The sequence below is a fragment of the Pseudoalteromonas sp. ABE4_541 genome (genome assembly GCF_056312285.1).
In genome coordinates this window covers 1-57671 of the sequence record NZ_JBSVEM010000025.1, presented here as the reverse complement: position 1 = coordinate 57671, position 57671 = coordinate 1, and the positions used below count along the sequence as shown (strand labels likewise).

The following is a 57671-nucleotide window of genomic DNA, read 5'->3' as shown; positions in this document are numbered from 1 at the left end:
ATACGGCAGTTAAGGCAAGATTTTGAACACCGCAAGCTGGAGGTTTGGTATCAGCCTCAACTTTGCTTACAAACTCTCAAAATCATTGGTTGTGAAGCGCTACTACGATGGCCTTCAGGTAATGGACGATACATTTCGCCGGCAATATTTGTGCCTCTAGCTGAAAATGCCGGGCTCATTGTGGATATTGGTCAATGGGTATTGGAACAAGCTTGTGAACAGCAAAAACTTTTGGCTGAGTATGGCTGGGAAATGAGTATTGCAGTGAATGTATCTGTGCCGCAGTTTAAAGTAGCAAACTATGCACAGTCGGTGAAAGATACCTTAATCGAATACCAAGTAGATCCTGAGTTCATTGAGCTAGAAGTGACAGAAAGTGTCGTTATGGATGAAGTTGGTGTGGTCATAGAAACCCTTGAGGAGCTTCAAGAGTTTGGCGTTGAAGTGGCGATTGATGATTTTGGCACCGGTTTTTCATCGCTCAGCTATCTACAAAAATTACCGTTTTCTCGTTTGAAAATAGACCGAGCATTTATTAAAGATATTCCAGATGAAGACAGTGGGGCAATTGCAGAGTTGGTTATATCGCTGGGCCGTCATTTAGGAAGAAAAACCATTGCTGAAGGGGTGGAAACCGAAGCTCAGGCCGATTTACTCAAAAAAATGGGCTGTGATGAAGTACAAGGCTTTATGTACGCTAAACCAATGCCAAGTCACGAATTGATGGCATTTCTAAAAAGTTACAAAGTAAAGTAAACCAACACGTGGTAGATGATTTCTAGTCTCTGTGTGTTGGGGGCTCGATTCTATAGTTTGAGGTTAGCTCGTATTGAGCTATAATTCGGCTCTTTTTCCCGCTAGGCAGTCATTATGAGCGCACTCAAAGCAGAACGTCCGTTATTCTCTTACCCTAAATACTGGGCTGAGTGTTATGGCACCGCTCCCTTTTTACCTACCTCTCGTAAAGAAATGGACCAATTAGGTTGGGACAGTTGCGATATTGTGCTCGTAACGGGCGATGCCTATGTTGACCACCCTAGCTTTGGTATGGCAGTGATTGGCCGTGTACTTGAAGCGCAAGGTTTTAGGGTTGGTATTATTGCGCAGCCGGACTGGTCTAGCAAAGACGCTTTTATGAGCCTAGGTAAGCCTAATTTATTCTTTGGTGTGACAGCGGGTAACATGGACTCAATGATCAACCGCTACACGGCGGAGAAGCGCATGCGTCATGATGACGCTTATACACCTGGTAATGTTGGAGGCAAGCGCCCAGATAGAGCCGTTGTGGTGTATAGTCAGCGTTGTCGAGAGGCCTACAAAGATGTTCCGCTCGTTATTGGGGGCATTGAAGCTAGTTTAAGACGCATTGCGCACTATGATTACTGGCAAGAAAAAGTGCGTCGTTCCATTATCTTTGACGCAAAAGCGGATATTTTAATATACGGCAATGCTGAGCGACCATTAGTTGAAGTGGCGCATCGTATTGCTAAAGGGGAAAGCGTTGATACCATTCAAGATGTAAGAGGCACTGCGGTTATTCGTAAAACACCTTTACCTGAGTGGCGCGGAAGTGACTCAACTGCAATTGATAAAGTGGGTAAAATTGACCCGATCCCTAACCCTTATGGTGCCGATGATGTGGGTTGTAGTAAGTCTGAGTTTGCAAAAGCGGGCATTGACTTATCCGCTGAAGCGGCGAAGCCGATCACGGTGCAACCGCCGCGCTTGAAACCCTGGGAAAAAGTGTACGTCAAATTACCAGCCTATGAGCAGGTAAGTGTTAATAAACCACTGTATGCACACGCGTCACGAATTTTACACCAAGAAACAAACCCAGGTTGTGCGCGTGCCTTATTCCAGCGACATGGTGATCGCTCTGTATGGGTTAATCCACCAGCATTTCCGCTTGAAACGCAAGAGATGGATGCCGTTTTTGGCTTGCCTTACCAGCGTATTCCTCATCCTAGTTATGGCAATGAGAAAATTCCAGCCTATGAGATGATCAAGACTTCGGTCAATATCATGCGAGGCTGTTTTGGTGGCTGTAGTTTTTGTTCTATCACTGAGCATGAAGGACGAATCATCCAAAGTCGATCAGAAGAATCAATCATTGAAGAAATCGAGCAAATTCGAGATAAAGTGCCAGGTTTTACAGGCGTGATCTCTGATTTGGGTGGTCCGACAGCCAACATGTATAAGCTGCGCTGTAAGAGTAAAAAAGCTGAAAGTACATGTCGTCGTTTATCGTGTGTATATCCAGATATTTGTAAACACATGGATACCGACCATACGCCAACGATTGATTTGTATCGCAAAGCTCGTGATATAAAAGGTGTGAAAAAAATCTTGATAGCTTCAGGCGTGCGTTATGACTTAGCTATCGAAGATCCAAGATACGTGAAAGAGCTTGTATCGCACCACGTTGGCGGTTATTTGAAGATCGCACCAGAGCATACTGAGCAAGGCCCATTATCTAAGATGATGAAGCCGGGAATGGGCACATACGACAAGTTTAAAGCGTTATTTGATAAGTACTCAAAAGAAGCGGGTAAAAAGCAGTATTTGATCCCATATTTCATTTCTGCTCACCCAGGAACAACCGATGAAGATATGGTAAATATGGCGCTTTGGCTGAAAGCGAACGACTTTAAATTAGATCAGGTGCAGAACTTTTATCCGTCTCCAATGGCGAATGCCACCACTATTTACCATACAGAAATGAACTCACTGCGTAATATCAAGAATAATACTGAGCAAGTTGCGGTGCCCAAAGGAGCACGCCAGCGTCGTTTGCATAAAGCGATATTACGTTATCACGATCCATCAGGTTGGCCAATGATCAGAGACGCATTGCGCGCTATGGGTAAAGCGAACTTAATTGGTAAAGGGCCGAATTGTCTAGTTCCTGATGAAGGGCGCTCAAGCACTGCTGGTAAAGGAAGCCCTAAAAAGGGTGGAAAACCAGCACTTACTCGCCACACTGGTTTTAACCAATTTAAAAAGGCGAACACCAAACCTCGTGTGGGCTCTAACCGTAAACGCGCTAAGTAGCGTTAAAATGAAATTTTGTTTTGGGTATGGGCTGCTTCATAAAACTCTGTGAAGCGCTTTTCACCGTCCAGTAAATGGTTTTTAAATGGCAGCCACTCAGCGCGTTGATGCCCTGCGGCTGCTTTCCATTGCTGCATTTCATCTTGGTTTGGTAAATACACGCTGGTACCCATTTTTTTCAAAGCTGATTCACAGTACCGTGCGATATTTGGCATCGATTGTAGGTGCTGTGAAAATGTTTTGTGTGCTGCGTCATACAGAGCCGTTTGTAATGCCTTAGGTAGAGTATTAAACCAAGGTTGATTGACCACTAATAGCCAACCATCTTGTACGCTGTTGATTTGCGATATGACCCCCAAATGTTGCTTTAAGTTATTAGGGCCATTGAATAAGCCAACGATGGAAGGATCAAGCGCTTGAATTCGTCCGCCTTGTGCTAATGTGGCGACCTTCTTCCATGGAACATCAACAGGTGATGTCTCACATAATTCATAGAATTGACGCAATGCTTTACTAGCAGGGATGCGGAAAACAACATTTTTCATCACATCCGGTGTGCTGAGTGTGGCACCAAAGTACTTCGTTGAAGTGGCTGTTCTTGCGCCTGGTACATAGTGCATAAGAATCGACAACTTACCTTGTTTTTGGATCTCACTAATCACTTGTGTTTGCCATAATCTTGATGAAATTAAGTTTAAGTAGTTCTGCTGCTCAGCACACCAAAATGGAATGTTTAAAATGTCTAGTGATGGCAAGATGGGGGTTAAGTTGGATACTGAGATAAGCGCAGCTTGAATACTGCCTCGTGCCACGAGTGCTGCCAGATCGGTGCCAACACCTAGCACACCATTGTCGAATACATTGAGGTAAATCTTTCCTTTTGAGAATGCGTGGATGTTATTTTTCAATTGTTGATGCATGTGGGGTGAGGAGTTACTTTTCGCTGAGTCATAAGGAGACGCAAAGAGCATATTGTATTTTGCCGAAAGGCATTTTTCTTGTTCCATCATATCTTCTAACAAACAGCTTTTGGCTGCTAATAGCGGGAGTGGAACGCTGAGCCCTGCACCAATTAAAGCGAGCTTTTGGGTAAATTGACGGCGGGTCCTATCTATGGTCTCTGACTTTTGGCATTGCTTGTTTTTGCAAACCATACTGCGTGATCACGGTTACTGGCTATGAAGTAAGCTTAGCAGAGGAAGTGAAACAGGCTAAGTTTGGGTGTGAAATCTAGTTTTCTTTATATTTAAAGTTTATCTTAGAACAAAGTAAGTCATTGTGTTTATTGGTATTCGCTCTATTTTTGACTAAGCTTAGGCCATGGCATTTCAGCGAGTATTCTCTTTGTGCGTATAACTCATGCAAAATTAATTTATAAAATATTACTAATTATTGGGAGCACCCTCTGTGTTCTGATTGTTTGGCTCATGCTGACCGCTGCACATGACAGGTTTGATATTGAGAATAAGCTAAACCAATTACATAACAGCTTTCATTCGGTGCAGTATTATCAGGAGCTCGATTTAGTACAAAAGTCGCAGCGGCAGATGCTGAGTGATGCGTTGGCAGATCTCCAACATCAATTAAACATAATTGCTCAGCTATTGCCAGATACGTCGAGCCATATGCTGGCAAGTCAGATTGAACAACAACAAGTGCAATTGAATAAGCTTGCTGGGCTTAATGATGACAACGTATTGCAACAACATGTGCGAGAGCTAAAAGACGCGAGCACAGCACAAATTCCCTTATTGACCTCCCTAACGGAGCAAATTTCGCAGCAGCAGGCGCAAAATACTTGGATGGATAAGCGCTCTTTATTGTTACTTGTTGTGGTCATTTTACTTTGGTCTGGTTTACTTTATTACCGCTATAGAAAGTTGCATCAAGGTGTACTTCTAACTGAAAAGGTGCTGAGTGAAGCAAAGCAACAGCAGTCTTGTGAACTCCCTCCTTTGTATAAAGGGCAGTTGGCGGCGGAGTCCGAGTTATCCGAATTACTTGATTATATAAATATGCTTGTCGGGCGGCTAGATCAAGTACACACTCGCTTTATTGAAGAAGCGCAAGTGGCTACCATAGGTAATATGGTACATGGCTTTTCACAGTCTTTTGAGCAGCCTTTAAGGCAAGCTGCGACACATCACCGACGTTTAAATACTTTGTTGAGTAAACTATGTGCTGGAGAAAGTAGCGATGAGCAAATTGCTCATATTTTGGCAAAGTCACAGCAAATTTTGTTGCAGCTGGAACATGAAATAGTCAAAAGCTACACGGTATTGGAGGATTTTAGGCAAATTGCAAATAACCACCAGTTCGACGTAGTAACGCAATTTAATTTTAGGCAACTCGTTGAAAGCGTGTTCAAAAGTCATGAAGATAAAATGCCTAAAGAGCATTTTCACGTTGCATATGAGATCCCAAATACGCTTAGCCTACAAAGCAGTCCAGCGGTATTTGAGCAGATCATTCATCATTGTATTAGTAATAGTATTCAACATGGTAAGTTGGATGATGTGCCGCTTAACATTGTGGTGTCGGCGATGGTTGTTAATGAGTTCGTACACTTGTACTTTAAAGATGATGGTGCGGGTATAGACAGTGACCTACTCTCTATTTTGGCGGACCCCACCGCGCATACGCCACAGCATGCCACATCGCTTGGATTGGGTTCAAGCATCATACATTATTTAGTGACGGATAAATTAAAAGGTGAGTTGAAAATACAAAGTCCAGCGCATGGCGGTACATGTATTCATATTGTGCTGGCAAAAACTGAGTTTGATATCTAAAAGCTATCCGCAATCTCACTTAATCATTTTGAGGGATTCAGCTTGATGACAGCTGGACTCTGTAGCGGTGCTACTGACGAGGTTTGCTTGCCTCAAAATAGACCACTTAGTTAAGCGTATTAATGGTATAACAGCAGAAAACTCGAGAAGCGCTATCAGCTAAATAGCAAAAAGGCTGCAAACGCAGCCTTTTGATTATTTTGAGCTGGGTTTGCAATTAAGCTTTTTTGCTCGCAACCCATTCGTCAACAAAGCGCTCTAGCACATTTAATGGAACTGGGCCGTTTTTAAGCACTACATCGTGGAACTGGCGAATGTCAAACTTGTCACCTAGTTCTTTCTTAGCCGCTTCTCTAAGCTCTAAGATTTTCAGCATACCAATTTTGTATGCTGTCGCTTGTGATGGCATGACGATGTGACGCTCAACCATTTTAACGCCATCAGACTTAGCGTTAGGCGTGTTGTTCACGTAATAGTCGATGCCTTCTTGGCGAGTCCACTTCATTGCGTGAATACCAGTATCAACTACTAAACGACATGCTCGCCATAACTCCATCGCTAAACGACCAAAGTCTGAATAAGGGTCAGCATATAAGCCCATTTCTTTTGGTACGAATTCAGAATATAGACCCCAACCTTCAATATAAGCTGTGTAACCGCCAAACTTACGGAACTTTGGTACACCTTCTAATTCTTGAGCGATAGCAATTTGCATGTGGTGACCTGGGATACCTTCGTGGTAAGCCAGTGCCTCCATTTGATAGGTTGGCATCGCTTCCATATCGTACAAGTTTGCATAGTAAATACCTGGGCGAGAGCCATCTGGCGCAGGTTGTTGATAGAATGCTTTACCTGCCGCTTTTTCACGGAAAGCTTCCACTCGCTTAACAATCATGTCTGCTTTTGGTTTAACGATGAATAGCTCATCAAGGCGTGACTTCATGTTATCAATCAGCGCAGTCGCTTCATTCAGGTACTGCTCTTTACCTGCGTCATTGTTCGCTAGGTAAAATTGCTTGTCCGTTTTCATGAACTCCATAAACGCTTTTAAGTCGCCTTTAAAGCCGACTTTATCTTTAATTGCACGCATTTCATCATGAATACGAGCCACCTCAGATAAACCAATTTCATGGATTTCTTTCGCAGTTAGGGCCGTGGTCGTCGTACGAGCTAGTGCATTATTGTAGAATGCTTCACCTTCAGGGAACTTCCAAGCACCATCACGGTTATCCGCGCGTTTTTCAAGCTGGTTTAGGTAGTTAATTAGTTTGCTATAGGCCGGTTTTACGGCCACTTTTAGCGACTCAGTTGCTTGAGCAATTAGGTCTGATTTTACAGCATCGTCAATGTCTAGTTTATTAACCTTACGCTTAAAATCAGCTAATAAAGTTGAATCATCACCGCCTTCAAAAGGGGCGCCTTTGATGATGTTTTCGCTTGATTCAATAACGTGTGGGAATACAAATTTAGGTGCAACGATCCCTTTGTCGGCGCGAACTTTAAGCGAGTCAATTAGCTGGTCAAATACTGTAGGTACGCCATTTAAACGCGAGATATATGCTTGCGCATCTTTTACGTCAGTAATTTGATGTTGGTTGATCAAAAACGCCGGCACCATTGAGTGTGTACCGTACATTTGGTTCACAGGGTATGAATGGTAGCGCCATTTAAAATCTGCAATTTCGTTTTCTAGATTTTGTTGCATTAAATCGTAGCTAACTTGAGTTGCTGCATCTAGTTTGCTGCGGTCAATGCTTTTAAGGGTAGCAAGTGCTTCTTTGGTAAGCTTAAGGTCTTCTAATGCGCGTTCTTCAGTGTTTTCATCCCACTTGTCATAGTCTTGCTTAATTCCCATGTATGTTTGGTATACAGGGCTGCGCATGACACCACGCATGAAGACTTCTTCAAAAAAAGCATTTGCTTTTTCGACTTCGCTTTGTGCAACTTGTTGAACTTGTTGAACTTGTTGGGTAGGTGCTGGTTTTTCAGCGGTTTGCTGACAACCACCTAATAAAGCTGCGCTAATTGCAGCAGCAATAAAAGTAAGTTTACGCATTGTTTCACCTTTTATTATTGGGGGAGTCACACGACTCAATTATTAATTTGTTTGGGCTGACTACAGGTGTCTTAACCTAAACGAAAGATTGTAGCAGGTCGTTCAAGTATCTGTGGCCCTTATTTGTAACTAACCATGAATGAGTTTGCTCTACCAGTAAACCTTTTGACACGGCATTGTTGATAGCATCTTGAACCGTATCGAGCGACAAGCCGGTATAATCGACAAAATCTTGCTTGTTGCAAGCTTTTTGCAAGCGAAAGCAATTCATAAAAAATTCAAATGGCCTGTCTTCAGGTTCAACTTGCCAGCTCTCATACAGATAAGGTTTGGTTAGATCCATATAGCCACGTGGATGCTTAACTTTGACCGTTCTCAAAATACTATTTTGACTGGGCAGGGTGATCTTACCATGCGCACCACAACCAATGCCTAAATAGTCGCCAAACTGCCAATAATTCAGGTTATGTTTGCATTCAAAGCCTGGTTTTGCGTATCCGGAAATTTCATATTGCTGGTATCCGGCTGCAGCTAATAACGCTTGACCTTGCTCTTGAATATCCCAAAGAATTTCATCGATTGGCAATATCGGCGGTTTAGAAGCAAATTGCGTATTGGGCTCAATGGTCAATTGGTACCAAGATAAGTGAGGTGGCGCAAGATCGATCACACGTTGCAAATCACTCAATGCATCACTCAAGCTTTGATTTGGTAAGCCATGCATTAAGTCCATATTAAACGAGTTTAAGCCTGCACATTTAGCCTCATGCGCAGCATTGATGGCTTCTTGCTCACCATGGATACGGCCCAATGCTTTTAATTTATCTGATTGCAGGCTCTGTACACCAATTGAAATGCGGTTAATTCCAGCTTCTACATAGCGTTTAAATCGGTCTGTTTCAACAGTCCCTGGATTTGCTTCTAGCGTGATCTCTATATCCGACTCAAACGGGATCAGTTTGTCTATCTGGCCCAGTAAGAAATGGTAAGCTTCTGCCGAGAGCAAGCTTGGTGTGCCACCACCAATAAAAATACTGTGCAATTTACGGCCTTGCACTAAGTGTAAGTCAGCCTTTAGATCATCAAGTAAATGCTGCACATACTCTTTTTCAGGGATATTGCCCTTTAAACTGTGACTATTAAAGTCACAGTAAGGGCACTTTTGAACGCACCAAGGGACGTGAATATATAGGCTTAACGGAGGAAGTTTCACATCTTGCCTTGTAACTGCTGAACTAACACTTTCAGTGCTTGACCACGATGGCTCAGCGCATTTTTTTGCTCTTTGCTTAATTCTGCACTAGTGCAGTTTTGCGTTGCTACATAAAACACGGGGTCATAACCAAAGCCTTCACGGCCTTGCTGCTCCTTGGTTATGCTGCCTTCCCAACTGGCTTGGCAAATAATCGGTGTTGGGTCATCGGCATGGCGCATATAAACGAGTACGCACCAAAAGCGTGCACTGCGACTTGGGTTATCCCCAAGCTCAACGAGTAACTTGTCGATATTATCTTGATCATTCGCATCAGGACCTGCAAAACGTGCAGAATACACACCAGGTGCACCGCTTAGCGCATCGACTTCTAACCCTGAGTCGTCAGCAATGGCTGGCATACCTGTTATTTTTGCTGCGTGGCGCGCTTTAATGATGGCGTTTTCAACGAAAGTAGTGCCTGTTTCTGCAACGTCTGGTACATCAAACTGGCTTTGTGGTAGCACTTCGATGCTGAGACTGCTGAGCATGCTTGCCAGCTCTTTTACTTTACCTTGGTTGCCTGTCGCTAGGACAATTTTTTGGCTCATACTGTTTTAATCCACATAAAATTTTTGTTGAAAGTTCAGCACTTGGTGATTGTTACCTTGAGAAATATTAACGGTAAAACGCTGTATTTCTTCATTATTAATATCAATCTGGGCAAGGTAGTAGATAGAATCACCTTCAATGACTTCTTTAAACCCTAGCTGTTGTTTATTGCCGAGTAAATTGCGGGCTTCACCGCTTATTTTTACTTTTTGTGCAGGGGTATCTTTGCTGTTTTTTAATACAGAAATATTGACAATAGCTTTGTAGCCACTGCGCTCTAAACCATAGGCTTTAGCAATATTGGGTTGAATAAAGGTCGATGGAAAGGCGATGTAATGCACTTGCCAAGGTCCTAGCGATTTAAACTGTCCGCCTTGGGTCGATTGCGCTTGCGCAAAAGTCGCCATTATCAGCAGGATAAAAAATGATAAGTATTTTTTCATCATGTCTCGCCTCAAGAAAGTAAGTCCATCACCAGCAGTTGTAAAAACTGCATGCCGATCAGAAGTACTAGAATTGATAAGTCTAATCCGCCCAATGGCGGGATAACTTTACGAATAGGTCTTAGCATCGGCTCTGTGAGTTGATCAAAAACAGCGGCAATTGGGTTATAGCCCTGCGCAACCCAGCTTAATATGGCTCTAATAATCAGGATCCAAAATATCAGTGAGAAAGCCTCTTTCAAAACAGTTATCGCACCGGAAATCAGGGCGTTAACTGGGTCCCAACCGCCATAAAAAAGCACCATTAAAAGCGAAATTTTGGCAAAGCCGACGATGAATGCCAGCAACAGCGAGGCGATGTCTAGTCCACCGACACCTGGGATAATTTTACGTAGTGGATTGACCGCAAACGAGGTTGCCTTAACGACGGTTTGACTTAGCGGGTTGTAAAAATCGGCGCGCACGAGCTGCAACCAAAATCGCAGTAATACAACCATCAGAAATAGATCAAATACGATCCCTATCAAAAATTGCATGGCATTCATAAATTAACCTTATATTTCTTGTTCCATTTCTTCAGCGCGAGCAATACAAGCATCCATTGCACCAGCGACTGTCGAGTGTAAATGTTGAGATTTGAGATGTTCTACTGCGGCATGAGTAGTACCGCCTTTTGATGTTACGTTGGCACGCAGTTGTGCGATGCTAATATCTGGCTGTGATACAGCCATCTCAGCAGCACCTAGCGCCGTTTGTTGTACAAGTTGACGAGCTTGTTCTGAACTAAACCCAAGCGTTTTAGCCTTTTCTTCGATGGCTTCCATAAAGAGGAAAAAATAGGCAGGAGAGGAGCCTGTAACCGCAATGATGTCGTTAATTTGCGATTCTTGCTCAACCCACATAGCTATGCCGGTAGCACTAAATACTTGCTCGACATAATCGCGTTCAGTTTGGTCAATATCTTCACCATATAAGCCACATACGCCTCGGCCTAGCAGGCAAGGTGTATTAGGCATACAGCGAACCATCTTCACTTTTTGTCCTAACATCTCTCTTAAGCGCGAAACCGTGATGCCTGCAGCCACAGAAATAAATAGTTTATTGCTTATATCGATACCTGCAGCAATGAAGCTTTTACAAAGTTCGTCCATCATTTGTGGCTTGACGGAAAGCACAATGATATCGGCATCGTTGACAGCCTGATTATTGTCGGATGTGGTTTGTACTTGAAAATCACTCGCAACTTTGGCGAGTTTGTCTTGATTGCGATTGGTGGCAATAATACTTTGTGGTGAAAAGCCATTTTTGATCATCCCGCCGATGATCGCGTAGCTCATGTTTCCGGTGCCAATAAATGCAATTGTTTTGTTAGACATAGTGCGTACTTACCTTATGTTCTTGAGCCAAAAATATCCGTGCCAATGCGTACCATGGTCGCACCCGCAATTACCGCAGGCTCCAAGTCACCACTCATCCCCATTGACAAGGTATCTAGCTGTGGATATTGGTCCTTCAGTCTATCAAAGCAAGCCTTCATTTGCTCAAAATAATGTAACTGTTTTTGTTTATCATCGGTTTGCTCGGTAATGGTCATCAGTCCTCTTAGATTGAGTTGGCGACTTGATTCAATAAACTGTGCAAGTTCATCAAGCTCGTCAAGGCTGCATCCTGCTTTGTTTTCATCTGCGCTGATATTAACTTGTATTAGCACATTCAGCGGCATCAGGTTATTTGGACGTTGTTCGTTTAAACGCCGAGCAATCTTAAGTCGATCAACACTTTGCACCCAGCTAAAATGCTCAGCGACCAAACGAGACTTGTTAGACTGTATCGGTCCAATAAAATGCCATTCAATATCTCGGTGTTCTTTTAGGTGCAATATTTTGTCTATGGCTTCTTGCACGTACGATTCACCAAACTGTCGGTGACCGTGGGCATAGGCTTGTTCGATAAGTTCAACAGGTTTTGTTTTAGAAACTGCTAAAATAGTAACAGGGTGATCATACTTACTTTGTTGCGTGGCTTTTTCTACGCGAGCGTAGGCGGCGTTGAGCCGTTCTGCTATTGTAACCATATTATTTTTCAGCTCTTAGTGGAGTCATAAATGGATATTACTGAGTTATTGGCTTTTAGTGTGCAACATCAAGCCTCAGATTTACATTTATCATCGGGTGTATCTCCGATGATCCGCGTGGATGGCGATGTACGTCGCGTTAATATTCCAGCGCTTGAGGCAAAAGACGTTAATAATCTCGTTTACGATATTATGAATGATAACCAGCGCAAAGACTACGAGCAAAATCTTGAGGTAGATTTTTCTTTTGAAGTGCCTAACCTGGCGCGCTTTCGTGTCAACGCATTTAATACTAATCGCGGACCCGCAGCGGTCTTTCGCACCATTCCTTCAAGCGTGTTGACCTTAGATGACTTAGGCGCCCCCGATATTTTTCGAAAAATCGCCGAGTACAAAAAAGGCTTAGTGCTCGTTACAGGGCCTACCGGCTCTGGTAAGTCTACCACGCTAGCTGCATTGGTCGATCACATTAATGCCACTGAACATAATCATATTCTGACTATTGAAGACCCTATTGAATTTGTACATACCAACCAGAAAAGTTTGATCAATCAACGTGAAGTCCACCGCGATACACGAAGTTTTAATAACGCATTGCGCAGTGCATTACGTGAAGACCCGGATGTTATTTTGGTTGGGGAACTGCGAGATCTGGAAACGATCCGTTTAGCGATGACGGCAGCCGAAACAGGTCATCTGGTATTTGGTACCTTGCACACCACCTCTGCGCCAAAAACAATTGACCGTATCATTGATGTGTTTCCTGGTGAAGAAAAAGACATGGTACGTTCAATGTTATCGGAATCATTACAGGCGGTTATTTCACAAACTTTAGTGAAAAAAGTGGGTGGAGGGCGCATTGCGGCACACGAAATAATGTTGGGGATTCCAGCAATACGAAACCTTATTCGAGAAGATAAAATTCCGCAGATGTACTCCACTATACAAACGGGGGCGATCCATGGCATGCAAACCATGGAGCAATGTTTAAGTAACTTAGTGAACCGAGGATTGATCTCGCAGCAAGATGCACAGAGCCGCTCACAAGATAAAGGCGGTATGAGTGGTTATTGAGGAGCACCATGATGCAGTTAGGTAAAATTGACAAATATTTACAGCAAATGGCAGACAAGCAAGCATCTGATATGTTTGTGTCTGCGGGGTTGGTGATAAGCGCCAAAATTGATGGCGAACTATTACCGCTAGATGGTGAAATACTCAATGCGAGCCAGTCATTGGACTTAGTTGAGTCCATCATGAGCGCGCAGCAAAAAGAACAATTCCATACGTATAAAGAATGCAACTTTGCGATAGTGTCGGATGCAGGACGTTTTAGAGTCTCCGCATTTTGGCAACGAGATTGTGCAGGTATGGTGCTACGACGCATCATCACGAAAATACCGGATGTGGTGGAGCTTGGCTTACCTTCCGTGCTGACAGATGTGATTATGGCTAAACGTGGCTTAGTGCTCTTTGTTGGAGGGACTGGTACGGGTAAGTCTACTTCTTTGGCTGCATTACTTGGGTATCGTAACCGTAATCAGCGAGGACATATTCTCACTATTGAAGATCCGATTGAATTTATTCACGAGCATAAAAAAAGCATCATTACACAACGTGAAGTGGGGATTGATACAGAGAGTTTTGAAGCCGCGCTAAAAAACTCGTTGCGTCAAGCACCGGATGTCATTCTGATTGGGGAGATCCGTTCTCAAGAGACCATGGAATATGCGCTAAGCTTTGCCGAAACGGGGCATTTATGTGTGGCAACATTACACGCTAATAACGCTAATCAAGCCATCGATCGCATTATGCATTTAGTACCAAAAGAAAAACATGACAAGCTCAAGTATGATTTGGCACTTAACTTACGTGCTGTCGTGGCTCAGCAGTTAATCCCATCGTCTAAAGGAGATGGTCGAGAGGCTGCCATTGAAGTATTACTTAACACGCCACTCGTTTCTGAATTGATTAAAAAAGGTGATGTTGGCTCCATAAAAGAAGTCATGTCCAAATCGAAAGAGTTGGGTATGCAGACCTTTGACCAAGCATTGTTTGAGTTGTATAAGCAGCAGCGAATTAATTACGCTGATGCATTACATCACGCCGATTCGCCAAATGATTTGAGGTTGATGATTAAGCTACAGAACAACGAGCAACAGGGAGCTGGATTCTTACAAGGAGTCACTGTGGATGGCTTGGATAATAAGTAGACTATTTGCTATTTTCTGCACCACTATCATTAGCACTATCTCGTTTAATGCATCAAGCACTGACGATATACAAATGTATATTAGGGATGATGTATATGAAGACTACCTGCGATTTTTAAATGGTCGAGATGTATTAGAAGTAGAAGACTTTTCGGGGAATTACATACGCCGTGATGTAGTCGATATGATCTTGCTACAAAAAGCTTTGTTACTTGGCGGGTTTGATAAATCTTTCACTTATCAAACTGGGAGAGTTAATTTTAGAAATACTAAGTTATTGGAGCAAGGCGAGCTATTACTCAGCTTTGATAGTTACTGGTTGAGTGATGCCAGAGCAATACAAAATAAAGTGTTTGTCAGTGATGCTGTTATTGAACTTGGCCAGTATTATGCTGGGATCTTTTATGCTCCCGATAATAAACAAGTAGAATCAATCTCAAAATGGGAAGATTTATATAAGCTCAGTGCGGTCAGCACACCAAGGTGGCGAACCGATTGGGAAACGATGCAGAGTTTGCCACTAAAAGAGCATATCATTGAACATGAGTGGATAGCGCAAGCAAAAATGGTCAGTATGAAATGGGCTGATTTTATGCTTATGCCACTGATGCCAAGTAAAGACAACCAATATAATTTGGAGGACATCCATTTAGTAGCTCATCCAAAATGGGTTGTAATGCTTCAGGGGAGTCGTCATTTTGTTGTATCTAAATTACACCCAGATGGAGAGCGAGCATTTTATGCATTGCAAAAAGGGTTAGCGGAACTTAGATCAAAAGGGGTGATCACAAAAGCCTACACTCAGGCAGGCTTTATTCCTGATTGGACTAAAATGCAGGTTTTGAAACCTGGGGGGTAAGTTGCTACTGCCACAAGTTTTCAAAAAAGCTTTCTAAAATGATCACGGCAGACATGCTGTCTACATTACCTTTGCCAAGGTTGCGGTAACCGCCTTGTTCAAACAAACGCGCTTTGGCATCGGCAGTGGTTAAGCGCTCGTCTTGTGTTTCAACTGGTAAACGATAATTATTGTGTAGTCGATTAGCAAACTTTTTTGCGGCAAATGTCACTTGTTGATTAGTGCCATCCATATTCAGCGGTAAACCAACAACTAAAAGATCCGGTTGCCATTGTTTAATGTGCGCTTCTATGTCGGGCCAGTTTGGGATGCCATCTCGGGCATTGACTGCTCCTAGACTGTTGGCCGTGCCTGTGATCTCTTGTCCAATTGCAATACCAATACTTTTGGTACCAAAATCGAACCCCATTACAGTGCGCTCGCCGGGGCGAGCTTTTTCTTTATTTGTCATAAATTACTACTATGCGTGTCCAGCTTGAGAGCTTAACTGTGCTGCGTCAATCCCAAGCATTTGCACTGCTTTTTCCCATCTCAGCTCGGGTGGAGTATTAAAAATAATCGCGGGATCAGCTTCAATTACGAGCCATGAGTTTTCAAGCAGTTCTTTTTCCAGTTGGCCTCGTTCCCAGCCTGCATAACCAAGGGTGATCAAAAAGGAGTCTGGGCAATTGTTGGAAGTTAACGAGGCAAGCACATCTTTGGATGTGGTGATCATAATATTTGAACTCAACTCCTGACTGGAAGAGTAGCCAGGTTTTGGCGTGTGCAGTACAAACCCTCTGTCAGTATGTACAGGGCCCCCAGCGAACACCTGCTGGGCAGCAGCGGGTGTTGTTTTATCATTATCAATTTCGATTTTGTCCAGTAGCTCACCAACAGTGACGTCAATAGGGTGATTAACAACCAACCCCATTGCTCCTTCTTCATTGTGCTCACAAATATAAGTGACAGTGTGCTTGAAGAATGGATCTTGTAAGCTTGGCATTGCAACTAAAAAATGGTTTTCTAATGACTGCATATCTTGGCCCCGCTTTGCGTTTTACTTAGTATGGGCGAGTTTTGCTTCAATCGCCTCATAAAACTTGTCCATAATTGAAATATCGTACGCGGCTTCTATTTCTTTAACACAGGTTGGTGCAGTAACGTTAATTTCAGTAAGTTTGTCGCCAATAATGTCCAAACCCACAAACAGCAACCCTTTGGCTTTGAGTGTTGGTGCGACAGCTTGTGCGATTTTCAAATCATCTTCACTGATAGGACGCGCTTCTCCACGGCCTCCAGCCGCCAAATTACCGCGTGTTTCACCACCTTGTGGAATACGAGCCAAACAGTAAGGAATAACTTCACCATCAACGACCAACACGCGTTTATCGCCTTGCTTGATGGCGGGGATATACTGTTGTGCCATAGCAAACCTTTGACCGTGTTCGGTGAGAGTCTCACAGATCACGCCAATATTTGGATCATCCTGTTTTACTCTGAAGATAGATGCGCCACCCATCCCATCTAATGGTTTAAGAATAATATCCCGATGCTTTGCTAAGAATTCACGAATTTGTGCTTGAGAACGTGTCACAAGTGTATCTGGGGTATGTTCACTGAACCACGCTGTGAATAGTTTTTCGTTCGCATCACGCAAGCTTTGCGGTTTGTTGACAACTAAAGTTCCGGCTTGTTCTGCGCGCTCAAGGATGTAAGTCGCGTAGATGTATTCTGTATCAAAAGGTGGATCTTTGCGCATCAGGATCACATCAAGGTCGGCCAAGTCGATAGATTGCTTGTCGGCAAGCTCGTACCAATGAGTTAGATCGTTAAATACTGTGGCTTTGGTGGCTGTCGCTTTAGCTTGGCCTTGATATAAATATAAATCACCCATTTCCATGTAATACAGCTCATAACCACGCTCTTGAGCTGCCATCATCATGGCAAAACCAGTGTCTTTTTTGATATTAAACCCACTAATGGGGTCAGATATGATTCCTAATTTAATCGCCATGCGTCACCTTTTGTCGTTTTTACTATTTATGGGGGTGCATTTTTAAAATTAAAGAGCGAGATCGCCAAACTGTAACTGGAGGGCGCTGAGTACCGTGAGCGCAGCGGTTTCGGTACGTAATACTCTTGGTCCAAGGCGCACATCAATAAAGCCTTGTTCGCTGGTGGCATGCATTTCTTCATCGGTAAATCCACCTTCGGGTCCAACAATAAATCGTACCCCATTCGTTGGGGTGGGCAATGTTTTGATACTGTGCTCAGCTCTGGGATGTAAAGTCAGTTTTAGCTCATCAGAGCTTTGCGCTAACCAAGTATTGATATCAATTGGCGCGTGTACTGTAGTAATAATATTACGCCCTGATTGCTCTGCAGCCGCATTGGCGATTTTTTGCCATTGAGCATGTTTTTTAGCTAGTCGCTCGCCAGAGAGTTTTACTCCGCAGCGTGTGGTAAATAGAGGAGTAATTTCAGTGATACCCAACTCCACTGCTTTTTGAATGGTAAAGTCCATTTTGTCGCCACGAGAGATCCCTTGGCCAAGGTGTATTTTAAGTGGAGATTCACAGTCTTTGTTGTTGAACTCAATGGGTTGTGCAATCACATTTTTCTTTGAAACTTCAGTAAGTTCGCATAAAAACTCTCCTCCTTGACCATTGAACAGCGATACTTTGTCACCGGTCTGCATTCTAAGTACGCGAGCAATATGCCCCGCAGCATCTTGGTCAAGTGTGACAGGGGTGTTTAGGCAAAGTTCAGATGGTTGATAAATATGAGGTATACGCATAGCTGACTCGAAATATATAGCAATTGGACAATAGTAAAGTTTTGCGTGACGGTCGTCTAGGTAATGGCACCACAATCAATATAGATGTGACGAATAAATGTGTTTTGAATAAAGGGGAAACACAAAGTTTTGAAGCCGCGCATCAGTTGTTGTCGAGCTTACATAAAGAGTCTTCGATATTTGCACCCACACTGGGAAGCTCTCCTTGGCATGTCAGGTGATTCATAATTGCTTGATCAGTTAGTTTCTTATAACGGTAGCCACCTTTTTCTTGTTGCTCTAACAAATAGCGTATTGGATGCAGGGAGTTAAAGATAAACTGCTGTGCTTCACTGGCTAGGTGGTAATCTAAGCTCGGGATCAATACACCGCTGATTTGATGATGTTCGCTTAAGTAAGTGGCTAACTCGGACACGCTTATTTCATTCGAAAAGTCGCAATAGCTATAGTCCTTGACCAGATTGTTAAACATCATTTTTAACATAGGCCGAGTATTACCGCCAGCGATGATCAGCTGGCTCTCAGCACTTTGAGAATGCGCTTTTATATACTCAGCATACTCCCGGCTGAACTCGCTATTGCTGTCAACCAACAGAAAATTATCGATTTTGATAGACATGGCCCCGCCTTGCGCAGCCAAAATCCGTGGCTACACAGAAAACACACTAACTAGTAAATAGCCTATAGATGCAAAAATCGCAAACTCGATACACGCAATCCCGATGTTATCTTGATGGTCAACTTCAAGGCCAATGTCAACTTTTGGTAACGATATGTGCATCAATAAGGCACTACCAACATACAGAACGGCCCACATTGCGCCGCAATGCAAAATCACGCTAAATAGGTTTTCAACAATCATGGCACCATGGTAAGGCGCACTGTGTAATCCAGCGTAAATTGCAAGTGATAAACCAATGGTTTTTCCTGCGTAGCGGATCCCGATAGATGTATTGGCTAAATTGAAGTTTTTTTGCAAAGATGCACCTTGATTCACTTTTGCAAATCGGGTTTCTCTAATTTTGCTGTCGAGTGCAAAGAGCCCCTGAAGTAAGAAGAAGCTGGAGCTGACTACGAGTAGATCACTCACCCCTTTGGGGTGTACCCAATGATAAAGCCCTAAGACGAGTATACCGTTGGCAATGAGCATGCCAGAGTCCACAAGTGCCGCGCAAATGTTCTGTTTAAGTATGGCCTCTTCTTCATCAAATTGATACAAGATCCACTTGCGGTGAATATATTGGCCAAAAATAATAAAAATAGACACACTTACTAAGGTGATAGCGGTTTGCAAGGGCTGTTGCTGAGCTGTTTTTAGGCTTATGTCGCCAAACAAGTAGGCAACACTGAAGCAGATAGTCGCAATTTGACTAGCAAAGCTGATCCCAAGTGCAAAATTGTCTCGTTTCGCGAGTTCTTCTTGGAGCACTTTTTTCGCGATATATTGCACGCGTAATCGTAGTATCATCACAACAAAGCAGATCACAACAAAGCAGCTTGCGATAGCCATAAAGTTGATGTTTTGTAACGATAAATAGCTCATATTCGCTCTATAGATGAATTATTAATATTGTTACTATAACGACTCGCAACCTATTGAGCTACATAGCAATGGAGATTTTTATGCATCACGTTACCTTATCGGAGCCGTTGGCTCAATTGGCAACCGAGCGTTGGCTAACTTTATATCCAGAGAAAAATGAAAACCCATTGCTATCTAGGCTACTTGCATTAAGTGATTTTGCTTATCGCGTATTGCAACAGCGTCCTGAATTAGGTGAATGGTTGTTAGATACGTCGCAAATGAATGATAGAGCGGTGCCTGATCCGCTTCCCAGCCGGTTCGATGAACTGGATGAACAGCAGTGTTTTAAGCTGCTACGTCATTATCGCCAACGCTACTGGTTAAAGGTGATGTGGTTAGATTTAGTTGCTAGTAACAAGATAGACGACAGCATTACATATATTTCCAAACTTGCTGAGCAACTCATTGATGCCGCGAACCGATGGGCTTTTGCACAAACCGTCAAACAATGTGGGACCCCTCTAGATGATGAAGGTCAGGCGATACCCATGTTGGTACTAGGTATGGGGAAACTGGGTGGCGCAGAACTGAACTTTTCATCCGACATCGACCTGATTTTTTGTTACCCGCGCAATGTTGCAACGCAGGGAGGGCGGCGTCCATTTGAGGCACAGGTTTTTTATACCAAGGTGGCGCAAAAACTTATTGCTGCACTCGATCAGGTTACGGCTGATGGACAGGTGTTTCGTGTTGATATGCGTTTACGCCCATTTGGTGACAGTGGTCCTTTGGTAATGAGCTTATCTGCCATGGAAGATTATTATCAAGATCAAGGGCGAGAGTGGGAGCGTTATGCCATGCTAAAAGCCCGATTACTTGGAGGCGGACAGGCGTATTGGCAAGAGTTTTATACTATGCTGCGCCCATTTGTTTATCGTCGTTATATTGATTTCTCTGTTATCGAGTCGCTACGTAAAATGAAGCACATGATAGCTCAAGAAGTTCGGCGTAAAGGGCTGGTAAATAACATTAAACTTGGTGCAGGTGGTATCAGAGAGGTTGAGTTTATTGTGCAAGCGCTGCAAATGATACGTGGTGGTCGAGACGTAAATTTGCAAACGCCTTCGTTGCTTAATGCACTTAAACAGTTAGAGGTGATTAAAGTCATCCCTCAAGAAGTGGTGCAGTCATTACAAAATAACTACTTGTTTTTAAGGCGCATTGAGCAATATTTACAAGCATTTTCTGATCAGCAGACTCAAACTCTGCCAGAAGGAGAGTTAGACCAATTGCGTTTAGTTTTACTCACAGATAGTAAAGACTACGCTGACTGTATCGCGAATATTCATCGAGTCATGGCGCAGATCCGTAGTGAGTTTTCGCAAGTCATCGGTGATGAGCCTCTAGAGCAAAGCCAGTTTGACGAAGCATTTACTTTTGCATGGCTTGAGAGTGACTGTCAGACTTTGGCCCATATGCTGCCTGAAGCACTACTCATGTCTTGGCAGCAATGCGTAGTTTCATTTAAAGCGGGTCTTTTGAAGCGCCAAATTGGTGCTCGCGGGAGAGACATACTGGATAAGTTGATCCCGTGTTTGTTATTTCGCGCTACAGAATATCAACTCAATGCAGACACTTTGTCGAGCGTATTGAAAGTAATTGATACTGTTGCTTCACGTACGGCTTATTTGGAACTGTTGTATGAGAATCAAGGAGCACTTAAACAGCTAGTGTATTTGTGTTCGCACAGCCTTTGGATAGCCGAGCATATTGCCAAGTATCCAATATTACTGGATGAACTACTGGACCCTGCCGCTCTGTACAAACCCTTACCACTCAACGCCTATCGGGTAGAAATACGCCAGTATTTCTTGCGTATTGAACAACATGATCTTGAGATGCAAATGGAAGCATTGAGGCAATTTAAGCAAGCACATCAGTTACGTATAGCCGCTGCAGATGCAACTGGCGTTTTATCAATTATGAAAGTAAGCGATCACTTAACCGCTTTGGGTGAAGCGATCATCGAACAGGCTGTTAACCTTGCATGGCAGCAAATGACAGAGCGCTATGGTGCACCCAATGAACGGGATATAGAACATAAAGGCTTTGCCGCGATTGCATATGGAAAAGCTGGAGGTTGGGAACTTGGTTATGATTCTGATCTCGATCTTGTATTTGTACACAACAGTGATGAGCACGGGCAAACTCAAGGTGATAAGTCGATTTCTTCAAGGCAGTTTTATCTCAAACTTGCACAGCGTTTAATGCACTTATTCAATACTCGAACGGCTTCGGGGATTTTGTATGAATTAGATACCAGACTCAGGCCGGAAGGCAACTCGGGCCTACTTGCCATTCATTTGGAAAGTTATTATCAGTACCAATTAGAGCAAGCATGGACGTGGGAGCACCAGGCGTTAGTGCGCGCACGAATGGTACTAGGTGAGGCAAGCATGCAGCAACGCTTTGTGCAAATTCGTGCTGATGTACTGCAGCAGAAACGAGTACAACCTTCATTGGTTAATGATGTTATTTCAATGCGAGAAAAAATGCGTGCTCACTTATCAAAAGATACGGACACTGTGTTTGATTTGAAGCAGGGACATGGAGGGATGACTGATATTGAGTTTATTGTGCAATTTCTCGTATTAAATTACGCGCATGAACATCGCGCTTTGATTGAATACACGGATAATGTGAGGATATTGCAAAGTGCCAGTCAGTTGGGGATTTTAAACGAGCAAGAGCAGCAGCTTCTTACTCAAGCTTATTGCTTTTTTCGCGAGTTGCATCACAAGCAAAGCTTAAATCGTCAAGGGAAATGCATTACTAAAAGTGACAATATTAAGTCTATATCACAGCAAGTGCGCACTATATTTGAAAACAGATTGGTTTAAACTTTTTGGATAAAAAGAAAAAAGCCAGCTTTAGTTAGCGCTGGCTTTAGAGATTATTGAATTAGTCTTCGGCAGTTGTCGCGCACAAAACGAGACGGTTTTTCCGTTATCACGGCTGCTCTTTGGCGATGACAGAAAAAGGTATAAACTTCATTTTCAAAGTCATCATTAATGGCTCGGCCGACTTGATAAAGTGCAGACACAAAGTTGCTGTCTACACGAAAGTTTTGTTTAACTACATAGTCTTTGTCTAGGTACCAAAACAGCTCCACATCTTCATTTCTGGCATACTCAGCAAGCACACTACGCAGAGTGTCACCCGACTCAAAACGTCTAGGTTGTACTTCGCCAGTCCAACGTTGGCTGGAAGGTTTTACGACTCTTTCTCGCTCTTTTAGCGCTTCATCTATGCGAAAGCTTGGCGTGCCCAGCTCAATTACAAAATTAGCTCGCTCGGTATCTCGGCTAGATGTGCTATTACGGAAGCTTTCATAAAATTGTGAAAACCCTTTAGCCGCAACGTTAGTCGTAGTACTCATATTTGGCAGTGCACCAAACAAAAAGTAGTAAGCGGCAAAAATCAGGATAAAAGCCAGTGATAGGTGCTTTATCCAAAACCATAGAGCGGCCACAGGTTTTGCCTTTCTTTTTCTCACCGTTGGTGGCGGTGGTGGCGCCGCTTTAGCGGGCCTTGTTGGTCTTCTTTTTGTTTGTCTTCTCATAGTTATATTTGTAACTTATTGATAATACGACGGCGCGTTTTCATCTGGCCGTGTTTTAAAGCGACGATGAAGCCACATGTATTGTTCTGGCGCAGACATAATTGACTGCTCCATTCGCTGATTGACTCGTGTAACATCGGTTTTTGCATTGTCACTTGGAAAGTCACTCAGCGGTGGATAAATTTTTATATGGTACTTTCCATTAGCATCTCTTGTGCCACTCAAGCTCAGTGTTTCACATTTTTTGCTTGAAGAAAATAATAATGTGCCAGTGGTTGAGGCCGCATCGGGTACTGCAAAAAATGAAGTAAATTCGCAACGGTTTCGGCCATAGTCTTGATCCGGCAAGTAATAGCATAACTTTTTATTGGCGAGTGCGTGCAAAAGGCTTTTAACATCACGTTTTGAGATTAAGCTTTCATTGGATCTCAGTCGGCCCTTGGTCATGAAATATTCCATAAGCGGGCTATTGTGCGGTCGGTAAAAGCCAATACCTTGTTGCTGGGTGCCCAATACGCGACTGAGCATCTCAAGGTGCAACATATGAGGTACCAAAAGTAATACGCCTTTACCTTGCGCCTGAACCTGTTCTATGTGTTCAATACCTTCGATAGAGCCAATCACCTTGTTGACTCGCCACTGTGGCCACCACCAGGCCATGCCTGTTTCGAGCATCGCGATACCGGTGTTTTCCATATTTTTTAACACCATCTCAGCGCGAGCCAGCTCATCTAACTCGGGAAAGCACAAGTCGATATTGGTTTTAGCTATGTGGCGACGCTTTTTTTCAAATCGATGTAACAATCGGCCCAGTGTTTTACCTAAAACAAACTGTATGCGTTGCGGCAACCAAGATATTAAATATAAAAATAACACCCCAATCCAGGCAAGCCAATTGCGGGGTGATAAAAATGACCATTTGAAGGTAGGGTGTGTAACCACAAACAAAATCTCTTACTACTCAATGATGATAGTTTATCGGTAAGTGTTTAAAAACACAAAAGCCGGCATTGGCCGGCTTTGTAATATAAGTGTTGTCGAGAAGGTGAACTAGCCTTTTACTAGTCCTTTGTTGATCGCCTCTAGATCGCTGCGAGATAGCGTACCGGTGGCTTGCTTTAAACGTAGCGATGATAAAACGTATTGATAACGTAAGTCAGCCAGGTTTTTCTTCGCGTTATACAGGTTTTGTGTGCTTACTAGTACGTCAACAATAGTACGAGTACCCACTTCAAAGCCTGCTTCCGTCGCTTGCAGTGCACTTTGTGCTGATACAACCGCTTGTTCTAGCGCTTTATATCTAGCAACATTTGACATCACTTGGTTGTAAGAAGTGATCACTGAACGTGTTACTTCACGCATGCTAGCTTCTAAATCTTGGCTTGCTCCGACATACAATGCTCGCGCTTGCTCTGTCGCAGCTAGAGTACGACCACCCGAATAAATAGGTACATTTAGTCGCACACCAACACTCGTTTGATCTTCACGAGGAACGTGAAGACGGCCGTCAGAGTCGGTTAAAGAATCACCATAACTGGCATTTAAACTTACAGTAGGATAGTGACCTGCTTGCGCTAAGTCTATTTGTTCTTGTGCGATATCTAAGTTTGCCTTTGAAATTGCTAACGACAAGTTTTTATCTTTTGCGATGTTTACAAAATCATTGGCTTTCTTGTTTGGCACAACAGTAGAAAATGTATTGGTATTGAGTGAATCTAGTTTGCTGTGATATTTACCAGTAATGGTACGAAGCGCTTCACGAGCCGTTTCCACTTCATTTTGTGCAACGATTTCATTTGCAACAGCGCGGTCAAACTGTGCTTGAGCTTCATGCACGTCGGTGATAGCGGTTAAGCCCACTTCATAACGCTGTTTTGTTTGCTCTAACTGGCGTTCAATCGCGCGTTTTTCAGCTTGCACGAACTCTAAGTTATCAAGCGCACTTAAAACATCGAAGTAACCTTGCGCAATGCGCACAACTAAGTCTTGCTGTGCTTGCTCATATTGAGTGCCTGCTTGCAGTGCACGTTTTTCAGCAATCCCTAAATTTTGCCAAGCAGAAAGGTCAAAGATAGACTGCTGCAAAGAAATTGAACGACTGAACGTATCTCTAAAACTGCTACCTATCGCGTAACCCGTTGAATCGTTTTGAGTTGGTGAAAAACCATCCGAGTCGGTTTGAGTATAGCTTGATTCAAAACCAAGTTGCGGCAACAAAGCGCCTAGTGCGCTGTCTTGTGCAAACTTTTGTGCGTCAGCTTGGGCTTTGGCTTTTAATACGGTTGGATCATTGGCTGTTGCAATATCATAAACCTGAAGTAAATCTTCCGCTTGTGCTACATTCGCCAGTGTGCAAGACAGGCCAACTAACAGAGATAATAAACTTTTTTTCATTGTTCGTTCAGTCCTTAGACAACTTTTTATATTGAATGCATGTTACCCTGTTTTTTTTCAGAACGAAAAAAGAAATACGTAAATCTGAACCAACAAATGTAACAGAATATAAAATGTGTCTCTTATGTGTTTAGGTGCGTGTGATCAGTAAATGGGTATGATGGGGACAGTTGCACACAATTTAAACCCCTAATTTTAAAAATTGGAGCGAATTATGGGCACAATCAGCTGCTTTGATAATAATGACGTGCAGTTGGAAAAGGTTGAAACGGTTTTCAACGGTTTCTTTAAGATTCAGTTATATCACTTTCGTCATGCGCTTTTTGCTGGGGGCATGTCCAATACAATTACTAGAGAGATTTTAGAGCGTGGCCATGCCGTTGCTGTATTACCTTATGATCCTAAAATGGATAGTGTGTTACTTATAGAGCAAATTCGTATTGGAGCTATGGCAAGTAAATCCTCTCCTTGGTTGTTGGAATGTATTGCTGGTATGGCAGAGGGAAGCCTCGATTATGAACAAGTAGCGCGCAAAGAAGCGCTTGAGGAAGCGGGTTTAACGCTAGATAAATTACATTTTATGACGTCTTACCTATCGAGCCCTGGAGGAACAACAGAGCGCCTGTATTTGTACTTAGCTGAAACTGATTTATCTCAAGCGGGTGGTATTTATGGTTTGGAAACAGAAGGTGAAGATATTAAAACCCATGTGCTACCATACCAAGAAGCCATTGAGCGGCTTAATAGCGGCGAGATAGATAACGCCGCAACCGTCATTAGTCTACAATGGTTAGCGTTGAATAAAAATAATGTATTGGCCTGTAGTAAGTAGTATTAGAAGTTGAGGTGTCACCTTGAGTGAAATTGCGCAAGCAAGAGAATATGTTCAATCGTTGCCCAAATATATTACGTTGTGCGAACGTAATTATTTGCGTGCGTTAAAGGTTTTACCAGAAGAAATTAACGGTGCGCAGCGAGCAATTGAGCTGGCTAATGTGCACTACGTGGTTGAAGTGAAAGAATGCGCACGTTACACGACGGATATCACGATTAAACAATCGTCTTCGTTCAGTGTCTTTTTACCTCAGATGCTCTTAAACGTACGCTTGTATCACGACGCCAAAGTAGCTGAAGTGATCCATTATGATTATCACCAACGCATTAAACCCTCGTATGGTTACCCCAATCCAGACATGCACCAAAAAGATGAGAAGTATCAGCTCAATGCTTTTTTAGCCGATTGGCTGATGGCATGTCTAGAAAGCGGTAAAGTGCCTCTCAATTGGGATGTGAATAATGGCTTGGTTTGAGCAACAGTATACATTTTCTCGCGCTCAACTCACATTTGCCCATATTAGCGATTGTCATTTAAGTAAAAATTCAGACGGGCAGTATTTTGATGTTAATACGGCGCAATATCTACAGCGGGTGCTGACACATTTATCACAGCACAAAGTCGATGGTATTATTTTTGGTGGTGATCTGACTCAAGACCACAGCAAAGCGTCTTATCAGCTATTTGCGCAATTGCTCGAAAGTGCAGAATTATCATGCCCCGTGTTCTGGCTGCCGGGGAATCATGACGAGCTTGAATTATTAGCGGCGATGAATTCAAGGCAAATTCAAGGTGCAAAACTAATACATACGCCCAAACTGAGTCTATTGTTAAGCAACTCCAAAGGCCCTACGCCTGCTGGATGGTGCAGCGAAGAGCACTTAACTGAGATCGAATCGTGTTTAACAAAGTTGAACCACCCAGCGTTGGTTTTTTGCCATCATCACCCTGTGCCAATCAATGGCTATTTAGACAAGCATATTTTGGAAAATGGCAGTCAGTTGCTGAATGTGTTGGTCGAGAGCGATAAAGTGGGCGCGGTATTTCACGGTCATGTGCATCATGAGTACCGGCAAAAATTCAGAGAGCTCGATGTATTTGCCACACCAGCGACCTCCATTCAGTTTACAAAGCACACCAATGATTGGCAGCAGCAAGACTTAGGCCCAGGGTTTCGGCTTATTCATATTAATGAGGATGCGTTTAGCACAGAGGTTATATGGCTAAACGGGTAATTTATGTTCATGGTTTTAATAGCTCGGGGTTGTCGGCTAAGGCACAGCAATTTGGACGATGGCTAAGAGAACAAAAACTGCAATGTGAGTATATTACGCCATGCTTACATTTTGACCCGCGTGTTGCTATTCATCAGCTTGACGCATTGATTGATGATAATACGGGGTTGCTTGGTAGCTCATTGGGTGGATTTTATGCGACCTACTTGTCGCAAACGCATAAAATTCCAGCGGTTGTTATCAATCCGGCGGTAAGGCCCTTTGAATTATTAGCAGATTATTTGGGGCCACAGTATAATCCTTATCAGCAAGTGCATTACACTTTGGGTATGCAACACGTGCAAGCATTGCAGCTGTTGTACTTAGCAGAACTAGAAAAGCCACAATTGTTGTTACTTTTGCAGCAAATGGGCGATGAAGTGCTACCGTTCCAACAAGCGCTAGAATATTATAAGTCATGCCAGCAACGTATCGATTTTGCTGGTGATCATAGTTTTATGGACTTTCATCGTTACTTTGACACGGTTGTCAATTTTCTTAAAATCACGTAAAACAAAACGAATTAAATAAAAAGAATCTATCTATGAGCGAGCAAAACTATAACGCCGAAGCCATTGAGGTTTTAAATGGCCTAGAGCCTGTAAAACGTCGTCCCGGCATGTACACAGATACCACTCGACCTAACCACCTAGGACAAGAGGTGATAGATAACAGTGTCGATGAAGCGCTCGCTGGACACGCAACTAAAATTGATGTGATTTTGCATGAAGATAACTCTTTAGAAGTCATTGACGATGGCCGTGGTATGCCCGTCGACATTCACCCTGAAGAAGGGTTACCAGGTGTGGAGCTGATTTTAACTAAGCTGCATGCTGGTGGTAAATTCTCCAATAAAAACTACCAGTTTTCGGGGGGGTTGCATGGGGTCGGTATTTCCGTCGTGAACGCATTATCGAGTCGTGTAGAGATCACGGTAAAGCGTGACGGCCAAGTATATGAAATGGCGTTTGAGCACGGCGATAAAGTGCAAGACCTTGAAGTGACAGGTACGGTAGGCAAACGCAATACTGGAACTTCGGTACACTTTTGGCCAGATGCCAGTTACTTTGACTCAGCAAACTTCTCTTTAGTTAAGTTAAATCATAACTTAAAAGCCAAAGCGGTGCTTTGCCCAGGCCTTCGCATTCGTTTCATCAATAAGCAAAGCAAAGAAACCCAAGAGTGGTGCTATGAAGCAGGCCTTGAAGATTACCTCAAAGACAGTGCGCAAGGTTATGAAGTTTTGCCGAAAAGTCCATTTACTGGCAGCTTTAGCGGTTCAACGGAAGGCGTAGATTGGGCATTACACTGGTTGCCTGAAGGCGGAGAGTCAATCACTGAAAGCTATGTAAACTTGATCCCAACTGCACAAGGCGGTACTCATGTTAATGGCTTAAGACAGGGCTTACTTGAGGCCATGCGTGAATTTTGTGAATTCCGTAACTTATTACCCAGAGGTGTAAAGTTAACACCCGAGGACATTTGGGATAAGTGTAGCTATGTTTTGTCGGTGAAGATGCAAGATCCGCAATTTGCTGGTCAAACCAAAGAAAAGCTATCTTCACGCTCTTGCGCCACCTTTGTTTCTGGCATTGTAAAAGATGCCTTCAGTTTATGGCTGAATGAACACACGGATACCGCAGAATTACTTGCCGAATTGTGTATCAGTAATGCACAAAAACGCATGCGTGCCGCGAAAAAAGTGGTACGTAAAAAAGTCACTTCAGGACCTGCTTTACCGGGTAAACTGACTGACTGTTCAGGCAGCGAAACTGAACGTTCAGAGCTATTTTTGGTGGAAGGTGACTCTGCGGGTGGCTCGGCAAAACAAGCACGTGATAGAGAGTTTCAAGCCATCATGCCGCTTCGCGGTAAAATCTTAAATACTTGGGAAGTCGAGTCGGGGCAAATTTTGGCCTCTCAAGAAGTGCATGATATTTCGGTTGCTTTGGGCATTGATCCTGACTCAGAAGATTTATCCGGTTTGCGCTATGGCAAAGTATGTATTCTTGCCGATGCGGACTCCGATGGACTGCACATTGCCACTTTGCTGTGTGCTTTGTTCGTGCGTCATTTCCCAGCACTTGTTACCCAAGGGCATGTGTATGTTGCAATGCCACCGCTGTTTAGAATCGATGTGGGTAAAGAAGTGTATTACGCGCTAGATGAAGACGAGAAAAAGGGCGTGCTTGATAGAATTGAAGCGGAGAAAAAACGCGGCAAGGTCAACGTTCAGCGCTTTAAAGGATTGGGTGAAATGAACCCATTACAGCTGCGTGAAACCACCATGGACCCGAACACCCGTCGTTTGGTGCAATTGACGCTCGACGAGCAGGAACACACGTTGGAAATGATGGACATGTTGTTAGCTAAAAAGCGCTCTGGTGACCGTAAAGAGTGGCTTGAGATGCATGGCGACAAAGCACAGGTCGAGGTGTAGTCTCATGACGCGAACAATGATCGCCTTATGTATTTCCATATTACCTTTTTTTGGACATGCCGATGCGTTGTTAGAACGCCTCGCTTTGCCCAAAGGTTATGAAATTAGTTACTTTGCTCAGAATGTTGAAAACGCACGGCAGTTAGCCGTATCGAAATCGGGCGTAGTGTATGTGGGGTCGCGAAAAGCGGGCAATGTGTATGCCTTGATTGATAATAATCAAGATGGTGTGGCAGATAGAAAAATTACACTTGCACAAGGGCTCACGATGCCCTCGGGCTTAGCGCTTCATAATGGCGATTTATATGTTGCCGAAGTACACCGCATCATTCGCTTTAAAAGTATTGATAAACAGCTACCGAAACCAAGCTATGAAGTCATATTTGATGGCTTACCGAGCGCGCGTCATCACGGTTGGAAGTTTATTCGTTTTGCCGACAATGGCGAGTTACTCATACCCGTTGGTGTGCCCTGTAATGTGTGTGCTGAAGATGACAAATTTGGGCGTATTTTTTCACTGAACTTGCAAAGCAAACAACTGACAACTGTAGCGCAAGGTGTGCGTAACTCTGTTGGCTTTGACATTAATCCACAAAGTGGTGCGCTGTGGTTCTCAGATAATGGCCGCGACATGATGGGGGATGATATTCCGCCGGATGAAATCAACCGCGTGAGTGTGGAAGGCGAGCATTTTGGTTTTCCATATGTACATGGCGGCAGTGTATTAGACCCTGAATTTGCTAAGGAAAAAACGCTGGCCGACATGCAAAAATACAGCATGCCCAAGCTTGCTCTACAGGCACATGTTGCGCCATTAGGCATTCATTTTTATCGTGGCAAACAGTTTGCTAAGGACATGCATAATAAGCTGTTTGTGGCGGAACACGGCTCATGGAATCGTAGCAAAAAAGTGGGCTATCGGGTCATGATGGCGACCATTAAAGAAGGTGAAATCACCGCTTATGAGCCGTTTATTACAGGTTTTTTAGATAAAGAACAAACCTTAGGTCGTCCGGTTGCATTTGCAGAACTGGCAGATGGCAGCTTGCTGGTATCGGATGATTATGCCAATGCGGTTTACCGCGTTCGCTATAACAATAAATAGGGTGTTACATGACTGATCCTCAAACCTTGTCTTTACAGGGGATTGAACAACAAACGATGGGGCGTTTTACCGAAGACGCCTATCTAAATTACTCCATGTACGTGATCATGGACCGTGCACTGCCTCACATTGGCGATGGTTTAAAGCCGGTGCAACGTCGTATCGTGTACGCCATGAGTGAGCTGGGCTTATCGGCCGCCGCTAAATACAAAAAGTCAGCTCGTACCGTGGGTGACGTGTTGGGTAAATATCACCCGCACGGTGACAGTGCCTGTTACGAAGCTATGGTGTTGATGGCACAGCCTTTCTCTTACCGTTATCCTCTGGTTGACGGCCAAGGTAACTGGGGTGCTGCGGACGATCCAAAATCATTTGCGGCGATGCGTTATACCGAAGCGCGTTTATCTAAGTTCTCTGAAGTGCTGCTTAAAGAATTAGGGCAAGGCACCGTTGATTGGATCCCGAACTTCGACGGTACTATGGATGAACCTAAAGTGCTGCCATCACGCTTGCCACATATTTTGCTCAATGGTGTTACTGGTATTGCGGTGGGGATGGCCACCGATATTCCGCCACATAATGTGAGAGAATTGGCAACAGCTTGCTGCATGCTGCTAGATCAGCCCAAAACTTCTTTGCAAGAATTATTGGAAGTGGTGCAAGCGCCAGATTATCCAACGGATGCAGAGATCATCACCGCGAAGTCGGATATTCAAAAGATCTACACCACGGGTCGTGGCTCTATCAAAATGCGTGCTGTATATACAGAAGAGCAGGGCGATATCGTGATCACGGCTTTGCCACATCAATGTTCTGGCGCAAAAGTGTTAGAGCAAATAGCCGCGCAAATGACTGCGAAAAAGCTGCCTATGGTAGCGGATTTACGGGATGAATCCGATCACGAAAATCCAACACGTATTGTGATAGTACCGCGCTCTAACCGCGTGAAACTTGAGCCTTTGATGGCGCACTTATTTGCTACAACCGACCTTGAAAAAAGTTATCGTGTTAACCTGAATATGATTGGCCTAGATGGCCGTCCACAGGTGAAAGACTTACAACAAATTCTATCTGAGTGGCTGGTATTCCGTCGCGAAACGGTGCGCCGTCGTTTGCAATATCGCTTAGATAAAGTATTGGCACGATTGCATATTTTAGAAGGCTTAATGATTGCCTTTTTAAATATTGACGAAGTTATTGCGATTATTCGCAATGAAGATAAACCAAAAGAAGAGCTCATGGCGCGTTTTGGCTTATCTGATAAACAAGCCGAAGCCATTCTTGATTTAAAACTACGCCACTTGGCCAAGTTAGAAGAAGAGAAAATTCGTGGTGAGCAAGATGAGCTCAGTGCCGAACGTGATAAGTTAGAACTGACTTTAGGTTCAGAGCGTCGCATGTCGACGTTAATGAAAAAAGAAATCCAAGAAGCCGCCGAGCTTTATGGTGATGAGCGTCGCTCTCCAGTGATTGAGCGCTCTGAAGCTAAAGCACTGAGTGAAAAAGACTTAATTCCATCAGAGTCAGTCACGGTCGTGTTATCAGACAAGGGTTGGGCACGGGTTGCCAAAGGCCATGATATTGATGCGGAAGGTCTAAGCTATCGCTCTGGCGATAGTTACAAAGCATCGGCAAAAGGTAAGAGCAATCAACCTGCGGTCTTCTTGGATACCTCAGGGCGTGCCTTTGCCACTGAAGCGCACAGCTTACCGTCGGCGCGAAGCCAAGGTGAGCCTATGACAGGGCGCTTTAACCTGGCTCCAGGCTGTAACTTTGAGCATGTGGTGATGGGCGATGAGAAAACCTTATACTTGATGGCAACCGACGGTGGCTATGGCTTTATCACCGAGTTTAATGACTTAGTGAGCAAAAACAAAAATGGTAAGGCATTAGTGAGCGTACCAAAAGGTGCAGAGCTCATGGCACCCATCACAGTCAACGATGTTGCTACTGACATGTGTATGGCGATTTCAAACGAAGGCCGCATGTTACTGTTCCCACTGCGTGATTTACCAAAACTTGGCAAAGGTAAAGGTAATAAGATTATTTCCATCCCAAGTGCCAAAGTACAAGCCCGCGAAGAGTTTGTAAAAGTACTCGCTTGTGTACCTGAAGGTAGCTCAGTTACCCTGCATGCAGGTAAGCGTAAACTCACACTCAAGCCAAGTGATTTAGAACATTACTATGGCGAACGTGGCCGCCGTGGTAACAAGTTACCCCGTGGTTTGCAGCGAGTGGATGAGTATGAGATTGAAGCACGCAAGAATGCTCTGCAAAGTGATGAAGTGTTAAGTGAATCTGCTGACGATTAACTGACGCTAGATTTGTCGCTACTCAGTTAAGATGTCAGCTGAGTAGCGTTTTTGAGATGGCTGCACTAATATGTGAATCTTTAGACCTTGGCTGACACATTTCTGTATATTTATAATGTGTTAGTTGAGGTTTTAAATGAATAGAAAAGAAGAACAAGAAGTTAGGCGTAAGCTTAAGATATTAAGTCACGCAAAAGAAATCAGAAACGTTAGTAAAACCTGTCGCTATTGGGGGATATCCAGAGATACGTTTTATCGTTGGAGAAAAGATTATGCAGCTAAAGGAGAAGCAGGGTTAATCAACTCAAAGCCATGCCCTGAAAATCCAGCCGTTCGCGTTGACCCAATCATCGAAGAGAAAATTTTATATCTGCGTAAAAACTATCATTTTGGACAAGCTAAAATTAGTTGGTATTTAGCGCGCTATCATGGACTTAAAGTCTCTATATCAGGCGTTTATAGCGTGTTTTGTAGGCATGGCCTTAACCGCCTACCCCAGAACTTGAGAACACGGCAAGTTAAGTCGGTAAAGCGATACGAGAAACAAGTCCCGGGACACCATGTTCAAGTTGATGTTAAGTTTCTTACCTTCAAAGATAAATCGGGCAGGAAGGTTCGTAGATTCCAATATACGGCTATCGACGATGCTACACGTATAAGAGCATTAAAAGTCTACGAAAAACACAACCAAGCATGTGCTATCGACTTTATTGATTACGTTGTTGGTAAGTTTCCCTTCCGCATTAAAATGATACGCACAGATAATGGCCATGAATTCCAATCTAAGTTTCATTGGCACTGCGAAGATCTGGGAATGCAGCATGTGTATATCAAGCCTGCTAGTCCTAACCTCAATGGTAAAGTTGAACGTTCTCACCTAACCGATAAACGAGAGTTTTATCAGTTATTAAACTATAAAGGAGACGTTGATTTAGAGGCCAAATTGGCTGAGTGGGAGGCGTTTTACAACTACCATAGGCCGCAGGTGGCTTGAAAGGAAAAACGCCGTATGAGATTCTAGTTTCGAAAATGAGAGCCTAGTTATGGCTTGTCAGCCGAGGTTTCGAGACCCACAACTAATAAATTGCTAAAATTGACTGTAGTTGAGTTTCAAATAAAGGTGTCAACCTGTCGCTTACCTGTGATTAATAAAGCTGCTTTCTCTTTATATAAATCAAAAGTGTCTTTCGATGTAAAATTATCGAGCGTATTTAAAATCTCTTTCATATAAGAAGCTGAGGTCGTGTGATCCTCACGCATTGGTTGCGCTTTAGCTTTTTCATCCGCACTGTCTGATTGAGAAGAAAAATACGCAAGGATGTCAATTTTCTTATTAGGGTCAACATTACCACCACCAAAAGAAAGCACTTCAAGTGTACCCTCTAAATCAAGTAAGTTTTCCCTTTCTTTAGAGATAATAGGATTTCCAGACTTGCCTACTTGGGTTGTTCCATCATTACCATATTGGCTTGCATATTCCCTGTGCATTTCATTAACGCTCTGAACAAGGCTATGCAATTCATTTAAACTCATATTCGAGAAGTCGAGATCTTCGTTTTGAAAAATTTGTTCATAGGCGCTGCCTTTCACTAAATCTAAATCAAAATCTTGTCGCTGATTGTTGGAGTTATCATCGTTCACGTCGACTTTAGGGCTATTTTCTTCATTAACTGTGCTGTTTGTTTGAGTGCTTTTTGATACATCATTATTCGCATGAGCAAATTGCGTATTGTGTGTGTTGATATGAATTTTCATAAAGATCCTTTTTAAACATGTTTTTGATTGTATCGGCACCATTTTAGAAAGCTTAACGGTCGTAAAGAACAGCCTATGAATAAATAGCTCATAAGCTGTATTGGTATACTTTAATTAACCACCCGATCTGACCTCGTATTTGATGCCGCCATATGTTTTTGAGCTCGATGTGGTCAAGTTTTCAACTTGCCAATAATATCTACCAGTTTGGTATATTGAAGTCGAAACCGCCACACTATAGCCACCAGCAACGCGTTGACCGTTACTATCGACCAGTGTCACTTTGAAGTCATGCCCTTCATAGTTTCTTAAAATGGCAAAACCATATCTGTGACAATTACCACCATCGTGGTCAAAGCTTGCGATGGTACGGGTATCACCTAACTTGATACTGGTGTATCGAGTGTACACCGTAGCACTACAACGTTCATATGCGCTGGTTGAAAGTTCACCACGACTGTTCGCTTCAAACTCCATTATAGAATTAAATGCAGCTTCTTGATCATGTGCGGTTTGTACTTGAGTCTGAAGTTCTGATGAAGCGGCCTCATTCGCACTGAGTGCACTAAAAGAAAGGCTAGTAGCAGCGATCATCACTGCTGGAAGGATACCGTTGAGTTTCATAACTTATATTCCTTATAAAATTATAATTAAATTGTTTTTTTAATTAGCTATAAATTTATAGCCTTTTAAAAGTACGTTACTATTTAATGTGGATCAACTATTAATATATTTTTATCTATTTTGGTTTTGTGATAATGTTTAATGAGTGTTTTTGAAATGTGAAAAAGGTTTTATTATATTGCTTTTCGGGTAGTTAAGCGTACATTTATTAAGCTTGGTGTTTTTTTTGATAGGTTAGAAAATGAATATAGAATGACACCCACCAACTTACCCACTATCTAGCTTAACTCTTCCACTAGGTTTACATTTTTGGTCGAATTCTCAAGTTTAGCTTTAATCTCTTCAAGGGTTTTCTTAGAAAGTACTTTCGTGAGCAATGAAAAATAAGTTTTAGATTGCCAAACCTCAGGGTCTCCAACGACAAAAATATTTTCTTTAGCTCTAGTGAGAGCAACATTTAGCAAATTTGGCTTACTTGCTGCCCAAATTGCGCCTCCTTCGTTATCAGGATCACACCCCAAAACAAATATAACAGTTTTGTTTTCTTTTCCCTGAAAAGTATGCACAGTGCCAACATGATTACGCTTCCACTTATAGTACTCTTTTCTGTTCCAATTGGTTAACTCACAAATTTGATTTAAGTGAGTGTCCATATAAGCTGATAATTCCTGTTTTACTGCTTTAAAAGGGCTAATAATGTATACTTCTGATAGTGATCCATTTATCTTTGCAATATTCAACAATAGCTCCAAGGTATCGTGCCCAAGCTCATGTTTATACTGTTTCTTGGTACAACTTCCTTTTGATACTAACCAATAGTTTTCACCTAAAGCAGCATGCTCCTTAGCAACAATTTTTTCATTTTTCAAACCATGGATCATTCTGCCTTCATAAGCTATTTGATTGGCAGTTGTAAACATAGGTTCAATACAGCGTCGATGCACCCATAGCGGAATACCAACCCAAATTTTTTCTTCCATGACATTCAATTCACATCCATATTGGTTAGCTCGATCACTAATTTGTTGTACAGAATTTAGCTGAGGGTTCCATAGATTTTGTTCATCGCCTAGATGAACTTTGCATACTGCTTCGACTATTGGTGGTGGCGTTGTAAATACAGGTTCTATTTGTAATGGGTCTCCAACTACGATAACTCTCTTTGCCATCCAAATACCACCAACAGCTGCTTGGGGGACGGATTGTCCAGCTTCATCAATTAGTAACCAACCTAAATCACCAGCACGAAGTGACTTAAACATTCTCCCTAATGAAGCGAACAAGGGCTTAAGGCGTTTTTCGCAGTCCTTAAGCCAGTCTTCCGCCAAATACCTGATTATTAAGACGCTTTTTTCTGCCTGTGGGTCGATATGTTCGTTTTTAATTTCAAGCTTGAGCTTGGCAGCTTCAAGACGGCTTCATGAAGAGAAACATCGGGGTATTTCCCAATGGCTATTTCTCTGCGTTTTTTATGGATGGTGTAACGTAAAACCCAGAAGGCGCTTCTTTCCTTACTGAGCCTGATATATAGGCCATCTCCGATTGAGTGATAGCCTATTTTTCCGTTTTTAATTAGAGCCTTAATTTGTTGAGCGTTAAGTTTCTCAGCTATATCATGCCTTTACTTAGAAAGTGATGGCAGATTTTCTAATTTTGGTGCAGATTTTTACTTTTCGCAAAATCTGCCACCATTTCTGCCATCATTTTTTCATTACAAAGAGCAATTCTGGGCAACAGGTTGAAACACGTAAAACTTATAACTTTAAGGTTTTAAAGGCTATTTTAACGCTCAGAAACAGCCTGAAACATTACTCGATGTTTTGGATCTGTTCGCGCATTTGCTCAATCAAAACCTTTAATTCAACGGCTGCGTTGGTGATCTCGGTGTTGATTGATTTAGACGCGAGTGTGTTTGATTCACGGTTGAACTCTTGCATCATAAAGTCTAAACGACGGCCGCAGGCGCCGCCTTTTTTCAAGATTTTGTGCGTTTCTTTGACGTGTGATTTCAAGCGGTCAAGCTCTTCAGCCACGTCCTGTTTTTGGGCAAGGTAAATCAGTTCTTGCTCAAGGCGCGTTTCGTCAATTTCTGCTTTCAACTCTTCAAGTTTTGCAGTGAGTTTTTCGCGCTGCCATTTGCTCACTTCAGGCATATGGCCTTCAACAATGGCTACTTGCTCTACAATTGCATCTAGGCGAGTAGTGATCATGGTTTCGAGGTTTGCACCTTCGGAAGCACGGGCGGCTTTAAAGTCTTCAACAAGCTCGTCAAAGCCTTTTAAAAGCTCGCTGTTAACGGTATCTAAATCAACTTCTTGGGCTTCCATGACACCTGGCCAGCGTAAAATATCTACCGGGTTGATGTCGCCTTGGCTGTGTTGCTGCACCCATTTGGCGCTTTTGATTAGCTGCTCTGCGAGTGTTTCGTTAATAGATAATTCGCCAACATGAGCTGGGTTGGCGGTAAACTTTAAATACACTTCTACTTTACCGCGCTGCAAGTGTTTGCGCAGGCGTTCACGTACAACGGGCTCCATGGCACGGAATTGTTCAGGTGCGCGGATAAAGGTTTCTAGGTAACGCTGGTTAACCGAGCGAATTTCCCAAACCCCAGTGCCCCATTCACCTTTTACTTCTCGGCGTGCGTAGGCGGTCATACTATGGATCATGTAAAGTTCCTAATCTAATAACAAAATTGGCTGGCGCCATTATAGCTTATAAAGCGCGCAAGGCGACAGCCCCATTATTTATCAAATTTACACCGTGATACCACAACTATTTATCGTGTAACGCATGGCATCGTGTCCATTGAGCCTTTATAATAGGCAAAACTTTGAATTGAGGGGAACGTGGATGCGTCCAAGCGAAAGAACAGCAAACCAAATTAGACCTGTAACATTTACTCGTAACTACACAATGCACGCTGAAGGCTCAGTGTTAGTGGAGTTTGGAAACACCAAAGTATTGTGCACCGCGACTGTTGAAGCGGGCGTACCGCGTTTTATGAAAGGTCAAGGTAAGGGCTGGATCACCGCTGAATATGGCATGTTACCGCGTTCTACCCATACACGTAACAATCGCGAGGCTGCCAAAGGCAAGCAAGGCGGTCGTACCATGGAGATCCAGCGTTTAATTGCTCGTGCACTGCGTGCTGCGGTTGATTTAAAAGCGCTTGGCGAAAATACCATTACTATTGATTGTGATGTACTACAAGCTGACGGTGGTACACGTACGGCGTCTATCAGTGGTGCTTGTGTGGCCTTGGTTGATGCGCTAACGCATATGCGTACCAAAGGTATGATCAATACAAACCCGCTTAAGTTTATGATTGCGGCAATTTCAGTGGGCGTATACAACGGTGAAGCCATCACTGATCTTGAGTATTTAGAAGACTCTGAAGCTGAAACTGATATGAACGTGATCATGACTGAAACAGGCAAATTGATTGAAGTGCAAGGTACAGCAGAAGGTGAACCGTTCTCGTTTGATGAGCTAGACGATTTATTAGCACTAGCGAAGCACTCAATTCGCGAAATCATTGACTTGCAAAAGAAAGCACTTGCATAAGATTGGCTCGTAAAGGTTTAAGTAGGTAACACATGAAAGCATATCAAAAAGAGTTTATTGAATTTGCCCTTGAAAAGCAGGTGCTTAAGTTTGGCGAGTTTACTTTAAAGTCAGGTCGTACAAGCCCTTATTTTTTCAACGCAGGTTTGTTTAATACCGGTCGTGATTTAGCACGTTTAGGTCGCTTTTATGCTGCAGCATTGGAAGATGCAGGCATTGAGTACGATGTGCTGTTTGGACCAGCTTATAAAGGCATTCCAATTGCTACCACAACAGCCGTGGCGCTTGCGGATCATTACAATAAAGACGTACCTTATTGCTTTAACCGCAAAGAGAAAAAGCAACACGGAGAAGGTGGTTCCTTAGTTGGCTCGGCACTAGAAGGCCGCATTATGCTGGTGGATGATGTGATCACGGCGGGTACTGCTATTCGTGAGTCAATGGAGATCATTGCAGCAGCGGGTGCTGACTTGTCAGGTGTATTGATTGCGCTAGACCGCCAAGAAAAAGGTAAAGCAGAGCTTTCTGCTATTCAAGAGGTTGAACGCGATTTTAATACCCAAGTGGTGTCAATTGTGAAGCTGGCAGATTTAATCACTTACCTTGAAGAGCAAGGTGGTATGAGTGAGCATCTTGAAGCGGTGAAAGCATACCGTGACCAATATGGTGTAGCGTAAATCACACACTAAAATGATAGAAAATGCCAGTTTTAGACTGGCATTTTTTTTATCCAGTTTTGGCAATGGCTACTCATAATAAGTTCATTCGCAAGAGGCTATTATTGCCAAACTAGCATGGCTGTTTTGCGAAGGTGGGATTGGTTAATTGCCTATAAATTTGGCATAGTAAGCAGCCTGCTAACGCAGTATTGATTTTTACAAGGCACATTATTTTCATGGTCAATCAGCAAAAAGAACAAAAACATATACATATTTTAGGTATTTGCGGCACCTTTATGGGTGGTATTGCAGCCATTGCGCAGGCACTTGGCTATAGGGTGACGGGGTCAGATCAAAATGTATATCCACCAATGAGCACGCAATTAGAGTCTTTGGGGATTGAGCTCACCTCGGGTTACGACCCAACGCAACTCGAACCTGTGCCCGATGTGGTGGTGATTGGCAATGCCATGAGTCGTGGCAATCCTTGTGTCGAATACGTATTGGAAAACCGTATCCCTTACACTTCGGGACCAGAATGGTTGAAGCATAACTTGTTGCAAGATGCTTGGGTACTGGCTGTGGCTGGTACGCACGGAAAAACCACAACCGCGAGTATGCTCGCTTGGGTGTTGGAATATGCGGGATTGCGCCCGGGCTTTTTAATTGGTGGTATTGTGCAAAATTTTGGGGTATCGGCACGAGTCAGTGATACGCCATTTTTTGTGATTGAAGCGGATGAATACGATACGGCGTTTTTTGACAAACGTAGTAAGTTTGTACACTACTTACCCCGTACCTTGGTAATGAATAATTTAGAGTTTGATCATGCCGATATTTTCAAAGATCTTGAGGCCATTCAAACTCAATTTAACCATTTAATTCGCACCTTGCCGAGTCAAGGCAAAGCCATTTACCCAGCTGATGATAAAGCGTTAGTGGATGTTGTAAAGCGCGGTTTTTGGAGCCTACAAGAAACCTTAAATGGTGATTGGACGTATAAGTTACTCAAGCAAGACGGCTCACAATTTGAGGTGTATCTGCAAGGACAACTCGAAGGTATCGTGAATTGGGATACGATCGGTGAGCACAATGTCAAAAATGCCATCATGACCATCGCTGCTGCGCGTCATGTGGGTATTCCTGTAGCAGTGAGCATAGATGCGTTAGCCGAGTTTAAATCACCGAAACGTAGAATGGAGTTGCTCGGTGAGGTTAATGGTGTGCGAGTGTATGATGATTTTGCGCACCATCCAACGGCGATTAAAACAACTCTGGCCGGACTCAAAGCCAAAGTCGGCGATGAACCGGTTATTGCAATTTTAGAACCACGCTCAAATACCATGAAAATGGGCGTGCATCAGCATACTTTGCTCGACTCTTTAGTACAGGCCGATGAGGCATATTTGTTTGAGCCTCAAGGCTTAGGTTGGTCGTTAAAAGAGCAAGCGAATAAAGCGGGCAGAGCATGCTTTGATAGCACTGATGAGATCATCGCAAAAGTGTGCGCCAAGGCACAACCGGGGCAGCATATTCTGATCATGAGTAATGGGGGTTTTGAAGGATTACACCAAAAGTTGTTGAGTGCGCTACAGACGAACTCTTAGTTAATAGAATTTAATCCAAGGCGAACATGTGAATAAATTTAAACCGGCAATCACTTTAGCATTTAGTGGGGCTTCTGGTGCACCCTATGGTTTGCGCCTACTCGAAGTGTTAGTGGCGATGAACTATCAAGTGTTTGTATTGATATCAAGTGCTGCGCGAGTGGTACTTGATACCGAGTCAAACATTAAGTTATCTGGCAATGAGCAAAAAGCGACAGAGCAATTAACTGCTTTATATAACGCGAAGCCTGAACAAATTAAAGTATTTGGCAAAGACAATTGGTTCAGCCCTGTGGCATCGGGTTCAGCTGCGCCTAAAAAAATGGTGGTGTGTCCGTGCAGTGCTGGCAGTGTGTCGGCGATTGCGATGGGGGCTTCTGATAATCTCCTTGAGCGTGCTGCCGATGTAGTGATCAAAGAGCGCGGGCAGCTTATTTTGGTACCCAGAGAAACCCCATTTAGCTCTATTCATCTAGAGAACATGCTAAAGCTAAGCCAGCTGGGTGTAACGATTATGCCCGCAGCACCGGGGTTTTATCATCAGCCGCAGTCGATTGAAGATCTAGTCGATTTTATGGCGGCAAGAATTCTAGATCATTTAAATATTGAGCATACCTTAACCAACCGTTGGGGTTATGGAGAACAACAATAACATGACAATTGCATTGAATATTCAAGGCTTAAAAAAAGTCTATAAAAACGGTGTTGAAGCTGTAAAAGGCATTGACCTACAAGTAGAGCAAGGTGATTTTTTCGCACTTCTTGGGCCAAACGGTGCGGGCAAGTCAACAACGATTGGCGTAATTGCTTCTTTGGTCAATAAAACGCAAGGCAGTGTTGAAGTGTTTGGCCACAGCATAGATACCGCATTGGAAGATGCTAAATCAGAGTTGGGTTTGGTACCGCAGGAGTTTAACTTTAGTCAATTTGAAACATTAAACCAGATACTTGTTAATCAAGCCGGTTATTATGGCGTACCACGCAGTGTGGCCCATGAGCGTGCAGAAAAATACCTAAAGCAGCTGGGTTTATTTGATAAAAAAGACAAACAAGCACGCACTTTATCTGGCGGTATGAAACGTCGTTTGATGATTGCGCGTGCCTTAATGCATGAGCCTAAACTACTTATTCTGGATGAACCAACGGCAGGCGTTGATATAGAGCTGCGTCGCTCCATGTGGGATTTTTTACGTGAAATCAACCAGCAAGGCGTGACCATTATTCTCACCACCCACTACCTTGAAGAAGCAGAACTGCTGTGTAAAAACATTGCCATCATTGATAAAGGTATCATTGTAGAAAACACCACCATCAAAGCGTTATTAGCAAAGCTGGCTAAAGAAACCTTTGTGCTTGATTTAAAAGCCCCCATACAACCTATAGTGCTCGATGGTTATCAGTTTAAGATGGTAGATGACCACACTATTGAGGTTGAAGTGGCCAAGTCTCAAGGTCTCAATGAAGTGTTCACACAGCTCACGGCACAAGGCAATTCAGTGTTGAGTATGCGTAATAAAGCCAATCGTTTAGAAGAGTTATTTGTTGGGTTATTAGAACAAGGGCGAGCATCATGAGTATTACCCGTTACGGCGTCGCATTAAAAAGTATTTGGATAAAAGAGTGTATTCGCTTTTTACGTATTTGGGTGCAAACCTTAGTGCCGCCAGCGATCACCATGACATTGTATTTTGTTATTTTTGGTAGCTTAATCGGCTCTCGCATTGGCGAAATGGGCGGGTTTAGTTACATGGAGTTTATCGTGCCGGGTTTGATCATGATGTCGGTGATCACCAACTCCTATTCCAATGTAGCCTCTAGCTTTTATTCTACTAAGTTCCAAAAAAGTATTGAGGAGTTGTTAGTTGCACCTGTGCCAAACTATATTATTGTATTAGGCTACATGGGCGGTGGTATGGCTCGAGGTATGTTGGTTGGCCTCATTGTTACCTTGGTATCACTGTTTTTTGTTGATATTCAAATCCATAATCTGGGCGTGATCATCGCGACGGTGATTTTAACCTCTGCGGTGTTTGCATTAGGAGGCCTAATTAATGCGGTGTTTGCCAATAGTTTTGATGACATCAGTATTATTCCCACCTTTGTGTTGACGCCTCTGACCTATCTGGGCGGAGTATTTTACTCCATTACGTTGTTGCCTGAATTTTGGCAAGGTGTGTCGCAAATCAATCCCATCATCTACATGGTGAATGCATTTAGATTTGGCTTTTTAGGTGTGTCAGATATCAACATTTATGTGGCATTTACGGTATTATTGGCGTTTATTATTGTGTTATTTACCTTGGCGCTGAATTTGATACGCCGAGGTGTAGGGTTACGTCATTAATGAGTGAAGCCAATTCAAGAAGCATTGTATCAAACCAAACGAGCTTGCATGACAAGCTCGATGAGGTGGTGAATAAACATTTGCAAGCAGAGTTTAAAAAGCCTATCGCACAGCATACGCAAGCCGCATTTGAGGAAGTGAATGCACGTGTACAGGCGTTTAACGGTCCAATTATTCTCGACTCCTGTTGCGGGGTGGGTGAAAGTACCGCTAACTTGGCGAAGTTGCATCCTGATGCTTTGATCATTGGGATTGATAAGTCATCGCATCGTTTGGATAAACATGATGTGGAATATAAGCAAACAGAGGCTGGTCAGTATATTTTGGTGCAAGCCGATTTAAACGATTTTTGGCGTTTGGCAGTCGAGGCCAAGTGGCAACCTACCCACCACTATTTGCTTTACCCAAACCCTTGGCCTAAGTCTAAGCATTTGCAGCGACGCTGGCATGGTGCGGCAGTCTTTCCATTTATCGTCAAATTAGGTGGTCAATTGGAAGTACGTAGTAATTGGGATATTTACGTCAAAGAGTTTGCAAGGGCCTTACAATTAGCAGGCTTTCCCACTCCCGTATCACCGTATCATAGCGATACGGCGATAACGCCTTTTGAGCGAAAGTATTGGGCCAGCGGCCAATCAAGCACGCGTTTGGTTGTGCAGCTGTCTTAACCTTGCTGTGTGAGCATATACCTGTGAGAGGCTGTTAGTCTGTGCCTCTCTCTACCTTAAGTTTTTATATTATCGGCCGCACTTTCCTTTAATTAATCGCTGCTAGAGTATATCTGGCGTCATTCTTGAGATTAGCGTATGAGTTTGACTGCCAACGCTCTTTTGTTTTTCAAACATATTACACTGCGACCCTGCGCTTTATACCCACAAAAAGAGAGCCGTGATACCTGTTAACTATACTGGCAATGCTTGCTAAATGTTGCTAATTAGGCGAAGTGTTCTATCTTTCAGTTGTAATAAAAGTTTCATACTTTAGGGATCAAAGCATATGAAGAGTATCAGTGCAAAACTGTTATCAGGGGTTGGCCTTGGTTTCATCTTACTGCTAGTTGGCGCGATGTTAGTGGTGAAGTCTATCCAGAATATCGCGGTTGAACTAGATGACCTGATCCATGAGGAGTTAGTTGCTAGGCAACAGGTTAACCTTGTCCTAGATAACTTCAAAACCCAAGTACAAGAATGGAAAAATGTGCTCATTCGCGGCCATGATAATGAACAGCGTACTAAATATTGGCAACGGTTTGCAAAAAAAGAAGCTGAAATTCAAGATAACGTCACAAAGCTTGTTCGAAGCCCATATTTACCAACTGATTTTGTCGACAAACTAAAGCTGTTTCAGCAGACACATCTGATTTTAGGCGAACAATATCGTGTTGGTATGCAAGTGTTTGAAAACGCCAATTATGATACACAAGCGGGTGATAGGGCGGTACAAGGTATAGACAGAGAAGCAAGTAAGTTACTGCTGTCATTATCGGGTAACATTAACGCTTTGGTAAATACCCGCTCTAGTTACTTAACTGACAAAAAAGATCGTTATATCTTTCTTAGTATATTGAGTTTGCTTATTTTGGCTGGAGTGACCTTAGGTTTAATGACTCGCTTTATTCAGCAGCTGATCACTAAACCAATCGAGCAAGCTTCTGGGTTCTCACAAAAAATAGCACAAGGTAATCTAGACAATGAGATAGAAGGCTATGAGGGCGATGAGATAGGCCGGCTATTAGCTAATTTAGGTGAAATGCAATCCAATCTACATGCTATGACAAGCGATTTACAGCAACAAGCGCTTGAGAATGGCCGTATTAAATACGCGCTAGATAATGTAGCTGCGCCCGTTTTATTATGCGATGCAGAGCAAGTTGTCATTTATGCTAACCAGCAATGCCAACACCTGTTGAATGTGTATCAAAATGAGTTGAATGTTCCCAACTGTGTACTCCATCAACCTTTAGTTCCTGCACTAGCTACTAAACACAACACTCACCAAGAGCAGCAAAGTGAATGGGAATGGGTAGAATCTGGCGTGGTATTAAATGTGGTGGCAAGCCCAGTGGCAGATGAGCAAGGTAAATGCTTAGGAACAGTTTATGAGTTTTCTGATTTAACACAAATGCGCTCGGCTGAAGAGCAGGTTAAGTCTATTATTGATTCGGCAGTTCAAGGTCAGCTATCAGCACGGCTCTGCGTTGATGGATACTCGGGATTTATGATGACCCTTGCCATTGGCATTAATCAGATGCTGGATGCTGTAGTGCTACCAATTCGGCAAACCAAGGAATATTTAAACCAAATTGCCAAAGGCAAGGTGCCAACCAAAATTGAAGGGGCTTACAACGGGGAACTAGCCGAAATTAAACTTGCCCTAGAAACTTCAACTAAAGCCATTAATCGTTTAATTGAAGATACCAACTTAATTGTGACGTCTGCAAAAAGGGGGCATTTATCTACCCGTGCAGATACCGCCGCTCATGAGGGGGACTTTCAAAAAATTGTCGCTGGACTTAACTTAACGCTAGAAGCATTGTCTACGCCAATTGAGCTTACCAGCGTGTATTTAGATCAAATTGCCAAAGGGCAGTTGCCAGATGAGATAAGCAACGCGTATCAAGGTGACTTGGTTAATATTAAATCGAGTTTAGTCTCTTGTATAGAGACCATCAAAACCATGCTCAATGATACCAGCATGCTAGCTGAAGCGGCAAGCTATGGGGACCTGCATCAAAGAGCTAACCTCGAGAAACATCAAGGAGTGTACGCTGATATTGTCAGTGCTATTAATCAAACATTAGATGCAATAGAGCAACCATTGGAAGAGTGTATTTATGTCATGAATGGCTTGGCACAGGGGAATTTAACACGCCAAGTTGAGCATGACTATGAAGGAGAGTTTGCTAAGTTAAAAAGCGCTGTCAACTCTAGTGTGAAGCAGCTAGAGCAGATGGTGATTCAGTTATTGAATATGTCGGATATTATCAAAGACTCGGCACACCATATCTATGATGAAATTGCGGATCTGAGTGAGCGTTCTGCATCGCAAGCTGCCTCAGTAGAGGAAACCACAGTATCCATGGGGGAGATCACAGACACAGTGAACAGCAATTCCGCGACGGCACAATCCGCCAGTAGTTTGGCGCAAGATATCAGCAAGCAGGCTGAGCAAGGTGGAAGGCTAATCAATGAAACTGTGAGTGCGATGCAGGCAATTAGTGACAGCTCGCGAGAAATCTCAAATGTCATAGAGGTTATCGATTCAATGGCATTTCAAACTAACCTATTGGCACTGAATGCCTCGGTAGAAGCTGCAAGAGCTGGTGAAAAAGGTAGAGGGTTTGCCGTTGTTGCCGCCGAAGTACGTGATTTGTCGCAGCGCAGTGCGAGTGCTTCAAAAGATATTGCCAGCTTACTCAAAGAAAGCGCCGACAAAGTGGAACAGGGAATGAGTTTAGTCACACAATCTGGACAAACGCTCACTGAAATTGTCGGTAATATAAAAATACTGGCGAGCAAAATGGGTGATATTGCCCAAGCGAGCAGTGAACAGTCTAGTGGCGTGGCACAGATCAATATTGCTGTTCAGCAACTTGATGGTTCTATTCAGAAAAATAACAGTTTGGTTGAAAACACTACTACAGCCAGTGTATTTTTAATGGATAAAGCGAATGAGCTAAAACAGCTTATGGCTGTGTTTGAGGCTGAGTCAGATGCTGTTGATGACTCATCCACTGCACTGCAAGTTGTCAATTAACGGTCACATCAACGATGGAAGTGTAAATTAGCGCCCAGCTGGGCGCTGCATTACTTAAGCACGCGTTTGGTTGTCCAGTTGGGGTAAATGTGTGCAAAGGTGTGGGGTGGCTTTTGCAATGTAGTTGCCCTGCACTAAATCTACCCCAGCATCGGCTAAGCTATCAAGCTGCTCTTGAGACTCAACGCCTTCAACCAGCAACAAAATGCGTTTATTGCTACACAGCTTGGCAATGTGCTGAATAAACTCAAAGACTTGCTGGTCATCCGCAATATGGTAAACAATGGTTTTATCCAGCAAGATCATATCAATGTTTAGCTTCATCACCCGGCTAACTGTGAGTAAGCCACTGCTTACGGCATTGATCAATACCTTTACGCCCTTGCTTTTAAGTACGTTAATACAGACCGCCATAGCATTGAAATTATCCAACACATCCTTTTCGTCTAGTTCAAAGGTGATCAGCTGTGGTTGCGGATAGCGCCTTAGTTCTTGGTCTATAAAGTCCAAAAGATGTGGATCCGTTGCGTCTTGATAGCTCAGTTTTACACTCCACGGCGTGCTGCTTTTTCTAAACCGATTGATACATTGGGTGAGTATATTACGAGTCAACTGACCTTGTAGGCGCGATTGCCTCACCACTTCACTAAAGCTTTCGGCTTTTAAAATAGCCCCTTGTTCTGTGATGACCCTCGGGCTACAAGTGTGTTGCACTATCTGCCTTGTTTTGGGGTTTACGCGTGGGGTGAAATAGGTGACCACGCGATCACTGGCAAATGCGTCTTGTAATATATTGGCAATCGCGAGGTGATTTTTTTGTTTTAGTCTGGCATCTTGGCTATCCACGTTAAACAAGCAGATCAGCTGTTGATTTTGCATCGCTTGTCGGCAGGCAATAGAGGCGTTCTCCAGTAGCAAAGACTTATTCCCCGTGGCGATACCTGCATGTAGCTGAATGTATAAGTGTGGTTTAGTTAAAATTGGTGTGGTGGTTGGAAACTCCGAAATTATCTTACTTAAGTATGCTTCGCCTTCTTTTGCATCACTCATGATCACCAATTTTGACGTAGCGAGGCGATAGACCTGATTAGGTGCAGTGAGCTGTTTGAAGTGCGCCATGACTTTTTGTAACACGAGATCGCCCACATGAGTCCCATAGAAGCTGATGATGTCTTCCAGTTCATTCACCCAAACAATTGCTAGACTCAGGTGCTGGTCCTGCTTGTCATTGAGATCACGTTCTAAAGCTACTCGATTGGCGAATCCGGTTCGCGCGTCTGTACACATCGACTTTCTGTAAAGCTGTAAATATAGAGCTGCGACGAGTACTGCGATAAAAAAGAAGAAGCTCGCAGTGAGTGTTGCTCTAGTCACACTTTCTTGTAGCAATGAATCGACTTTATCGATAGTGATATCTGCACCACTGATATACACAGTGCCATTAGAGGATATATAAGGGACGAATATGCTTTTGAACAGACCCCATTTATCTTCAGAGGTCTCGAATACGGGCTCTGTGGAACTGAATGCGGCTTTATTAATCGCTGTTGCTTCTAAATACGGGTCGAATAGCTGGGTGATGCGGCCCTGCTTTAAATCTATTTTTGTGTAACTAGAAGCGGTAAAGCGCACATAGGGAGGATCGTAAATCATGGTGTAGACGTATTCTACACCCAGAGCTTGTGCCAATGTTGTAAGCTGTTCACTGTTCTTTAAATATCTTTCTTCACCGATAGTGGTGAGATTATCATGATAGTGTTCACCTAATATGAGTTGCGCACTTTTTGCTGCATGTAGCAGTTGCTTATCAATATCTTCCATAATTGCATCACGCGTATACTTGTACGTATATGCGACGTAGCCAACTAAGCTTGCGAAAAAAAGGGCAAACCCAATCAAAGACCATGTTGTAGCAGAGGTCTTTCTATACATAACCATCCTTATATTAGTGTGTTCCCGAATTTTAAACTCTGTTCAAGTGGTTGCAAAGTGCATACACGTACAAAAGTGTAACCAAGTTTAGCGACTTTTAAATACCTAGGCACATTTAAAGTAAATTTAGCAAGTTATACATTAAAGTGTCATACCTAAGTGGGGCAAATCTTTATTTTTCAGTGAACAATAGAAGACATTCCAGTAAACTTGCAGTAAAGTTAGCCATTTCGAAATAACAAGCTCAGGGCGGGTATTCGCCGTCCGTTAAAACATTGGGTAATGTAATGGGTCCAAAGCGTTGTGCTGTCGCTTCTGAAGAAAGTTTAATGCGTATTTTTACGGTGCCAGAAGCGCCTGACTCGACTCTAAGTAAAATAGAGTTGGAGATTTCAAATAATCTAGCGGGGTTTTTGAACGAAAACATAGCCGCAGTTGAAAAGCCTTTACATGAAATTGAGAAGGACTTTCAATCGGCTGTGATCCCAGAAGAGCCGATGTTTGTTTCTGACTATGCCCAAGATATTATGGAGCAGTTGGTTGCACATTCAGTGCACACTGCTGCGCCGAGCTTTATTGGTCACATGACCTCGGCCTTACCACATTTCGTACTACCGCTTTCCAAACTGATGGTCGGGCTAAATCAGAACCTCGTCAAAATAGAAACCTCTAAAGCATTTACACCGCTGGAAAGGCAAGTACTTGGGATGATGCATCATCTTGCATATGGCGCATCAGATGCGTTTTATGATAAATGGATGCATAGCGCGAGTACTTCACTGGGGGCGTTTTGCTCCGGTGGTACGATTGCCAATATTACCGCGCTCTGGATTGCGCGAAATCGTCTTTTAAAAGCCGACGGTGAATTTAAGGGGATTGCTGCACAAGGGGTTGTGGCTGCGATGTTGCACTACGGTTATAAAGGGTTGGCAGTATTAGTATCGGAGCGTGGTCACTATTCGTTGGGTAAAGCCGCCGATGTATTGGGGCTGGGTCGCGATAATTTTGTGGCCATAGAAACTGACGGTAATAACAAAGTCAATGTGCAAAAAATGCGTGAAAAAGCCAAAGAGCTTGAATCACAAGGCATAAAAGTGATGGCTTTGGTTGGTGTAGCCGGCACCACGGAAACTGGTAACATCGATCCATTACACGAAATGGCTGATCTAAGCGACGAGTTAGGCTGCCACTTCCATGTTGATGCCGCCTGGGGTGGGGCGACATTACTTTCGGGTAATCACAGACATTTACTCGATGGCGTTGAGCGTGCTGACTCCATCACAATAGATGCACATAAACAAATGTATGTACCGATGGGCGCAGGGTTGGTTCTGTTTAAAGATCCCGCTGCGTCAGATGCGATTGAACACCACGCAGAGTATATTTTACGTAAAGGTTCAAAAGATTTAGGCAGCCATACGTTAGAGGGGAGTCGCCCTGGTATGGCCATGTTGGTTCACGCTTGTTTGCAAGTGATAGGTCGCAAAGGCTATGAAATGCTCATTGATAAAGGCATTGAAAAGGCGAGATATTTTGCGCAGCTGATTGAGCAAGACCCTGATTTTGAACTTATCTCAGAGCCTGAGCTATGTTTGCTTACCTATCGATATGTGCCAGCGCAAATCAAGCAGGTTATTGAAAAGGCAAGTGAGCAGGAACGCATTGATATTTATGCTGCGCTGAATCGTTTTACGGCGAGCATGCAAAAGCGGCAACGTGAAGCCGGTATTTCTTTTGTTTCACGTACGCGTTTAACGCCTGCTCAATATGACAATCAACCAACCGTTGTGTTTAGAGTTGTGCTGGCTAACCCACTTACTTCGGACCATATTCTGAAAAGTATATTGGAAGAGCAAAAAGCGCTCGCTAAAACTGACCCTGTATTCAAAAAGTATCTGGCGAAATACATGAACTAATATAATTTCATCAAGGTTTTTAAACTTTTTGTATATAAACTATTAGCTACTTGTTCCTTCTTTTAGGTATTATACTGGTATAGAGCACATGGCTCAGCAGTGACAATTAGTTGGAATACAGCGGCATTATATGTTTATTGACCTTGGTGAAGTGACTCAGCGCTTAAGAAGGATGAGCTCTGAAGAGTTAGATGTATCGGGACATTATCAAAGCTTTCTATTCGATCTTATTACCGAAGGTAAAAGAACCTTAGGTGTTGACCAAGTATCCGTCTGGTTATTTGATGATCTGGACTGCCCTACGAAGCTGATCAACGTCGCACATACGGAATGGCGAGACAACACGCATTTAGACGAGCCTCCAGTGCTATTTTGCGACGATTTCCCTAATTACTTTAAAGCGATTACCTCTGGCATATCGATAGATGCGTCTAACGCTGTTACTGATCCGCGTACCTCAGAATTTACCACTGATTACTTAGAACCAAACAACATTACCGAAATGCTGGATACCGTTATTTTCAAAAATGGTATCCCCCATGGGGTGGTGTGTTTTGAAGGGTCAAGCCAAGCGCGAGAGTGGCAAGGCGCAGAAATTGCGTATGCTGAGATGATGGCCGACTGTTGTAGCCGTCGTATCTTGGTCAGTGAGCTATCTGAACTTCAAGCGCAATTAACCACACTTGCCTTTCAAGATGCGTTAACGGGCCTCAAAAACCGCCGTTACTTGATGGATACCGCGCATCGCGAGATCAGCCGTCATATTCGTTATGGTACACAATTAAGTATTGTCATGCTGGACCTTGATCATTTTAAGCGCATAAATGACAGCTACGGGCACGATATTGGTGATGTGGTGTTGAAATCTTTCGCTGATACATGTCAAGAAGTGCTACGTAATGAAGATTGTTTATGTCGCTTAGGTGGCGAAGAATTTATCGTTCTTTTACCTAATACCTCGCCAGAAGGGGCACATGAAGTGGCAGAGCGTCTGCGTATTCATGTAGAAAAATCGCTGATAGAAACCAGTCGGGATTACATTAAAGTGACCGTTAGCTGCGGTGTTGCTCAAGTCGATTTAGGAAAGCCGTTTAGCTATTCATTAAAAATGGTGGATCACGCGGTTTATGACGCTAAAGCGAATGGTAGAAACTGTGTGGTGATGAGTACGCCAAAATAAAAAACGTGTTATTTTGGCGTGATCAGTACAACAACTTTTCCACCAGTCTGCGCTGACTTCCTTCTTTGTATGTGGTGAGGAGGAAGAATTATAAACGCGGCCTGTTGTGCTGATAATTGTTTAACGCTTTTAGCGCATTATAAAGGCCTGCGGCCATGGTAAAGTCGTGCGCCTCGTCGTTGAATGTATCAAGGTGAAGCGCCAATTCGGTTGAACGGTTTCTTAAAATGGTTTGTGAAAGATCGTTATAGACTTGCCTCATTTCCCCCCCTTCGCTGCCAATATTCATATACAAAAAGCTCCCCACCTCCTTGTCAGACAGTACATATTGTTTGGTTGCTTGAGCAGTTTCTCTTGCCGCCCACCAGACTGCTGGACTAAAAGCCATATGGGCTTGAAAGAGATTAGGGCGAGCATGAAAAGTATGCATAACAAACAATCCCGCAATTGAATGGCCAGCAATAACATTAAAGTTGTTAGTTCGGTAACTTTTGTTGATTGCTGGCATTAACTCTGATTGCATAAAATCTAACAGATTTTTTGCTCCACCCCCGGCACCCACTGGGCCTCTTGGGTCTTTATTTACTGTCGGGGCAAAATCACGTATGCGATCGTTGCTGCTAATGCCGACGATGATATGCTCGCTTACGCCTTTAGAAGCATGCAAACGGTGTATTAGCCCGTATACTAGCTCACCATTAAGCTCACCATCCAATACATATAAAACAGGGTAGTTTTTTGTTTTGTTACTGTTATATGAGGTTGGCAAAGCAATGGTCACTTTGGGTGTGTCAGTCATTATTGTCGAGGCGGGGATATCAAAAACTTGAAAATTGGCAGCGTTAACAGCCGTTGATAGCAAACAGAGAATTGCAAAATACATGTTCTTCAAAATGATAATTCCTTGGTATTCCATAAAAGTGGTTTAAGTTTGTATCATTTTTAACAACATTTAAGCAATTGTATTTATAAACAATTAAGTTGAGGTAGAGGTGTTGGGCACTGCAGGCAGAGCTGTTTTGCAAATGTCTTAGCAAATTCCCATTTTTAAAAAGCTAATGCAATGGCATCAGAATACAGTCATTACGGACAATCTAAGCGATCCCAATTCGTATGGCTTCTTTCCAGTCTTTTTGTTTGACTGAATCACTTTTTTGAGCAAGCTCATTGTAAATGTGCATTGCTTTGTAAATGGCTGATTGCGCGAGGACTTGCGCCAGTTTAATATCACTCCTAGCGACAAAAGTTTGGCCATGATGAACTATTTTAGAACGTATTTTGTATATTGCTTTCATATGTTTGGCGGCTGATGACGACATGTTTATATTGGAAACAAAGTTAGCTAAACCCTCAATAATTTTTGTATCACTTACACTGCAAATAGCCTCGATGGCAAATACGAAGGATAGAAACTTTAGAATGTCGTCATCTTCTCTCAATGCTTTAGAAAAGAAGTGTAAACCGTTAAAAAATTTTCCACGGATCTCACACTCCTCTTTTTTATAGCGGTCTAATACAAAGCTAAACAAAGGATCAGTTGTTAATGTAGAAAAATTATTTGAAGACTTGTTAAAAGGGAATACATTACTTGTATTTTGAGGGTGCCTTAAAATTCTCCCTCCTTTCACTGAAAAAATATGCTTAATAGGCGAACGTTTTGTGTTCGTGGGCAACAGGGGGGCTTGCAAATCGTGATATGCCATAAAAAAATCATACTGCCACACGTAGCATCTGGAAGATTTCTGCAAAGCTTTTAATTATAAGGGCTATGCGTGTTTTCCAGAAAAATAGCAAATTCCCACAATTTTTCCCGAAAAAACAAATCGCCTATCGTATTTTCCAGATTTTATAGGAGGCGGCTTCACGTCCTATAAGCTGGATACTTAACCATTTTTCTTGAAGTGATAGACTTTAATCTCATCACCTTGGACTTTCATTGGTGATAATTACTGTTACTCTAGTGTAATGAAGTGATTAATTCTGCATTTATCAGCATGATATTCGAAACTTGTGCCCATTTTCTAATAAGTAATTAGCACAGCAGGGGTCGAACACAGAATTTTGTTAGGTGACTGATCCATAAAAAGGTACAATTGTTGCATTTTATGCTAATGGGAATTTTATGAAATTATGAGAGCATGTCATTTATTGCTTGTATTAACTTGCACGCTACTTATAAGTAGTTGCGGTGGTTCAGGGCAAGAAACTAAAAAAGAACCGGGTGTTACAATGCAAGATGGGTACTCAATATCAATTGACAAAACAGAAGTTGACTTTGTTTACAACTACAGGGATGGAGGTTCAGACGCTATTTTTGTAAATGTGTCCTTTAAAGGTGATGGTGTATTAGTTGGCTACCCAGAAGGCTCAGAACATTTACAAGATTGGCTTACCGTTGAGACTGTCACATCAGATTCTTCAAAAGCGACTTTCAAAATTGATTGGAAATACAATGGCGGGGTGGGGTTTGAATCTGGTGTGTTGAGGTTTGTAACTGGGTCTGTAAAGGAAAAAAAGGAGATTTATACAGACTTAAAGGTTAACTATATTTTTGAGGATGACTTGTCTACATCAGTTGATTTTGTCACTTTAGGGAACGGTTATACTGAAATCGGGCGCTTTAAAAGTACAGGGGGGAGTCCACACAAGTTTGGTGAAGTATTCGAAGTAGAAAGTAATTCTTCTACAGATGAAGTGTTTACAATTGAGTCTTATGGCTTAGAGTGGGAGATAAAGAGCTCTCAACCATGGTTAAAGTATAGTAGTGTTCATCGTTATGGTTCAAAGCGTGAGGACGTTTTTCTTACCATTGATTCTCAATATGCCAGAATTGGAGACAATGCAGGTGAAATCATTATTGAGAGCTTGGATGGAACTAAAAAGCACTCTGTGCAAGTTAATGTTTATCTTGATGAACCTGAAACTTATGTATCTTTAGAAGATTACACTAAGAGTTTGGAATTTGATGGATTTGAAGGAGAGGTTCTTAAAACACAGAATTTTGGGTTGTGTTTTTTCAATGAATTTGAAAATGGCCCTTTCATTTTTGAAGCCGAGATAGAGCAAATATCTGGATTATCATTAGTAAAAAGTTCATATGATATGGGGACACAGTGTAGTACTTATTATCTGGAGATGGATACAACTCAGTATACTCTGCCGTTCGAAAGTGAAGAGTTAGTTATTAACGCTTTATTTCCTGGAAAGAAAGTAGCTTACAAGCGGGATTTACAAGTGTCCGTTGATGAAGTTAAGTTAGGCTTATCTCATTACTCGGCTAACCACACGATAGCTAAAGGAGAGAAAAGCAAGGCTTCTTTTGTTGTTCAGGCTACAGCGGGTGACATCTCTGAATTTAGCATAACAACTCCCCAACATTGGGTTACTTTTGAGGTAAAAGGCAGTACTGTTGAGTATGAAATTAATACCGAAAAGTTAGATTTAGGGCAACATTCAGGGAAAGCCTATATACAAAGCGGTAACTCTCAGCTGATATTTAATATTAATGCTTCTATCGTAGATAAACTAGATGAGAGAAGCTATTTTCAAATTGACGCTAGAGAAGCAACCTCAAGAGGTTATTTAAATGATATTTTAATAAGCCTTTCTAAAACACAACCAGTGGTGTTTACTTTGTACAAGAATATTCTCAGTAATGATAATGAGGGAGTTTTTTCTGTTAACTATTTAAGTGGTGAAATTGAAAAGCTCAACTTGGGTGAAAACATAACTGTTGTTTCCTTTGCTGTTTCTCAAAGCGGTGAAGATATATATATTCTTGATAGTAAAAATAATGAACTTCTAACGTATTCAATATCAAAAGGTGAAGTTGTAAAAAAACTGGAGCTAGAAAATGTTAGTGATTTAGCGGTTGTTGTGCCTTTTACGCATTTTGGTGTTGAGTATGTTCAAATTGGCTATCAAGGTGTTTACGACACATCAAGCTGGAAAAAAATATCTGATTACGTAGGTTTTAAGAGCGAAAAAGTTGCTCCAAATGGGAGTTATTATATAGGTGACTATGGTGCTAGACGCTTGATCTATAGGGAGAGTAAAAAAAAGTTTGACTCTGAATCTTTGGGGCATACTAGTTATTACGAGTATGGATTTTCACATGACTCTTCAAAAGTTTTATCTGGTAGTTATGGAAATTCAAATACACCGCTATACATTTACAATATACAGAATGAAGAGCTTGTCAATGAACGAGAGATAAGTCCTTATACTCAACAAGCTATATTTAACTCTCTAGGTGACTTAATAGTACATAAAGATACGTCATATGACAAAGAGCGTTTAGTTGTTATTAATAAAGATAATAATGTTATAAATGAAATCTTTTTCAAAGATGTTGAACCTCTTTACTATCACAGTATATACAATGTTGAGGTCTTGTCAGTGAGTCCAGATGGATTGAAAATTTTAGTTTTCTCAGATAATGGGTTTATTCATATTTTTAATACGTATCAAGAACAATGAAAAAATCATAAATCTTAGTCACGTTAGGTTGGCATAAGTGAAGTGTTACTGCTTTCAATGGTATGTTTATAAACTTTGGATGATGTGGCGTCGCTATTAATCCAACTGACCACAGGCAATAAGGCATAAAAACGCGAGTGTGTAGGTACTCGCGTTTTTTATTTATTTAAATATCAACATACTATTGTCCACTTCCCCGTCAGTGAGACACCTGTAAACTAGAGTTTTCTAACTTTGCCCGGTAAGCTGCTGGCGGCAGATCACCGAGACTTTC

At 42.7% G+C, this 57671-nt stretch carries 50 protein-coding genes and 1 pseudogene (1 of these 51 running past the window's edge); 26 read left to right on the top strand and 25 right to left on the bottom strand.

Annotated elements, in window-relative coordinates:
- Positions 1–756 carry the end of a bifunctional diguanylate cyclase/phosphodiesterase gene (locus tag ACW689_RS19130; RefSeq protein ID WP_476293750.1) on the top strand. Its footprint begins 1446 nt before the window's first position, so the window shows 756 of its 2202 coding nt (coding positions 1447–2202); its start codon lies beyond the left edge, outside the window; it ends in the stop codon at positions 754–756.
- Positions 757–870: 114 nt separating this feature from the next.
- Positions 871–3051, top strand: a complete 2181-nt coding sequence (locus ACW689_RS19125) for a YgiQ family radical SAM protein (RefSeq protein ID WP_476293748.1) — start codon at positions 871–873, stop codon at positions 3049–3051.
- Between the two features lie 2 nt (positions 3052–3053).
- Here ACW689_RS19125 and ACW689_RS19120 read toward each other — a convergent pair whose 3' ends face one another.
- Positions 3054–4205, bottom strand: a complete 1152-nt coding sequence (locus tag ACW689_RS19120) for a TRAP transporter substrate-binding protein (protein WP_476293746.1) — start codon at positions 4203–4205, stop codon at positions 3054–3056.
- A 273-nt stretch (positions 4206–4478) separates the two neighbouring features.
- Between ACW689_RS19120 and ACW689_RS19115 the strand changes: the two genes are divergently transcribed.
- Positions 4479–5843, top strand: a complete 1365-nt coding sequence (locus tag ACW689_RS19115) for a sensor histidine kinase (protein ID WP_476293745.1) — start codon at positions 4479–4481, stop codon at positions 5841–5843.
- Between the two features lie 217 nt (positions 5844–6060).
- Here ACW689_RS19115 and ACW689_RS19110 read toward each other — a convergent pair whose 3' ends face one another.
- From ACW689_RS19110 to ACW689_RS19080, 7 genes are all read right to left on the bottom strand, one after another.
- Positions 6061–7899, bottom strand: a complete 1839-nt coding sequence (locus ACW689_RS19110; protein WP_476293743.1) for a DUF885 domain-containing protein — start codon at positions 7897–7899, stop codon at positions 6061–6063.
- 76 nt (positions 7900–7975) lie between these two features.
- Positions 7976–9112, bottom strand: coding sequence for a radical SAM family heme chaperone HemW (gene hemW, locus ACW689_RS19105; protein WP_476293742.1), 1137 nt, complete (start codon positions 9110–9112; stop codon positions 7976–7978).
- Positions 9109–9702 (bottom strand): XTP/dITP diphosphatase, encoded by a 594-nt coding sequence (locus ACW689_RS19100; RefSeq protein ID WP_476293740.1) that lies wholly within the window; start codon positions 9700–9702, stop codon positions 9109–9111. Before ACW689_RS19100 ends, hemW begins: the two co-directional genes overlap by 4 nt.
- A gap of 6 nt (positions 9703–9708) precedes the next feature.
- Positions 9709–10146 (bottom strand): DUF4426 domain-containing protein, encoded by a 438-nt coding sequence (locus ACW689_RS19095; RefSeq protein WP_476293777.1) that lies wholly within the window; start codon positions 10144–10146, stop codon positions 9709–9711.
- An 11-nt stretch (positions 10147–10157) separates the two neighbouring features.
- A complete protein-coding gene (locus ACW689_RS19090) occupies positions 10158–10691 on the bottom strand; it encodes a YggT family protein (protein WP_476293739.1) in 534 nt (177 codons plus the stop codon).
- 9 nt (positions 10692–10700) lie between these two features.
- Positions 10701–11522, bottom strand: coding sequence for a pyrroline-5-carboxylate reductase (gene proC, locus ACW689_RS19085; protein WP_476293738.1), 822 nt, complete (start codon positions 11520–11522; stop codon positions 10701–10703).
- A 14-nt stretch (positions 11523–11536) separates the two neighbouring features.
- The gene (locus ACW689_RS19080; protein WP_476293737.1) at positions 11537–12220 is read right to left on the bottom strand and encodes a YggS family pyridoxal phosphate-dependent enzyme; all 684 of its coding nucleotides are present in this window, start codon (positions 12218–12220) and stop codon (positions 11537–11539) included.
- Positions 12221–12250: 30 nt separating this feature from the next.
- On the opposite strand from ACW689_RS19080, the gene ACW689_RS19075 reads away from it, so the two are divergent.
- The 3 genes from ACW689_RS19075 to ACW689_RS19065 are packed head-to-tail and all read left to right on the top strand — an operon-like array spanning position 12251 to position 15292.
- Positions 12251–13294: a type IV pilus twitching motility protein PilT gene (locus ACW689_RS19075; RefSeq protein ID WP_476293735.1), complete on the top strand. Its 1044-nt coding sequence runs from the start codon at positions 12251–12253 to the stop codon at positions 13292–13294.
- Between the two features lie 11 nt (positions 13295–13305).
- Positions 13306–14433: a PilT/PilU family type 4a pilus ATPase gene (locus ACW689_RS19070; protein WP_476293775.1), complete on the top strand. Its 1128-nt coding sequence runs from the start codon at positions 13306–13308 to the stop codon at positions 14431–14433.
- On the top strand, positions 14414–15292 hold the full coding sequence (locus tag ACW689_RS19065) for a hypothetical protein (RefSeq protein WP_476293734.1): 879 nt from the start codon (positions 14414–14416) through the stop codon (positions 15290–15292). The genes ACW689_RS19070 and ACW689_RS19065 overlap by 20 nt, the downstream gene beginning before the upstream one ends.
- Positions 15293–15296: 4 nt before the next feature.
- Here ACW689_RS19065 and ruvX read toward each other — a convergent pair whose 3' ends face one another.
- The 6 genes from ruvX to ACW689_RS19035 form a co-directional block, all read right to left on the bottom strand.
- A complete protein-coding gene (gene ruvX / locus ACW689_RS19060) occupies positions 15297–15743 on the bottom strand; it encodes a Holliday junction resolvase RuvX (protein WP_476293732.1) in 447 nt (148 codons plus the stop codon).
- A 9-nt stretch (positions 15744–15752) separates the two neighbouring features.
- Entirely contained in the window at positions 15753–16310 is a 558-nt protein-coding gene (locus ACW689_RS19055; RefSeq protein WP_476293730.1) for a YqgE/AlgH family protein, read from the bottom strand.
- Between the two features lie 21 nt (positions 16311–16331).
- A complete protein-coding gene (gshB, locus tag ACW689_RS19050; protein ID WP_476293729.1) occupies positions 16332–17288 on the bottom strand; it encodes a glutathione synthase in 957 nt (318 codons plus the stop codon).
- Positions 17289–17336: 48 nt separating this feature from the next.
- On the bottom strand, positions 17337–18071 hold the full coding sequence (rsmE, locus tag ACW689_RS19045) for a 16S rRNA (uracil(1498)-N(3))-methyltransferase (protein ID WP_476293728.1): 735 nt from the start codon (positions 18069–18071) through the stop codon (positions 17337–17339).
- 142 nt (positions 18072–18213) lie between these two features.
- The gene (locus ACW689_RS19040) at positions 18214–18690 is read right to left on the bottom strand and encodes a hypothetical protein (protein ID WP_476293727.1); all 477 of its coding nucleotides are present in this window, start codon (positions 18688–18690) and stop codon (positions 18214–18216) included.
- A gap of 30 nt (positions 18691–18720) precedes the next feature.
- Entirely contained in the window at positions 18721–19614 is an 894-nt protein-coding gene (locus ACW689_RS19035) for a DUF350 domain-containing protein (RefSeq protein WP_476293726.1), read from the bottom strand.
- Positions 19615–19694: 80 nt separating this feature from the next.
- Between ACW689_RS19035 and glnE the strand changes: the two genes are divergently transcribed.
- Positions 19695–22496 carry a bifunctional [glutamate--ammonia ligase]-adenylyl-L-tyrosine phosphorylase/[glutamate--ammonia-ligase] adenylyltransferase gene (gene glnE / locus ACW689_RS19030; protein WP_476293725.1) on the top strand — a complete coding sequence of 934 codons (2802 nt, stop codon included), beginning with the start codon at positions 19695–19697 and terminating at the stop codon, positions 22494–22496.
- A gap of 53 nt (positions 22497–22549) precedes the next feature.
- Here the strand turns inward: glnE and ACW689_RS19025 are convergent, their stop codons facing one another.
- From ACW689_RS19025 to tolC, 3 genes are all read right to left on the bottom strand, one after another.
- A complete protein-coding gene (locus ACW689_RS19025) occupies positions 22550–23152 on the bottom strand; it encodes a TcpQ domain-containing protein (RefSeq protein ID WP_476293773.1) in 603 nt (200 codons plus the stop codon).
- A gap of 81 nt (positions 23153–23233) precedes the next feature.
- Positions 23234–24160: an LpxL/LpxP family Kdo(2)-lipid IV(A) lauroyl/palmitoleoyl acyltransferase gene (gene lpxL, locus ACW689_RS19020; RefSeq protein ID WP_476293723.1), complete on the bottom strand. Its 927-nt coding sequence runs from the start codon at positions 24158–24160 to the stop codon at positions 23234–23236.
- A 108-nt stretch (positions 24161–24268) separates the two neighbouring features.
- Complete coding sequence (gene tolC / locus ACW689_RS19015) at positions 24269–25612, bottom strand: outer membrane channel protein TolC (RefSeq protein ID WP_476293721.1); 1344 nt, start codon at positions 25610–25612, stop codon at positions 24269–24271.
- Between the two features lie 214 nt (positions 25613–25826).
- Between tolC and ACW689_RS19010 the strand changes: the two genes are divergently transcribed.
- The 8 genes and pseudogenes from ACW689_RS19010 to ACW689_RS18975 all read left to right on the top strand — a co-directional run bounded on the left by ACW689_RS19010 (position 25827) and on the right by ACW689_RS18975 (position 34619).
- The gene (locus ACW689_RS19010; RefSeq protein WP_476293719.1) at positions 25827–26444 is read left to right on the top strand and encodes an NUDIX domain-containing protein; all 618 of its coding nucleotides are present in this window, start codon (positions 25827–25829) and stop codon (positions 26442–26444) included.
- 22 nt (positions 26445–26466) lie between these two features.
- A complete protein-coding gene (locus ACW689_RS19005) occupies positions 26467–26922 on the top strand; it encodes a DUF1249 domain-containing protein (RefSeq protein ID WP_476293718.1) in 456 nt (151 codons plus the stop codon).
- Positions 26909–27682: a metallophosphoesterase family protein gene (locus tag ACW689_RS19000; protein ID WP_476293716.1), complete on the top strand. Its 774-nt coding sequence runs from the start codon at positions 26909–26911 to the stop codon at positions 27680–27682. The genes ACW689_RS19005 and ACW689_RS19000 overlap by 14 nt, the downstream gene beginning before the upstream one ends.
- Entirely contained in the window at positions 27667–28233 is a 567-nt protein-coding gene (locus ACW689_RS18995; RefSeq protein ID WP_476293714.1) for a YqiA/YcfP family alpha/beta fold hydrolase, read from the top strand. The genes ACW689_RS19000 and ACW689_RS18995 overlap by 16 nt, the downstream gene beginning before the upstream one ends.
- A gap of 32 nt (positions 28234–28265) precedes the next feature.
- Positions 28266–30161: a DNA topoisomerase IV subunit B gene (gene parE / locus ACW689_RS18990; RefSeq protein WP_476293712.1), complete on the top strand. Its 1896-nt coding sequence runs from the start codon at positions 28266–28268 to the stop codon at positions 30159–30161.
- A gap of 16 nt (positions 30162–30177) precedes the next feature.
- The gene (locus ACW689_RS18985) at positions 30178–31266 is read left to right on the top strand and encodes a PQQ-dependent sugar dehydrogenase (protein WP_476293772.1); all 1089 of its coding nucleotides are present in this window, start codon (positions 30178–30180) and stop codon (positions 31264–31266) included.
- A gap of 8 nt (positions 31267–31274) precedes the next feature.
- Entirely contained in the window at positions 31275–33578 is a 2304-nt protein-coding gene (gene parC / locus ACW689_RS18980) for a DNA topoisomerase IV subunit A (RefSeq protein ID WP_476293711.1), read from the top strand.
- 136 nt (positions 33579–33714) lie between these two features.
- Positions 33715–34619, top strand: a pseudogene (locus tag ACW689_RS18975) (IS481 family transposase).
- A 69-nt stretch (positions 34620–34688) separates the two neighbouring features.
- On the opposite strand, the gene ACW689_RS18970 reads toward ACW689_RS18975, so the two are convergent.
- From ACW689_RS18970 to ACW689_RS18950, 5 genes are all read right to left on the bottom strand, one after another.
- Positions 34689–35333 (bottom strand): hypothetical protein, encoded by a 645-nt coding sequence (locus tag ACW689_RS18970; RefSeq protein ID WP_476293709.1) that lies wholly within the window; start codon positions 35331–35333, stop codon positions 34689–34691.
- A gap of 114 nt (positions 35334–35447) precedes the next feature.
- On the bottom strand, positions 35448–35957 hold the full coding sequence (locus tag ACW689_RS18965) for a hypothetical protein (protein ID WP_476293708.1): 510 nt from the start codon (positions 35955–35957) through the stop codon (positions 35448–35450).
- A 278-nt stretch (positions 35958–36235) separates the two neighbouring features.
- Positions 36236–37219: a DEAD/DEAH box helicase gene (locus ACW689_RS18960; RefSeq protein ID WP_476293706.1), complete on the bottom strand. Its 984-nt coding sequence runs from the start codon at positions 37217–37219 to the stop codon at positions 36236–36238.
- Between the two features lie 77 nt (positions 37220–37296).
- Positions 37297–37569 carry an Arm DNA-binding domain-containing protein gene (locus ACW689_RS18955; RefSeq protein WP_476293770.1) on the bottom strand — a complete coding sequence of 91 codons (273 nt, stop codon included), beginning with the start codon at positions 37567–37569 and terminating at the stop codon, positions 37297–37299.
- Positions 37570–37765: 196 nt separating this feature from the next.
- Entirely contained in the window at positions 37766–38626 is an 861-nt protein-coding gene (locus ACW689_RS18950) for a YicC/YloC family endoribonuclease (RefSeq protein ID WP_476293704.1), read from the bottom strand.
- A 184-nt stretch (positions 38627–38810) separates the two neighbouring features.
- Between ACW689_RS18950 and rph the strand changes: the two genes are divergently transcribed.
- From rph to ACW689_RS18910, 8 genes are all read left to right on the top strand, one after another.
- Positions 38811–39524 carry a ribonuclease PH gene (gene rph / locus ACW689_RS18945; RefSeq protein WP_476293703.1) on the top strand — a complete coding sequence of 238 codons (714 nt, stop codon included), beginning with the start codon at positions 38811–38813 and terminating at the stop codon, positions 39522–39524.
- A 32-nt stretch (positions 39525–39556) separates the two neighbouring features.
- On the top strand, positions 39557–40201 hold the full coding sequence (gene pyrE, locus ACW689_RS18940; protein WP_476293701.1) for an orotate phosphoribosyltransferase: 645 nt from the start codon (positions 39557–39559) through the stop codon (positions 40199–40201).
- Between the two features lie 218 nt (positions 40202–40419).
- Entirely contained in the window at positions 40420–41790 is a 1371-nt protein-coding gene (gene mpl / locus ACW689_RS18935) for a UDP-N-acetylmuramate:L-alanyl-gamma-D-glutamyl-meso-diaminopimelate ligase (RefSeq protein ID WP_476293700.1), read from the top strand.
- A gap of 28 nt (positions 41791–41818) precedes the next feature.
- The gene (locus tag ACW689_RS18930) at positions 41819–42442 is read left to right on the top strand and encodes a flavin prenyltransferase UbiX (protein WP_476293698.1); all 624 of its coding nucleotides are present in this window, start codon (positions 41819–41821) and stop codon (positions 42440–42442) included.
- A gap of 1 nt (position 42443) precedes the next feature.
- On the top strand, positions 42444–43364 hold the full coding sequence (locus ACW689_RS18925) for an ABC transporter ATP-binding protein (RefSeq protein WP_476293696.1): 921 nt from the start codon (positions 42444–42446) through the stop codon (positions 43362–43364).
- Positions 43365–43366: 2 nt separating this feature from the next.
- On the top strand, positions 43367–44134 hold the full coding sequence (locus ACW689_RS18920) for an ABC transporter permease (protein WP_476293768.1): 768 nt from the start codon (positions 43367–43369) through the stop codon (positions 44132–44134).
- Positions 44134–44802, top strand: coding sequence for a tRNA (guanine(46)-N(7))-methyltransferase TrmB (gene trmB / locus ACW689_RS18915; protein WP_476293695.1), 669 nt, complete (start codon positions 44134–44136; stop codon positions 44800–44802). Before ACW689_RS18920 ends, trmB begins: the two co-directional genes overlap by 1 nt.
- Positions 44803–45130: 328 nt before the next feature.
- Positions 45131–47890, top strand: coding sequence for a methyl-accepting chemotaxis protein (locus tag ACW689_RS18910; protein ID WP_476293694.1), 2760 nt, complete (start codon positions 45131–45133; stop codon positions 47888–47890).
- Positions 47891–47944: 54 nt separating this feature from the next.
- Here ACW689_RS18910 and ACW689_RS18905 read toward each other — a convergent pair whose 3' ends face one another.
- The gene (locus ACW689_RS18905; protein ID WP_476293693.1) at positions 47945–49822 is read right to left on the bottom strand and encodes an EAL domain-containing protein; all 1878 of its coding nucleotides are present in this window, start codon (positions 49820–49822) and stop codon (positions 47945–47947) included.
- A 287-nt stretch (positions 49823–50109) separates the two neighbouring features.
- On the opposite strand from ACW689_RS18905, the gene panP reads away from it, so the two are divergent.
- Together panP and ACW689_RS18895 are read left to right on the top strand one after the other, a co-directional pair.
- Positions 50110–51738: a pyridoxal-dependent aspartate 1-decarboxylase PanP gene (panP, locus tag ACW689_RS18900; RefSeq protein ID WP_476293692.1), complete on the top strand. Its 1629-nt coding sequence runs from the start codon at positions 50110–50112 to the stop codon at positions 51736–51738.
- Between the two features lie 130 nt (positions 51739–51868).
- Complete coding sequence (locus tag ACW689_RS18895) at positions 51869–52918, top strand: sensor domain-containing diguanylate cyclase (protein WP_476293691.1); 1050 nt, start codon at positions 51869–51871, stop codon at positions 52916–52918.
- A gap of 88 nt (positions 52919–53006) precedes the next feature.
- Here the strand turns inward: ACW689_RS18895 and ACW689_RS18890 are convergent, their stop codons facing one another.
- Entirely contained in the window at positions 53007–53801 is a 795-nt protein-coding gene (locus ACW689_RS18890; RefSeq protein WP_476293766.1) for an alpha/beta hydrolase, read from the bottom strand.
- A 211-nt stretch (positions 53802–54012) separates the two neighbouring features.
- Positions 54013–54621: a hypothetical protein gene (locus tag ACW689_RS18885; protein ID WP_476293690.1), complete on the bottom strand. Its 609-nt coding sequence runs from the start codon at positions 54619–54621 to the stop codon at positions 54013–54015.
- A gap of 427 nt (positions 54622–55048) precedes the next feature.
- Here ACW689_RS18885 and ACW689_RS18880 point away from each other — a divergent pair, with 427 nt between their 5' ends.
- Positions 55049–57397 carry a hypothetical protein gene (locus tag ACW689_RS18880; RefSeq protein WP_476293689.1) on the top strand — a complete coding sequence of 783 codons (2349 nt, stop codon included), beginning with the start codon at positions 55049–55051 and terminating at the stop codon, positions 57395–57397.
- Positions 57398–57671 lie beyond the last annotated feature (274 nt).

Coding starts and splice junctions, on each gene's coding strand:
- ACW689_RS18905 (WP_476293693.1), bottom strand. CDS start 49,822: ATGTATAGAAAGACCTCTGCTACAACATGGTCTTTGATTGGGTTTGCC.
- ACW689_RS19115 (WP_476293745.1), top strand. CDS start 4,479: ATGCTGACCGCTGCACATGACAGGTTTGATATTGAGAATAAGCTAAAC.
- ACW689_RS18985 (WP_476293772.1), top strand. CDS start 30,178: ATGATCGCCTTATGTATTTCCATATTACCTTTTTTTGGACATGCCGAT.
- ruvX (WP_476293732.1), bottom strand. CDS start 15,743: ATGACAAATAAAGAAAAAGCTCGCCCCGGCGAGCGCACTGTAATGGGG.
- ACW689_RS19075 (WP_476293735.1), top strand. CDS start 12,251: ATGGATATTACTGAGTTATTGGCTTTTAGTGTGCAACATCAAGCCTCA.
- parC (WP_476293711.1), top strand. CDS start 31,275: ATGACTGATCCTCAAACCTTGTCTTTACAGGGGATTGAACAACAAACG.
- tolC (WP_476293721.1), bottom strand. CDS start 25,612: ATGAAAAAAAGTTTATTATCTCTGTTAGTTGGCCTGTCTTGCACACTG.
- ACW689_RS19055 (WP_476293730.1), bottom strand. CDS start 16,310: ATGCAGTCATTAGAAAACCATTTTTTAGTTGCAATGCCAAGCTTACAA.
- ACW689_RS19120 (WP_476293746.1), bottom strand. CDS start 4,205: ATGGTTTGCAAAAACAAGCAATGCCAAAAGTCAGAGACCATAGATAGG.
- ACW689_RS19000 (WP_476293716.1), top strand. CDS start 26,909: ATGGCTTGGTTTGAGCAACAGTATACATTTTCTCGCGCTCAACTCACA.
- ACW689_RS19090 (WP_476293739.1), bottom strand. CDS start 10,691: ATGAATGCCATGCAATTTTTGATAGGGATCGTATTTGATCTATTTCTG.
- ACW689_RS18925 (WP_476293696.1), top strand. CDS start 42,444: ATGACAATTGCATTGAATATTCAAGGCTTAAAAAAAGTCTATAAAAAC.
- rph (WP_476293703.1), top strand. CDS start 38,811: ATGCGTCCAAGCGAAAGAACAGCAAACCAAATTAGACCTGTAACATTT.
- ACW689_RS19065 (WP_476293734.1), top strand. CDS start 14,414: ATGGCTTGGATAATAAGTAGACTATTTGCTATTTTCTGCACCACTATC.
- ACW689_RS19125 (WP_476293748.1), top strand. CDS start 871: ATGAGCGCACTCAAAGCAGAACGTCCGTTATTCTCTTACCCTAAATAC.
- ACW689_RS18960 (WP_476293706.1), bottom strand. CDS start 37,219: ATGTTTAAGTCACTTCGTGCTGGTGATTTAGGTTGGTTACTAATTGAT.
- proC (WP_476293738.1), bottom strand. CDS start 11,522: ATGTCTAACAAAACAATTGCATTTATTGGCACCGGAAACATGAGCTAC.
- ACW689_RS18880 (WP_476293689.1), top strand. CDS start 55,049: ATGAGAGCATGTCATTTATTGCTTGTATTAACTTGCACGCTACTTATA.
- ACW689_RS19110 (WP_476293743.1), bottom strand. CDS start 7,899: ATGCGTAAACTTACTTTTATTGCTGCTGCAATTAGCGCAGCTTTATTA.
- ACW689_RS19010 (WP_476293719.1), top strand. CDS start 25,827: ATGGGCACAATCAGCTGCTTTGATAATAATGACGTGCAGTTGGAAAAG.
- ACW689_RS19095 (WP_476293777.1), bottom strand. CDS start 10,146: ATGAAAAAATACTTATCATTTTTTATCCTGCTGATAATGGCGACTTTT.
- ACW689_RS18910 (WP_476293694.1), top strand. CDS start 45,131: ATGAAGAGTATCAGTGCAAAACTGTTATCAGGGGTTGGCCTTGGTTTC.
- ACW689_RS18965 (WP_476293708.1), bottom strand. CDS start 35,957: ATGAAACTCAACGGTATCCTTCCAGCAGTGATGATCGCTGCTACTAGC.
- ACW689_RS19080 (WP_476293737.1), bottom strand. CDS start 12,220: ATGGTTACAATAGCAGAACGGCTCAACGCCGCCTACGCTCGCGTAGAA.
- rsmE (WP_476293728.1), bottom strand. CDS start 18,071: ATGCGTATACCTCATATTTATCAACCATCTGAACTTTGCCTAAACACC.
- ACW689_RS18970 (WP_476293709.1), bottom strand. CDS start 35,333: ATGAAAATTCATATCAACACACACAATACGCAATTTGCTCATGCGAAT.
- ACW689_RS18895 (WP_476293691.1), top strand. CDS start 51,869: ATGTTTATTGACCTTGGTGAAGTGACTCAGCGCTTAAGAAGGATGAGC.
- mpl (WP_476293700.1), top strand. CDS start 40,420: ATGGTCAATCAGCAAAAAGAACAAAAACATATACATATTTTAGGTATT.
- glnE (WP_476293725.1), top strand. CDS start 19,695: ATGCATCACGTTACCTTATCGGAGCCGTTGGCTCAATTGGCAACCGAG.
- ACW689_RS18890 (WP_476293766.1), bottom strand. CDS start 53,801: ATGTATTTTGCAATTCTCTGTTTGCTATCAACGGCTGTTAACGCTGCC.
- ACW689_RS18950 (WP_476293704.1), bottom strand. CDS start 38,626: ATGATCCATAGTATGACCGCCTACGCACGCCGAGAAGTAAAAGGTGAA.
- ACW689_RS19100 (WP_476293740.1), bottom strand. CDS start 9,702: ATGAGCCAAAAAATTGTCCTAGCGACAGGCAACCAAGGTAAAGTAAAA.
- ACW689_RS18995 (WP_476293714.1), top strand. CDS start 27,667: ATGGCTAAACGGGTAATTTATGTTCATGGTTTTAATAGCTCGGGGTTG.
- panP (WP_476293692.1), top strand. CDS start 50,110: ATGGGTCCAAAGCGTTGTGCTGTCGCTTCTGAAGAAAGTTTAATGCGT.
- ACW689_RS18885 (WP_476293690.1), bottom strand. CDS start 54,621: ATGGCATATCACGATTTGCAAGCCCCCCTGTTGCCCACGAACACAAAA.
- ACW689_RS19040 (WP_476293727.1), bottom strand. CDS start 18,690: ATGTCTATCAAAATCGATAATTTTCTGTTGGTTGACAGCAATAGCGAG.
- trmB (WP_476293695.1), top strand. CDS start 44,134: ATGAGTGAAGCCAATTCAAGAAGCATTGTATCAAACCAAACGAGCTTG.
- ACW689_RS19070 (WP_476293775.1), top strand. CDS start 13,306: ATGCAGTTAGGTAAAATTGACAAATATTTACAGCAAATGGCAGACAAG.
- parE (WP_476293712.1), top strand. CDS start 28,266: ATGAGCGAGCAAAACTATAACGCCGAAGCCATTGAGGTTTTAAATGGC.
- pyrE (WP_476293701.1), top strand. CDS start 39,557: ATGAAAGCATATCAAAAAGAGTTTATTGAATTTGCCCTTGAAAAGCAG.
- gshB (WP_476293729.1), bottom strand. CDS start 17,288: ATGGCGATTAAATTAGGAATCATATCTGACCCCATTAGTGGGTTTAAT.
- ACW689_RS19035 (WP_476293726.1), bottom strand. CDS start 19,614: ATGAGCTATTTATCGTTACAAAACATCAACTTTATGGCTATCGCAAGC.